At 46.6% G+C, this 57,671-nt stretch carries 52 protein-coding genes (1 of these 52 running past the window's edge); 40 read left to right on the top strand and 12 right to left on the bottom strand.

Features of this window, described 5'->3' with window-relative positions; translation table 11 throughout:
- From HYR79_10805 to HYR79_10680, 26 genes are all read left to right on the top strand, one after another.
- On the top strand, positions 1–693 hold the 3' portion of the coding sequence (locus HYR79_10805) for a porin (GenBank protein ID MBI1822186.1). Its footprint begins 453 nt before the window's first position; 693 of the gene's 1,146 nt are visible here — the last part of the coding sequence; its start codon lies beyond the left edge, outside the window; it ends in the stop codon at positions 691–693.
- Between the two features lie 28 nt (positions 694–721).
- The gene (locus tag HYR79_10800; GenBank protein MBI1822185.1) at positions 722–2,095 is read left to right on the top strand and encodes an ammonium transporter; all 1,374 of its coding nucleotides are present in this window, start codon (positions 722–724) and stop codon (positions 2,093–2,095) included.
- Positions 2,096–2,249: 154 nt separating this feature from the next.
- The gene (locus HYR79_10795; GenBank protein ID MBI1822184.1) at positions 2,250–2,588 is read left to right on the top strand and encodes a P-II family nitrogen regulator; all 339 of its coding nucleotides are present in this window, start codon (positions 2,250–2,252) and stop codon (positions 2,586–2,588) included.
- A 176-nt stretch (positions 2,589–2,764) separates the two neighbouring features.
- Entirely contained in the window at positions 2,765–5,446 is a 2,682-nt protein-coding gene (glnD, locus tag HYR79_10790; protein MBI1822183.1) for a [protein-PII] uridylyltransferase, read from the top strand.
- A 146-nt stretch (positions 5,447–5,592) separates the two neighbouring features.
- The gene (traF, locus tag HYR79_10785; GenBank protein MBI1822182.1) at positions 5,593–7,095 is read left to right on the top strand and encodes a conjugal transfer protein TraF; all 1,503 of its coding nucleotides are present in this window, start codon (positions 5,593–5,595) and stop codon (positions 7,093–7,095) included.
- Between the two features lie 96 nt (positions 7,096–7,191).
- Positions 7,192–7,425: an AtpZ/AtpI family protein gene (locus tag HYR79_10780; GenBank protein ID MBI1822181.1), complete on the top strand. Its 234-nt coding sequence runs from the start codon at positions 7,192–7,194 to the stop codon at positions 7,423–7,425.
- 9 nt (positions 7,426–7,434) lie between these two features.
- Positions 7,435–8,166, top strand: a complete 732-nt coding sequence (locus HYR79_10775; protein ID MBI1822180.1) for a F0F1 ATP synthase subunit A — start codon at positions 7,435–7,437, stop codon at positions 8,164–8,166.
- Between the two features lie 163 nt (positions 8,167–8,329).
- A complete protein-coding gene (gene atpE / locus HYR79_10770) occupies positions 8,330–8,560 on the top strand; it encodes an ATP synthase F0 subunit C (GenBank protein ID MBI1822179.1) in 231 nt (76 codons plus the stop codon).
- Between the two features lie 104 nt (positions 8,561–8,664).
- Positions 8,665–9,177 carry a F0F1 ATP synthase subunit B gene (gene atpF / locus HYR79_10765; GenBank protein MBI1822178.1) on the top strand — a complete coding sequence of 171 codons (513 nt, stop codon included), beginning with the start codon at positions 8,665–8,667 and terminating at the stop codon, positions 9,175–9,177.
- 263 nt (positions 9,178–9,440) lie between these two features.
- On the top strand, positions 9,441–10,478 hold the full coding sequence (locus HYR79_10760; protein ID MBI1822177.1) for a glycosyltransferase family 2 protein: 1,038 nt from the start codon (positions 9,441–9,443) through the stop codon (positions 10,476–10,478).
- Positions 10,479–10,576: 98 nt separating this feature from the next.
- Positions 10,577–11,734 (top strand): glycosyltransferase family 4 protein, encoded by a 1,158-nt coding sequence (locus HYR79_10755; GenBank protein ID MBI1822176.1) that lies wholly within the window; start codon positions 10,577–10,579, stop codon positions 11,732–11,734.
- An 80-nt stretch (positions 11,735–11,814) separates the two neighbouring features.
- Positions 11,815–12,777, top strand: coding sequence for a GDP-mannose 4,6-dehydratase (locus HYR79_10750; protein MBI1822175.1), 963 nt, complete (start codon positions 11,815–11,817; stop codon positions 12,775–12,777).
- A 187-nt stretch (positions 12,778–12,964) separates the two neighbouring features.
- Complete coding sequence (locus tag HYR79_10745; GenBank protein MBI1822174.1) at positions 12,965–13,312, top strand: P-II family nitrogen regulator; 348 nt, start codon at positions 12,965–12,967, stop codon at positions 13,310–13,312.
- The gene (locus HYR79_10740) at positions 13,309–13,626 is read left to right on the top strand and encodes a P-II family nitrogen regulator (protein MBI1822173.1); all 318 of its coding nucleotides are present in this window, start codon (positions 13,309–13,311) and stop codon (positions 13,624–13,626) included. Before HYR79_10745 ends, HYR79_10740 begins: the two co-directional genes overlap by 4 nt.
- Positions 13,623–14,879: a NarK/NasA family nitrate transporter gene (locus HYR79_10735; protein ID MBI1822172.1), complete on the top strand. Its 1,257-nt coding sequence runs from the start codon at positions 13,623–13,625 to the stop codon at positions 14,877–14,879. The genes HYR79_10740 and HYR79_10735 overlap by 4 nt, the downstream gene beginning before the upstream one ends.
- Before the next feature lie 162 nt (positions 14,880–15,041).
- Positions 15,042–17,438 (top strand): nitrate reductase, encoded by a 2,397-nt coding sequence (locus HYR79_10730; GenBank protein ID MBI1822171.1) that lies wholly within the window; start codon positions 15,042–15,044, stop codon positions 17,436–17,438.
- Positions 17,420–19,081 (top strand): dimethyl sulfoxide reductase anchor subunit, encoded by a 1,662-nt coding sequence (locus HYR79_10725; GenBank protein MBI1822170.1) that lies wholly within the window; start codon positions 17,420–17,422, stop codon positions 19,079–19,081. Before HYR79_10730 ends, HYR79_10725 begins: the two co-directional genes overlap by 19 nt.
- Before the next feature lie 145 nt (positions 19,082–19,226).
- Entirely contained in the window at positions 19,227–21,656 is a 2,430-nt protein-coding gene (locus tag HYR79_10720; GenBank protein ID MBI1822169.1) for an NAD(P)/FAD-dependent oxidoreductase, read from the top strand.
- Entirely contained in the window at positions 21,640–21,942 is a 303-nt protein-coding gene (locus HYR79_10715) for a nitrite reductase (NAD(P)H) small subunit (GenBank protein MBI1822168.1), read from the top strand. The genes HYR79_10720 and HYR79_10715 overlap by 17 nt, the downstream gene beginning before the upstream one ends.
- Positions 21,943–22,121: 179 nt before the next feature.
- Positions 22,122–22,715, top strand: coding sequence for a molybdenum cofactor guanylyltransferase (locus HYR79_10710; GenBank protein ID MBI1822167.1), 594 nt, complete (start codon positions 22,122–22,124; stop codon positions 22,713–22,715).
- Positions 22,702–23,907: a molybdopterin molybdotransferase MoeA gene (locus tag HYR79_10705; protein MBI1822166.1), complete on the top strand. Its 1,206-nt coding sequence runs from the start codon at positions 22,702–22,704 to the stop codon at positions 23,905–23,907. Before HYR79_10710 ends, HYR79_10705 begins: the two co-directional genes overlap by 14 nt.
- 379 nt (positions 23,908–24,286) lie before the next feature.
- Entirely contained in the window at positions 24,287–24,742 is a 456-nt protein-coding gene (locus HYR79_10700) for a CBS domain-containing protein (protein ID MBI1822165.1), read from the top strand.
- Positions 24,743–24,813: 71 nt separating this feature from the next.
- On the top strand, positions 24,814–26,031 hold the full coding sequence (locus HYR79_10695; GenBank protein MBI1822164.1) for an ABC transporter substrate-binding protein: 1,218 nt from the start codon (positions 24,814–24,816) through the stop codon (positions 26,029–26,031).
- A complete protein-coding gene (ntrB, locus tag HYR79_10690; GenBank protein ID MBI1822163.1) occupies positions 26,028–26,804 on the top strand; it encodes a nitrate ABC transporter permease in 777 nt (258 codons plus the stop codon). The genes HYR79_10695 and ntrB overlap by 4 nt, the downstream gene beginning before the upstream one ends.
- A 104-nt stretch (positions 26,805–26,908) precedes the next feature.
- Positions 26,909–27,223, top strand: coding sequence for an ATP-binding cassette domain-containing protein (locus tag HYR79_10685; GenBank protein ID MBI1822162.1), 315 nt, complete (start codon positions 26,909–26,911; stop codon positions 27,221–27,223).
- Between the two features lie 113 nt (positions 27,224–27,336).
- Positions 27,337–28,530 (top strand): hypothetical protein, encoded by a 1,194-nt coding sequence (locus HYR79_10680; protein ID MBI1822161.1) that lies wholly within the window; start codon positions 27,337–27,339, stop codon positions 28,528–28,530.
- A 79-nt stretch (positions 28,531–28,609) separates the two neighbouring features.
- On the opposite strand, the gene HYR79_10675 is transcribed toward HYR79_10680, so the two are convergent.
- The 4 genes from HYR79_10675 to acs all read right to left on the bottom strand — a co-directional run bounded on the left by HYR79_10675 (position 28,610) and on the right by acs (position 32,711).
- Complete coding sequence (locus HYR79_10675) at positions 28,610–29,638, bottom strand: zinc-binding dehydrogenase (protein ID MBI1822160.1); 1,029 nt, start codon at positions 29,636–29,638, stop codon at positions 28,610–28,612.
- 2 nt (positions 29,639–29,640) lie between these two features.
- Complete coding sequence (locus HYR79_10670; GenBank protein ID MBI1822159.1) at positions 29,641–30,369, bottom strand: SDR family oxidoreductase; 729 nt, start codon at positions 30,367–30,369, stop codon at positions 29,641–29,643.
- Between the two features lie 88 nt (positions 30,370–30,457).
- A complete protein-coding gene (locus tag HYR79_10665; protein MBI1822158.1) occupies positions 30,458–30,772 on the bottom strand; it encodes an acylphosphatase in 315 nt (104 codons plus the stop codon).
- The gene (gene acs / locus HYR79_10660) at positions 30,762–32,711 is read right to left on the bottom strand and encodes an acetate--CoA ligase (GenBank protein MBI1822157.1); all 1,950 of its coding nucleotides are present in this window, start codon (positions 32,709–32,711) and stop codon (positions 30,762–30,764) included. The genes HYR79_10665 and acs overlap by 11 nt, the downstream gene beginning before the upstream one ends.
- A gap of 356 nt (positions 32,712–33,067) precedes the next feature.
- Between acs and HYR79_10655 the strand changes: the two genes are divergently transcribed.
- Positions 33,068–34,141 carry a c-type cytochrome gene (locus tag HYR79_10655; GenBank protein MBI1822156.1) on the top strand — a complete coding sequence of 358 codons (1,074 nt, stop codon included), beginning with the start codon at positions 33,068–33,070 and terminating at the stop codon, positions 34,139–34,141.
- An 82-nt stretch (positions 34,142–34,223) separates the two neighbouring features.
- Here the strand turns inward: HYR79_10655 and HYR79_10650 are convergent, their stop codons facing one another.
- Together HYR79_10650 and HYR79_10645 are read right to left on the bottom strand one after the other, a co-directional pair.
- On the bottom strand, positions 34,224–34,658 hold the full coding sequence (locus HYR79_10650; protein MBI1822155.1) for a hypothetical protein: 435 nt from the start codon (positions 34,656–34,658) through the stop codon (positions 34,224–34,226).
- Between the two features lie 136 nt (positions 34,659–34,794).
- The gene (locus tag HYR79_10645) at positions 34,795–36,600 is read right to left on the bottom strand and encodes a HAMP domain-containing protein (protein MBI1822154.1); all 1,806 of its coding nucleotides are present in this window, start codon (positions 36,598–36,600) and stop codon (positions 34,795–34,797) included.
- A gap of 227 nt (positions 36,601–36,827) precedes the next feature.
- On the opposite strand from HYR79_10645, the gene HYR79_10640 reads away from it, so the two are divergent.
- Genes HYR79_10640 through HYR79_10620 form a run of 5 tightly spaced genes read left to right on the top strand, consistent with a single transcriptional unit; the run spans position 36,828 to position 40,013 of the window.
- Positions 36,828–37,157, top strand: a complete 330-nt coding sequence (locus tag HYR79_10640) for a (2Fe-2S) ferredoxin domain-containing protein (protein MBI1822153.1) — start codon at positions 36,828–36,830, stop codon at positions 37,155–37,157.
- A 3-nt stretch (positions 37,158–37,160) separates the two neighbouring features.
- Positions 37,161–37,553: a dihydroneopterin aldolase gene (gene folB / locus HYR79_10635; protein MBI1822152.1), complete on the top strand. Its 393-nt coding sequence runs from the start codon at positions 37,161–37,163 to the stop codon at positions 37,551–37,553.
- Between the two features lie 4 nt (positions 37,554–37,557).
- Entirely contained in the window at positions 37,558–38,169 is a 612-nt protein-coding gene (locus HYR79_10630) for a YkgJ family cysteine cluster protein (GenBank protein ID MBI1822151.1), read from the top strand.
- Complete coding sequence (locus HYR79_10625) at positions 38,170–39,114, top strand: DUF2156 domain-containing protein (GenBank protein MBI1822150.1); 945 nt, start codon at positions 38,170–38,172, stop codon at positions 39,112–39,114. It begins immediately after the preceding gene.
- Between the two features lie 20 nt (positions 39,115–39,134).
- A complete protein-coding gene (locus HYR79_10620; GenBank protein MBI1822149.1) occupies positions 39,135–40,013 on the top strand; it encodes an NAD(P)-dependent oxidoreductase in 879 nt (292 codons plus the stop codon).
- 62 nt (positions 40,014–40,075) lie between these two features.
- Here the strand turns inward: HYR79_10620 and HYR79_10615 are convergent, their stop codons facing one another.
- The 3 genes from HYR79_10615 to bamD are packed head-to-tail and all read right to left on the bottom strand — an operon-like array spanning position 40,076 to position 41,637.
- Entirely contained in the window at positions 40,076–40,237 is a 162-nt protein-coding gene (locus HYR79_10615; protein ID MBI1822148.1) for a hypothetical protein, read from the bottom strand.
- A 4-nt stretch (positions 40,238–40,241) separates the two neighbouring features.
- Positions 40,242–40,886 carry a bifunctional precorrin-2 dehydrogenase/sirohydrochlorin ferrochelatase gene (locus HYR79_10610; protein ID MBI1822147.1) on the bottom strand — a complete coding sequence of 215 codons (645 nt, stop codon included), beginning with the start codon at positions 40,884–40,886 and terminating at the stop codon, positions 40,242–40,244.
- 10 nt (positions 40,887–40,896) lie between these two features.
- The gene (bamD, locus tag HYR79_10605; protein ID MBI1822146.1) at positions 40,897–41,637 is read right to left on the bottom strand and encodes an outer membrane protein assembly factor BamD; all 741 of its coding nucleotides are present in this window, start codon (positions 41,635–41,637) and stop codon (positions 40,897–40,899) included.
- A 253-nt stretch (positions 41,638–41,890) separates the two neighbouring features.
- On the opposite strand from bamD, the gene HYR79_10600 reads away from it, so the two are divergent.
- The 5 genes from HYR79_10600 (at position 41,891) to HYR79_10580 (ending at position 50,734) form a co-directional block, all read left to right on the top strand.
- Positions 41,891–43,243, top strand: a complete 1,353-nt coding sequence (locus tag HYR79_10600; GenBank protein ID MBI1822145.1) for a DEAD/DEAH box helicase — start codon at positions 41,891–41,893, stop codon at positions 43,241–43,243.
- Between the two features lie 78 nt (positions 43,244–43,321).
- Positions 43,322–44,305, top strand: a complete 984-nt coding sequence (locus HYR79_10595; protein ID MBI1822144.1) for a ketoacyl-ACP synthase III — start codon at positions 43,322–43,324, stop codon at positions 44,303–44,305.
- A 1-nt stretch (position 44,306) separates the two neighbouring features.
- Positions 44,307–46,475 carry a ribonuclease R gene (gene rnr / locus HYR79_10590; protein ID MBI1822143.1) on the top strand — a complete coding sequence of 723 codons (2,169 nt, stop codon included), beginning with the start codon at positions 44,307–44,309 and terminating at the stop codon, positions 46,473–46,475.
- Between the two features lie 102 nt (positions 46,476–46,577).
- A complete protein-coding gene (smc, locus tag HYR79_10585) occupies positions 46,578–50,174 on the top strand; it encodes a chromosome segregation protein SMC (protein MBI1822142.1) in 3,597 nt (1,198 codons plus the stop codon).
- Positions 50,175–50,557: 383 nt separating this feature from the next.
- A complete protein-coding gene (locus tag HYR79_10580; GenBank protein ID MBI1822141.1) occupies positions 50,558–50,734 on the top strand; it encodes a hypothetical protein in 177 nt (58 codons plus the stop codon).
- A 7-nt stretch (positions 50,735–50,741) separates the two neighbouring features.
- Here HYR79_10580 and HYR79_10575 read toward each other — a convergent pair whose 3' ends face one another.
- The 3 genes from HYR79_10575 to HYR79_10565 are packed head-to-tail and all read right to left on the bottom strand — an operon-like array spanning position 50,742 to position 52,558.
- A complete protein-coding gene (locus HYR79_10575; protein MBI1822140.1) occupies positions 50,742–51,011 on the bottom strand; it encodes a hypothetical protein in 270 nt (89 codons plus the stop codon).
- A gap of 54 nt (positions 51,012–51,065) precedes the next feature.
- Positions 51,066–51,722 (bottom strand): endonuclease III, encoded by a 657-nt coding sequence (locus HYR79_10570; GenBank protein ID MBI1822139.1) that lies wholly within the window; start codon positions 51,720–51,722, stop codon positions 51,066–51,068.
- Positions 51,723–51,745: 23 nt separating this feature from the next.
- Positions 51,746–52,558 (bottom strand): acyltransferase, encoded by an 813-nt coding sequence (locus HYR79_10565; GenBank protein MBI1822138.1) that lies wholly within the window; start codon positions 52,556–52,558, stop codon positions 51,746–51,748.
- A gap of 122 nt (positions 52,559–52,680) precedes the next feature.
- Between HYR79_10565 and ligA the strand changes: the two genes are divergently transcribed.
- The 3 genes from ligA (at position 52,681) to glpK (ending at position 57,355) form a co-directional block, all read left to right on the top strand.
- Positions 52,681–54,705, top strand: coding sequence for an NAD-dependent DNA ligase LigA (ligA, locus tag HYR79_10560; GenBank protein MBI1822137.1), 2,025 nt, complete (start codon positions 52,681–52,683; stop codon positions 54,703–54,705).
- A 220-nt stretch (positions 54,706–54,925) separates the two neighbouring features.
- A complete protein-coding gene (locus HYR79_10555; protein MBI1822136.1) occupies positions 54,926–55,852 on the top strand; it encodes a DnaJ domain-containing protein in 927 nt (308 codons plus the stop codon).
- Between the two features lie 24 nt (positions 55,853–55,876).
- Positions 55,877–57,355: a glycerol kinase GlpK gene (glpK, locus tag HYR79_10550; protein MBI1822135.1), complete on the top strand. Its 1,479-nt coding sequence runs from the start codon at positions 55,877–55,879 to the stop codon at positions 57,353–57,355.
- Positions 57,356–57,671: the final 316 nt, after the last annotated feature.

Here is a 57,671-nt window from a genome sequence, read left to right as displayed (position 1 = left end):
GGGTCCGAAGTGATTGAAAGCAAAGATAACTGGAACTATACCCGTTCCATTCTCTTTGCCTGGGCTATTCCTTATTATCATACCGGAGCAAGGCTGACTTATACCCTCAATGATCAATTGACCCTCATGGGCGATGTCGTCAATGGCTGGAACAGTACGGTTGAAACCAATAACGGCAAAACCTACGGTATTCAGGCGATGGTCACGCCGGTCAAGTCGCTTCCGATTATCATAAATTATATGACCGGCCCTGAGATTATCGCTGGAACCGTAAGCGATACAAAATCTCTTTTGGACGTGGTTGTGACCTACAATGTGACCGATTCCATCTCGTTGATGGCCAATTATGATGATGGCATCCAAAAACAGGGACTTGGGGTTGGTGCGGGAGATGCTAAATGGTCAGGATATGCTCTTTATGGTAAATACGCCATCACCCCTTCTATGGCAATCGTGGCTCGAGTTGAGCAATTAGACGATAAAGATGGTTTTGCGACAGCCACCAATCTCGGTACCGGTGGTCAAAAATTAAAAGAAGGGACCCTGACCCTTGAGCATTCCGCTCCGGGTGGATGTTTGGTTCGTTTAGATTTACGTCAAGATAAGTCAGATCAAGATGTCTTTACGAAGGAAGATGGTACACCAACAAGCACTCAAAACACGGTGACTTTAGGCGTGGTTCACACCTTCTAAATGATTGAAAAAATAAGGAGATTATCGAATGAAACTTAAATATACCATGATCATGTTGATGCTGTTGCTAGGAATGGTCAGCATCGCTTTTGCCCAGGTCGAAACGCCTCCGACTACGGCTCCGGCAGCAGCGGCTCCCGCGGTACCACCAGCAGCGGCTCCTGCCCCGCCGGCTAAAATCGATTCCGGAGATACGGCGTGGGTACTGACCTCTTCTGCGCTGGTTTTATTGATGACGGCCCCGGGTTTAGCATTATTTTACGGGGGCATGGTACGAAAAAAGAACGTTTTGGCGACCATCATGCAGAGCTTTATTATTCTTTGCATCATCAGTATTCAATGGGTTCTCTGGGGATATAGCCTCGCCTTTGGACCCGACAAAGGAGGTTTGATCGGAAGTCTTGCCTGGTTTGGTTTAAGCGGAGTTGGCTATGATCCCAATCCCGATTATGCGGCGACGATTCCGCATCAGGCCTTTATGATCTTCCAGGCGATGTTTGCCGTGATCACCCCGGCGTTGATTACGGGGGCTTTTGCGGAAAGAATGAAATTTAGCGCTTTTATTCTGTTTACGCTATTATGGGCAACCTTTATTTATGATCCGATTGCCCATTGGGTTTGGGGAGTCGGAGGGTGGCTCCATAATTTAGGCGCGCTTGATTTCGCCGGCGGTACTGTCGTTCATATCAGTTCCGGAGTTGCCGGTTTAGCGTGTGCGCTCTATCTTGGAAAGCGAAAAGGATATGGAACTGAAGCAATGGCGCCTCATAACCTTCCATTAACCGTTTTGGGCGCGGCGCTCCTCTGGTTTGGCTGGTTTGGTTTTAATGCCGGAAGCGCCCTTTCTGCTGGAACGTTGGCCACCGTCGCTTTTGTGGTGACCAATACCGCGACTGCGGCCGCCGCACTTGCATGGATGGTAACAGAATGGCTCCATCGCGGGAAACCGACTGTCTTAGGCGCCGCTTCCGGTGCGGTGGCGGGACTTGTTGCCATTACCCCTGCATCAGGATTTGTCACCGTTTTATCTTCGATTCTCGTGGGAGTCGGAGCCGGGGTGTTCTGTTACCTCGCATCGGTTGTCATTAAAAATAAGTTTGGGTATGATGACTCACTGGATGCTTTTGGTGTCCATGGAATTGGTGGAACCTGGGGCGCTCTGGCAACGGGTCTTTTCGCCACGAAGTTAGTCAATTCGGCTGGTGGAGATGGACTTTTCTATGGAAATTCTCATCAGGTCGTGGTCCAACTGACTGCGATCGTTGCAAGCTGGGTGTTTTCATTTGTTGGAACTTTAATTATACTTAAAGTGGTTGATTCCATCATCGGTTTGAGGGTAACTTCTGAAGATGAGCAGAACGGGTTGGATCTAAGTCAGCACAATGAACGCGGCTATAATTAAAGGTTTCTGAAAAAGTTCACTTGCTGTGTTCTCGCCCTTCGGGCTCCTCAACGTACCTGTTTCGTACGCCTCGGTCGCCCTCAGGGCTGCGGCCTTGCACCTGAATCTTTTTGAGAAGCCTCAAAAAGTGTAATACATACGGAGGATATTTATCATGAAAAAAATTGAAGCCATTATTAAGCCTTTTAAACTGGACGAGGTGAAAGATTCTCTTAACGACATCGGGGTCAAGGGGATGACCGTTACCGAGGTCAAAGGGTTTGGCCGGCAGAAGGGCCACACGGAGACCTATCGGGGGGCGGAATACACGGTTGATTTTGTCCCAAAAGTCAAGATCGAAATCGTGGTCAATGATGATTTAGCCCAGCGGGCCATCGAGGCAATTACCAACGCCGCAAAAACCGGAACCATCGGCGACGGGAAAATCTTCGTCACATCATTAAGCGAAGCGATTCGGATTCGTACAGGCGAAAAAGGAGAAAACGCTTTATAAAGAATAGAGCGGGATGAATCCCTCTCTGCTCGCGCTCCGAAGTTTACCACCTGTTTTTACATGCTTGTGGAAGGGTAAACGAACTTCGAAGAGGTCGCTGTTCGGGACACACCCCGCTCTATTTTTGGGTCTATTTTTATATTCTTACCGATTCTTTTTTATGTTAGATTATCTGTATGAGTTCCTCCTTATCTCTTAAAGAAATTCTCGACCGCTCTTCTGACCGGCAGACGCGGATTCAAATCCTTAAAAACTATCTCCAGCGCCGAAGGCGTGACCTCTATGATCTCCATAAAAAGGGAGCCTCCGGCCGTCATATTGTCCGTGAATTGACGACCCTGACCGACGAAATTCTGACAGGACTTTATCGTAAAGCCGTTATTCAGTATGAGATATCGTCTCCCGGCTACATTCAAGAAGGAATCTGTCTGGTTGCCGTGGGAGGTTACGGGAGGAGAGAACTCAATCCGTTTTCTGATATGGATATTATGTTCCTTTATCAGCCTGAATGTAAAGAAGCGGTCGAAGAGATTTCGAAAGAGATGCTTTATCTTCTTTGGGACCTGGAGTTTACCATCGGCCATAGCGTCAGGACGATCGAAGATTCGATTCATATCGGTTTCCATGATTTAACAGCCAGAACCGCTCTTATGGAATCAAGGCTCCTGGCAGGAAGTGAAACCTTATTTCAGGAGTTTCAACGTCTTTATTATCAAAAAGTGGTAGAACGGGATAAAAAAAGATATGTCAACGAACTCCTTCAGCAGATCAAAAAAGAACGCCAGAAATTCGGCTCGACCGTTTATATCCTGGAACCGAATATCAAAAGAAGCGAAGGCGGGTTAAGGGATATCCATTATTTGCAATGGGCTGCATTTACCTGTTACGGGACCTATTCTCTGGTTGAACTCCATAAACAGGGACTCCTGACCGCCTACGAATATAATGCTTTAACCGAGGCGCAAAATTTCCTCTGGATTGTCCGGAATGAAATGCATTTTAATGCCGGTAAAAGCTCCGATATCCTGACCTTCCGGGAGCAAAAAAGACTTTCGGAGTTTTTTAAATTTCAGGATCAGCCCCATTTATTAGGGGTCGAACAGTTTATGCAGCAATATTATAAACATTCGACGGCCATTCACCAGATTTTTTCCCAATTTATCCGGAGGGCTATCCCTCGTTCGTTCGTTAGAAAAATATGGGATAAACTCCTGGCCAGAAAAATTTCTCCCTGTTTTATAGCGACTCCCCGCGAAGTATCGGTCGACGAAAAAAAGAGAAAGTTGTTTTTAAGTTCAGGAGAATATGTTTTAAAACTCTTTCTGATTTCCCAGGCCCGCGGGCTCCCAATTTCAGAAGGGGCGCTCGACCTTTTGAGACGGAGTGTGGAATTTCGTGACGCCGCGTTTTTCGCCTCTCCTGAAAGCAAAAAGATATTTATGGAATTTTTGAGCCGGCCGGGGTGCATTGCGCCTCTTCTAAGGAAGATGCGCCAAACCCGCGTACTGGATACCTTTATTTCTGATTTTGGCCATGTGAACCGGCTAATGCAATATAACCAGTATCACAAATATACGGTGGATGAGCACTTGATCAAGTGTATCGAGGAAGCAGAAGCGTTAAGCGAAGAGACAGGGGTGCTGGCGCAGATTTATCGCGAAATCAAACGGAAGGATTTACTCCATCTTGCGCTTCTGATGCATGACATTGGTAAAGGTAGAGGAGGGGACCATACCCAATGGGGGATTGAAATTTCAAAAAGGGTTAACCAGTCTCTTGGCCTTCCCAGGGAAGAAGGGGATGTAATTATTTTCCTTGTTCAAAATCATCTCTTAATGTCTCATCTGGCCTTCCGCCGCGATTTAGGCGATGAAAAGGTGCTTCTTCAGTTCGCCCGTTTGGTCGGACAACCTGAAATGTTGAAAATGCTCTGCCTTTTAACCTACGCCGATATCAAGGGTGTGGGGCCTGATGCCTGGACGGATTGGAAACGAAGTTTATTGATCGAACTTTATCAAAAAACCATCGAAGCGCTCACGGGAGCAAAAACCGAAGCTTCGGAAAAGGCCAGAGAAGAAAACATCTTTAAATTTCTTGAAAAAGAACTGCAAAAAAATTATTCCCCGGAAGAAATACGAGAGATTTTTAATTCTCTTCCGCGGCGGATCTTGTTTGCCATGGAGCCTTCTAAACTTTTGACCTATCTTTTGCGTGCTAGCGCGCTCAAATCTGACCCTGTTTTGGCCGATGTCTGCCGAAATAAAGAAAAAGGGTTGGCGGAATTGACGGTCTATACCCTGGATGCCATTACACCGGGCATTTTTTCAAAAATTTCAGGCTGTCTTGCGGCCAACGGACTGGAAATTGCCGGCGCTCAGGTTCATACGACCCTGAAAGGGATTGTGGTGGATTCCTTTCAGGTTTACGACGTGGATTCCGAAGATATTCACTTTGAAGAACGGTGGGCAAAAGTCAAGAAAAATATCCAGGAGGTGTTGAAGGGCGAACAAACCGTGGAAGCTTTGTTTCAAAACCAGATGCGGTCCGGCCGGGGCGTTAAAGAGCATTTACAGACGATCCCCCCTCTTGTGGAGATCGATAACGATACATCAGATGAATGTACGATTATTGATATTTTCGCCTCGGACAGGCAGGGACTCCTTTATGTGATGACGAAAGCCATTTTTGATCTGGGATTATCCGTCTATTCCGCTAAAATCGCGACACGCCTCGACCAGATCGTCGACGTTTTTTACGTAAAGGATCAAAATGAGGGAAAGGTTACTCAGCCAGAGCGTCTTCGCGAAATTAAAGAGAAGCTTCTCGATGTCATTGATGCCTATTGTCCGCCTTCCTGATTAAATCATCAAAAATCAGTTCAAAAATCAGTTCTTGATCGGGAAAAGTTTTTCTAATATGATCACGAGGTTTAGAGGTGCTGGCGGTCCTTTTAAAAGAGATGCCCGCTAAAACAATAACCGTTTGAATTCAGGAGGCCCAGGGTATGCGAATCCGAGCGAACTTATTCATGATCTTTTACATCCTGTTATTTTGCGGACAAGGAGCGGAGGTGGAGGCCCGGGAATGGGAAATTTTAGGTCCCCGGGCATTGGGAATGGGGGGAGCCAGTGTGGCGGTAGCCGATGATGCCACAGCCAACTATTGGAACCCGGCGGCGTATGGTTTTTTTAAAAACGCTTCAGGGGGGGATTATGGAAAACGGAAATGGAGTCTTTTAATTCCCGACGCAGGTGTGGGAACAGAAGTTCATGAAGGATTGGGAGAAGAGATTAATAAGATATCAAAGTATGATTTCAAGGTCCTTTCCTCGCCGCCGTTAACTCCTGCCCAGGTGAAGGACTTTATCGGATTAATCAATGAACTAAAAGTATTTAATGACAACCCAAACCGTTCAGCCGAAGTATTGGCCCATGCAGGTATTGGGGGCGAGGTCGGGCATTTTGGGATCGGCCTGAATGTTTTTAGCGATCTATCGGCAGTCCCCCAAATTGACTTAATCAACATATCTCCTTCTTCAACAGGATCAACGTTTACGATTGATGATTTTACTAATCCAACGAATTATGGATGTCCGGCTCCTTGCAACACTCCGTCGGGGACTTTGTCGGGCGCGCAGAGAACCGAACTCAACGCATCCTTAACCAGTTTAGGATGGAACGCGACTCAGACGAATAACTTTATCTACGCGATGGATTACGGGTTAACCCAGGCGGGTGTCACGGCAACGTCTGAGACTATCACCCAAATCGAAACGACTGCCTCTGTAGCGACTGCCACGGCCAATAGCGGCGGCACTTTTTCAAATAACACCTCGAGGCTCCTTATCAAAGGCCTGGCAGTGGCGGAAGTTCCTTTTACCTACGGTCGTGCCATTACCGAGGATTTTGCCGTCGGGGGGAATTTAAAATATATGAGAGGGAGAGCCTACCATGCGGCTCCCCGGGTGTTTAACAACAAATTAGGAGATGCCCTAAACGGTAACGATTATGTTGAAAGCAGTACAGTCGGTATTGATTTAGGCCTGCTTTATCGTTTTGGAGATAAGCTGAGAGCGGGACTTACGGCGAGAAATATTAACTCCCCTTCCTTTGCCTTAAAACCGCTTCCCGAGGATGGGACAGATTCCATTGCCGAACAGATGCAGGTCAGAGCCGGGCTTCTTTACAAGCCCTTAAGTTTCTTAAGGCTTGCCGCGGATATCGACCTGACACGAAACAATACCAATATCACTGGAAATTACAAATCCCAGAATGTTGGCGGGGGTTTGGAGCTCAGCCTGTTTAAATTCTTGCTTCTTCGGGGAGGGGCCTATACCAATCTGGCGCAAAGTGATATCGGGCTGGTTTATACGGCAGGGTTAGGGATCAACCTCTGGCTGTTACAACTGGATATTGGAGCGGCTATGGCCAAAAATACCACCCAAATTGATACTCAGAGTGTTCCTGTCGAAAGTAAAGTCGATTTCTCTCTCTCCATGCTCTTCTAATCAGATTTTCACATACACTTTTTCTTGACTTCGACCCGCTTTTTTGGTTAACTTACCTGATTTTCATTTGCCAAAAAAAACGTATAGGTTTCAACGATGGGGAAAGAAGACAAAGAAGACGATGACGCCTTCTATCAAGGTCTTTCCTATGCAACCCGTATCGGTGTCGACCTGGTGGTGGCGACTTTAATCGGAACGGGAATCGGATATTTTGCGGACCAGTATTTTAATTCCTCTCCCTGGTTATTGATTTTAGGGGTTTTGGTCGGATCGGCCGCCGGTTTTTTGAATATTTTTCGGTTTGTTCAGTCCCAGAACGATAAAAAATAGGAAATTACTTTGGAGCACAACCCGTTAGAACATTTTCAACTCTACAATCTTCTCAATCTCCATCTGTTTGGAATAGACGTCTCGATTAACAAAGCGGTCATCATGATGTGGATGGTTTGCGCGGCGGTTATTCTGTTTTTTCTCGTGGCAGGGAGAAAGGTGCGTTTAGTGCCTTCCAGGATGCAAAGCCTCGCTGAAATGGCAATGGATTTTCTTAAAAATATGGTCCTGGAAAATATGGGTGAAAAAGGTCTAATCTTTATTCCTTTTATAGCGACCCTTTTCTTTTTTATTCTGTTTTCAAATTTACTCGGTTTAATCCCGGGTCTTTATACGGTTACCAGTCAATTGATCGTGACGGCCGCCTTTGCCGTGACGGTTTACTTGCTCAGCCTGATGACGGGTTTTATTTATCACGGGCTGGGTTTTTTAAAGATTTTAGTGCCGCCCGGGACACCTGGATGGTTGTTGCCTCTGATGATTCCGATTGAAATTGTCAGCCAGCTGGCCCGTCCCATTTCACTTGCTGTTCGTTTATTTGCCAATATGACTGCCGGGCATACCGTTTTGGGTGTTTTACTGGGCATGGCGATTTCTTTAGGTTTTCTAATTGGATGGCTTCCGTTTGCTTTTTCCATCGGAATTAACCTGCTGGAAGTGGGTATCGCCTTTATTCAGGCCTATATCTTTGTGATTTTGACAACGGTTTATCTAGGTGACGCCATTAAGATGCACCATTAAAATCCCTGAAAAAGGTCATTTGCGGCGTTCTCGTCCCTGCGGTTTTCGACCCACTTCAAAAGATTTAATGTGGGAAGTCCCCGGAGGGGGCAACTGAGCCTTTTTGAGCAGTTTTGTCTATGAAATGTATTTTAACGTTTAATTTTAAGAAGGAGAGAAAAGTATGGATTCATCGTCAGCCGCTTTAATTGGTATGGGTATTGCCGCAGCAGGGTTTGCAGGTTCCGGTATTGGAATTGGCTATATTTTCGGAAAAATGATTGAATCGGTGGCAAGACAACCCCAGGCCGAAGCCAAAATCGGAAAATATATGTGGATTGGTTTTGCCCTCGTTGAAGCAATCGCACTTTATGGCCTGGTCATCGCGTTTATCATCATGGGCTTAAGAAAGTAGGAATTAAAAAAGCGGAGCAACCGGCTTTGCCGGTGCGTAGCGCGGGGTTCGGGGGCATTGAGCGTATTTTGCGAAGGTCCCTGAATATAAATGGAAGGAAATGTATGCCTCAGTTTGACACCCAATTTTTAACACCGCTTCTTTTCTGGTCGATTGTCTCATTTGGCCTATTGCTCTTTATTCTCTATAAGTACGCTTTTCCGCCTCTTTTAGAAGTTCTCGATGCCAGGGAGAAAAAGATTAAAGAAAGCCTTGAGCATGCGGAGCGTCTACAACAAGAAGCCAGGGCTCTAATGAGCGAATATGAAACCAGGATAAAAAACGCCAGGCAGGAAACGGAAGCGATTCTCGAAAAAGCCAAGGCCCGGAGCCAGCAGATCCTGGAAGAAAGTGAAAAAAAAACCCGCCAGGAATCGGAGAGAATGATTGCTTCTACGCGCCAGGAAATTGAGCGTGAGAAAATAAAACTGATGAAAGAAGTTCGCCAATTTACGGGCGATTTGGTTGTTTCCGCTACCGAAAAATTGCTCCAGAGGACCTTAAATAAAACCGACCATCAGCGGTTAATTGAGGAATCGATCGAATTAGCCGCTCAAAGCTATAAAAGCCCTGATTGATAAAGACGCTTTTCAATTTAAAAACTATTTTATTTTAAGTGCCATGGGAGTGATTTCATGGCATTTTTTTATACTCTTCACCCAGGAACAGAAATAGGATTGGCAATTCCTTGTTTTGCCTGTCATCGCGAGCACCCGTAGGGTGCGTGGCGATCTTTGTTCAAGATGGCAAGATTGCTTCGCTTCGCTCGCAATGACAACTTTCTATCTCTGTTTTACACTCTTCAATTGCAAGGAGCGCTCGATTTTCATATAGTGATACCATGGGCCAATTTCCTTTAGTCTCAATCATCGTCGTGAATTGGAATGGATTAGACACGATTGAAAAATGCATTGAATCCCTTTTAGCCCAATCCTATCCAAAATGTGAAATTGTCGTGGTTGATAATCATTCCGAAGACGGCTCACGAGAAAAAATTAATGCGCTTTATGGAAAGAAGGCTGTAATTATTTTAAATGAGCAGAATGAAGGATTTGCCGGAGGGAATAATCAGGGAATTAAAGCTTCAAAGGGAGCGTATATTGCCTTGCTTAACAATGACGCCTGGGCCGATCAGGATTGGATATTTTCACTCGTCAAAACGGCATTGAAAGATTCCAGGATTGGAATGTGCGCCTCCAAAATCTATTTGGCCGGAGGAAATAATTTGATCGACAATACCGGCCACTTGATTTACCCCGATGGCTTAAGCTGGGGCCGTGGACGACTTGAGAAAGATGACGGTCAATTCAACAAAGAAGAAGAGGTCATTTTCCCAAGCGGTTGCGCGGCTCTTTATAAAAAAGAGATGCTCGACGAAATCGGGCTTTTTGATCAACGTTTTTTTGCTTATTGTGAAGATACCGATTTGGGGCTTCGCGGACGGCTTTTTGGCTGGAGAGCCGTGTATTCCCCCCGGGCGGTTGTCTATCATCATTTTTCGGGTTCAACCTCTCGCGCCTCGAAAATGAAGGCTTTCCTGGTCGAACGGAACAGGGGCTGGGTTGTGGTCAAGAATTTTCCGTTTATTGACCTGATGAAGAGCCCCTGGTTTACGTTAAAACGTTTATCATGCCAAACCTGCGGGGCCGTAACCGGGCAGGGCCTCGCCGGAGAATATCTCCGGCAAAACTCATTTTTTTCGGGCCTCGTTATTCTTTTAAAGGCCTGGTTTTATATGGTTCTGGGTGTTCCCGGGATGTTAAAGGATAGAAAAGACCTTTTCAAAAAGAAGAAAGTCTCATCAAAAGAAATCGGTGTTTTATTGGAAAAATATCGCGTGTCAGCCAGAGTCATCGCCTTTGGAAAAACACGTGATTAATAAGCGAAGCAACTGGCTTAGCCAGTGCGGAGCGCGGGGTTCGGGGGCATCGGAGGTTTTCACGAAGTGAAACCGCACGGGCCCCTGAATATATATCGATGAAAATTGCACATCTGGTTTCGACCTTTCCTCCGTACCACGGGGGAATTGGAAACATCGCGTACCATTATGCCAGAGAACTGGCTCTTCTGGGCCATGAGATTGAGGTGTTTACACCTAATTATGATGAGGGAGCCAGGGCGCTGGATCGGGAAAACAGGTTTAAGGTCCATCGGCTGGGACCCTGGCTAAAATATGGGAATGCCGCGCTGGTACCCCAACTTCTCTGGAAACTTTCCTCTTTTGACATTGTTCATCTTCATTATCCATTTTTCGGAGGAGCTGAATGGACTCTTTTTCTTCCGTGGATTTTCGTCAAACCTCCCAGAATCATTTTAAGTTATCACATGGATGTTATCGGAGACGGGGTCATTAAGTTATTTTTTAAAGGGTACGCAAAGACAGTTTTACCTGTATTAATTAACCAATCTTCCGCTATTTTGTCCGCCACCCAGGATTATTCGGACAGCAGTGCGATCTCCCGTTACATGACTCGAAAACCTGTAAAGGTTATTCCCTACGGCGTTTCTAATTTATTCCAGCCTAAAGAGAGAAATGAAAAGTTAGCAGGCCGTTTAAACCTTTCCTCCAGCGATTCGGTGATTTTATTCGTGGGAGGATTGGACCGGGCTCATTATTTTAAAGGGGTGAACCTCCTCATCGAAGCCGTTGCGAAATTAAAACGCCCGGGGATTAAGCTTCTGATCGTCGGAAATGGCGACCTGATCCCCGTTTATCGGGATCAGGTTAGAAAAAGGGAGATGCAGAATCAGGTCGCATTTATTACAGGGGTGACCGATCAGGAATTGCCCGATTACTATAACCTGGCTGATATGACCATTCTCCCCTCCATCAATCGTTCTGAAGCTTTTGGCCTTGTGCTGTTGGAAGCGATGGCCTGTGGAAAACCGGTTATTGGTTCTTCCCTCCCGGGTGTTAGAGCCGTGATTGAAGATCGTAAGAATGGTCTTCTCTTTCAGCCTGGTGATTCTGAAGACCTGAAGGAAAAAATCCAATTTATTTTGGATCATCGGGAAACGGGTGAGCGGTACGGTCTTTCTGGTTTTAAAAAGGTTGAAGAACATTTTCGATGGACCCCGATTGTGGGTCAGGTGGAAAAAGCTTATCAGGAGGTTATTGCGAAGCAGCCGGCTTAGCCGGTGCGTAGCACGGGGTTCGGGGGCATTGAGCTCAGTTTGCGAAGGCCCCTGAATAGAACGACGGGGAGCGTTGGTCAATGAAAAAAGCCTTGATTACAGGAATGAGCGGATTCGTCGGGAGCCACCTTGCTGAATACCTCCTTTCAACCGGGCGAGAGGTATCAGGAACCTATATTGAGGCGGATCATCTAAATCATCTTTCGGCAATCCGCGAAAGGGTCAATCTATTCCCTTGCATGATTCAAAACGAAAAAGAAGTTTTTCAAATTATCCAAACCGTTTTGCCGGATGAAATTTATCATCTGGCGGGAATGGCTTTTGTGGTGGATGCCTGGCAAGACCCCAGAATGGCGTTTGAAATAAATGCCATCGGGACGATGAATCTTTTCGAAGCGGTGATTAAAAACCGCCTGAATCCCTGGATTCTTTCGGTGCTTTCTGCGGATGTTTATGGAATCGTCAATGAAGAGGAGATGCCGTTGAAAGAAGAACAGGCGCTTCGTCCGATTCATCCCTATGGGTTAAGTAAAGCGGCCGCGGACTTAATCGGCTACCATTATTTTTATGCCTACAACCTTCCCATCATCCGGGTGCGTCCATTTAATCATATTGGGCCGCGTCAGAGTCCGAAGTTTGTCTGTTCTGATTTTGCCTGGCAAATCGCAAGAATTGAACATGGGCTTCATGAACCTTTTATTGAAATAGGAAATTTAGAAGCCGAAAGGGATTTTACCGACGTTCGGGATATGGTACGGGCCTACGGGATGCTCATCGAAAAGGGAAAAGCCGGAGAGGTATACCATGTCGCGTCAGAAAAGGCCGTTTCCGTTGGTTTTATTTTAGAGACCCTCTTGGGGATGTCTCAGGTTCCGATCGAGATTCGGATCAACCCGACCAAATTAAGAAGGTCCGATACGCCGATTCAAATAGGGGATTGTTCCAGGTTAAAGGGAGCCACAGGATGGACTCCATCGATCCCTCTCAAACAGACCCTGGAAGATATTTTAAATTACTGGAGAAAAGAGTTCTCCCTCGATTAAAAAACCACTTTCTAATAAAACAAAAATGTCATGTTCTCCACGCATTCCAACATTTTTGAATGTCATAATGTCTCTCGTTTAAACCAATTTATAAAAAATATCTTTTAAATCAATAGGTTAAACTGATTTAATTTTATGGCATAGCGTTTGCATTATTCTTTCAACGTATATGAAAGAAATCATTGCATTGATCAGACCGTCCAAAGCTTTTGCAACCAAGCAAAATCTTCAATCCGAAGGGTTTCCTGCTTATACCGTTTTTCGCGTGTTGGGGAGGAGCCGGCAGAGAGGTCTTCGATATGCGCCGAGGGCGTTCTTTTTTTGGAGAGGAAAGAAAGACAAAATCGAAATCCAGTTTGTTCCTAAAATATACCTTTCTTTAATTGTTGCCGACCGGGATGTCCCTTTGGTCATTCAAAGTTTGATCCGATCAAATCAGAGTGGAAAACCGGGGGACGGCAAAATATTTGTCCTTCCTGTCGAAGAGGCAATTCAAATTAGAAATGGATTAGAAGGAGAAGTATGCCTCCAATGAAAATGATTAAAGCCATTATTCGCCCGGAAAAAGAAGCGGAAGTTTTGCGGCAATTGGAATCTGAAGGAATTTATGGAATGACGAAAGTGGATGTCTTAGGGCGTGGGAAACAACGGGGGGTTCAGGTGGGGGACACCATCTATGAAGAGTTATCCAAACTCATGCTCATGATTGTTGTGGAAGATCAAGAATGCGAAAAAGCAATCAATGCTATTTCCAAAGCCGCATTTACAGGGAATTACGGCGATGGGAAAATTTTCGTATCATCGATAGAGGAAGTCTTTACCATCCGGACGGGAGAGATCCAAAAATGACACTCATTAAAGCGATCAAACAGGGACATCCCGGCTCTTTATTTTCTGCCTTTCTTTATTTTGATATCAGTTTTATGGTCTGGGTGTTATTAGGCCCGCTTGCTTTGTATGTGACTCAGGATCTTGCCTTAACGTCGACACAAAAAGGACTCATGGTGGCTTTCCCGCTTCTTGGCGGGGCAATGCTCAGGCTTCCGGCGGGATTTTTAACCGATTACCTGGGTCCAAAAAGAACGGGAGTCATAGGGTTGCTTCTCACCACGATTCCTCTCTTATGGGGGTGGTTGTTTGCAGGCTCTTTTTCACAAGTTCTGGCGATGGGTCTTTTATTAGGAGTGGCAGGGGCAAGTTTTGCCGTTGCCCTTCCTCTGGCCAGCCGCTGGTATCCTCCTGAATCTCAAGGGATGGCCCTGGGAATTGCAGGCGCAGGGAACAGCGGAACAGTGTTTACCGCATTGGCGGCTCCGCGGTTAGCCGGTCTCTGGGGATGGCATGCCGTTTTTGGTCTGGCTTTAGTCCCTGTCTTGATGACTTTGGCGGCTTTTTTATTTTTTGCTAAAGACAGTCCTCATCAACCTGAACCGAAACAGTTCCGGTCGTATTTGCAGATTCTCAAAACTTCGGATTGCTGGTGGTTTAATTTCTTCTATGCCGTGACTTTTGGAGGGTTCGTCGGGCTGGCGAGTTATTTGCCGATTTTTTTTCATGACCAGTATCAATTAAGCAAAATCATGGCGGGAAATCTCATGGCGCTTTGTGTGTTTGCCGGCTCGTTTTGCCGTCCTATCGGAGGATATATTTCTGATCGGTTTGGAGGGGTGAAAGTTCTTTCGGTATTGTTTATGACCGTGACGGTTTTAATGGCAGGCATTGGAATGCTCCCTTCCTTGAAATGGGCAATTTTCTTTCTATTTTTTACGTTACTTTGTTTGGGAATGGGAAATGGATCGGTTTTCCAAATTATTCCTCAACGGTTTAAAGCAGAAATAGGAATGATTACCGGAATTGTCGGAGCGGCAGGAGGGATGGGAGGATTTTTCCTTCCCACCCTTTTTGGTTTTCTAAAAGATATGACCGGCTCTTTTGGAAACGGCTTTTTTGTTTTCGGCGCGGTGCTTTTTTCGGGTTTTCTGAGTCTGGTCTTGATTTATCAAAGATCCTGGAAAAGAAGAAAATGGCTGATCGGGGCCAGTCGTTCACAGGGACTGACTGCATCAGGACGGGTATCCATGGACGTGGTCTGGGGCGGATAACTGATCCGTCGATAAGGGGCTATTTGCTGCGTTGTCACTTCACCCTCGCATCCTCACGTACTAACTCTGTACGCTCCGGTGCGAGGTCTCGTTCCGCCTTGCAACTAACCCCTTCTCAACGGCTAGGTTGCTGATACGTATTGTTTGAATAGGTGATAATAGATGAATTTATGGTTTACCAATAAACAGCGGCAAACCCGGGTTCCGAAGATTCACCAGAAACCGGTTGATAAATGGGTCTACACGACCTGCGGCTACTGTTCAACCGGATGCGGTATCGAACTGGGGGTTAAAGACGGAAAAGCCGTAACCGTTCGCGGGAAAGCAGATCATCCCGTTAATCAAGGAAAGCTTTGCCTGAAGGGGATCTGGGAATTTGAGGTGATGACAACCCGCGAGAGAGGGGAATACCCGCTACACCGAAAGAACCGGAATCTACCGATGGAACGACTCTCCTGGGATCAGGTTTTGGACCACACGGCCTTTGAATTCAGCCGGATCATGAAAACCTATGGGAAAGACGCGCTGGCGGTTGTAAGCACCGGACAGATTTATACGGAAGAATTTTACACCCTTGGAAAGTTGGTCCGGGGAGGACTGGGGACCAACAATTATGATGGAAACACCACTTTATGCATGGCGAGCGCGGTTTCGGGATATAAAAAATCATTTGGAAGCGACGGCCCGCCGGGCTGTTATGACGATTTTGAGCATACGGAATGTCTCCTGGCTTTTGGATCAAATCTGGTCGAGTGCCATCCTATTATTTATTACCGGCTTAAGACAGAATTAGAGAAACGGCATTTTCCGGTCATTGTGATTGATCCGCGGGTAACGACCTTCGCCCAGATGGCAGACATTCATCTCCCTATTTTACCTGGAACTGACGTTGTTTTATTAAACGCTCTGGCCCATGTCATTTTGGAAGAGCGGCTTCATAAGGAGGATTATATTGCCTCTCATACTAAAGGATTTTCTGAATTTAGATCAATGGTTTTGAAATTTTCCCCGGCTTACGCGGAGAAAATAACCGGTATCCCCAGAGACACAATCATCCGGGTCGCCAGGATTTACGGAAAAGCTAAATCTGCCATGTCGATTTGGACCATGGGCATTAATCAGTCAACACACGGAACAGATGGCGTTGTAGCGATCAATAACCTGGCGCTGATTACCGGAAATATCGGAAAACCCGGAGGAACGTCACTTTCCATTACCGGACAATGCAATGCGATGGGAACCCGGGAGTTTTCATCCTGCTCCGGCCTTCCAGCGTATCGTCAATTGGAAAACCCTGAGCATCGCGAAGAAATCGCCCGATTGTGGGGGCTGGATGAATCGATTTTTCCCGCAAAACGGGGTCTCCAGATGACCGATATTTTTCCGGAAATCGAGAAGGGGATTATTAAAGGGCTCTGGTTGATTGCCACCAATCCGATGACGTCGATGGCGGATACGGGGCGGATTGAAAAGATCTTAAATCAATTGGAATTTTTAGTTGTACAGGACGTTTACTATTCGGTTGAGTCGGCAAAATACGCGGATGTTTACCTTCCGGCGGCGATGTGGTCGGAGAAAACCGGAACATTTACCAACACCGAACGGAGAGTCAACCTGGTCGAAAAAGCGGTCGATCCGCCTGGTGAAGCAAAACCTGACCTCGATATTTTTATCGGGCTTGCTGAAAAGATGGGGCTGGGCCCGTTGATGAAAAGTAAAACACCGGAGGCAGTTTTTGCCGAGATGGGGGAGGTCAGCAAAGGAAGGTTATGCGACTATTCCGGGATGACTTACGATCTGCTGAAGAAGCATGGCGGCATTCAGTGGCCCGCTCGATCAGATTTGGGGGTCTTCGAGCAAAGCTCTCAATACCCCCAAGCCCCGCTTTCGCACAGGCAAAGCCTGATGCGCAAGCCCGGGTTCACCAGCGAAGCTAACTCTTCAGAAGGACCGGGAACCCCCCGGTTATATTCGGACGGAAAATTTGCTTCGGAATCAGGAAAAGCCAATCTTATCCCGCTCGATTTTATCGATAATAACGAACGTCCTGATCTTGAATATCCTTTCTGGCTTAATACCGGCCGGGTCATTGAACATTGGCACACGCGGACTAAAACGGGAAAAATTGGAAATTTAAACAAATTTTCACCTGTTCCGTACGTGGAAATGCATCCGGGAGACGCTCGGAGGTTAGATTTATCCCACATGGACCATGCTCAAATGGAATCACGGAGGGGAAAGTTGCAGGTTATGGTGCAATTGACGGAGCGGGTTGCTCCCGGCATGGTTTTTATCCCGTTTCATTTTGCAAAGGGGGCGAATTTGCTTACGCTGGGGTTATTGGATCCTTACTCCCGTCAACCAGCCTACAAGCAGTGTGCCGTTAAGATCGCTCCTGTCAATGAATCAGGGTCTTTGAATTTGAACCATACGACTCATCGGAAAGGGAATGAGCATCAGGCTGTGCCTGTGCGAATGACGGGGATTGGGGGCATCGGAGGATTTCACGAAGGGCCCCCAAATAAGATAGGTGGGGAACTATGTCTAAAGCCGAAGTGATGTTCCCGGTTCAAACCCAGATGGGCTTCCATTTTACGGCAGATAACTGTATCGGATGTCATTCCTGCGAGGCGGCCTGCAGTGAAAAAAACAATCTCCCGTCTCATATCGCGTGGAGAAAGGTCGGTTATGTCGAAGGGGGCTCTTATCCCCAATTTACACGGGTCAACACGTCGATGGCCTGCAATCATTGTACAGACCCGGTCTGCTTGAAAGGGTGCCCGACGGGCGCTTACGTTAAATATGAAAAATATGGCGCGGTGATTCAGGACTCGGATATCTGTTTCGGCTGTCAATATTGCACGTGGGTTTGCCCTTATAACGCGCCTGCCTATAACCCTGAAACGGGGTCGGTCAGCAAATGTAATATGTGTGTCGATCGGCTTGACGTGGGACTGAAACCGGCGTGCGTTTCTGCCTGTCTTGGCCATGCGCTTGAATTCGGCGAGGTTGCAAAGATGGAGAATGAAAGGGGTCAGGCCCTCCTTCAGATTTCAGGTTTTCCCGACCCTTCCCTTTCCCAACCGAATATCCGGTTTAAGCAGATAAAAGAAACCCCGGATATCCAATATCGTACCGATGTGGAACCGGTCAACTACTCCAACAAACATTCCCAAGGGGGAGGGATAAAGCCGTTGGCGCTCAAACCCCTGACCTGGAATTCCCTCGCTTCAAACGAAACGCCCCTGGTCTTTTTTACGCTGTTGTCTCAAATGGTCGTCGGAGGGTTTTTAGCCTTCATCGGTTACTCTTTTTTTGGCAGTCCGCTCTCCCCTCTCGCTCCGGAGAGGGCGATGTTGTTGACGTTGGCGGGCTGTTTATTTACCGCCCTGGCGCTTTCGACCGGACACCTGGGAAAACCTCAATATTGCTACCGGGCGCTGAATAATCTCCGTTATTCCTGGGTCAGCCGGGAGATTTTGACCGTCGGGAGTTTTTTCGGCGGGTTGGCCGCTTATATCTTTTTTCAGACCTTTCACCTGCTTCCTTCCGGGCTGTTGACCCTGTTGGGAGGAGGAACGGCGATAATGGGAATTTTGAGTCTCGTCGCCATGTCCAACTGTTATTTGATTCCGGCCCGACCCTATTGGAATCACCCCCATACGGTTGTCTCGTTTTTCGGAACCATGACGATTTTAGGTTTGTTAATGACGAGCCTCTTTTTAGCCTATCCGCTCATCGGTGGCGTCTTTAGCGGTCGGCAGATCTCCTTTTATACCGGGTTAAAACAAGGCCTCCTGGGATTGGTTTCACTTTATCTTCTCATTCGTTACTTTTCCCGAATTTTGTTTTTCCGGTATCTAAAAGGTCACAGCGGAGAGTCTCAGGCGTCGTTTCAGCACCTTCAGGAGGCTTACCCGGGGTTCCTCAAACTCGACTGGGTTTTACAGGGTTTTCTTTTTCTCAACCTGGTCGTCATGCTGTTTCTACCGGTTTCGGGAGCTCTTTTCGGATCGATCCTAATTTCGTTTTTGACCGCGGCGGCTTGGCAAATCGTTGATCGGGCTATTTTTTACAACGTGGTCATTCCCACCACGATGCCGGGAGCTTTTTTTCTGAAAAATAAAGGGTTTGAAAATTTTGCCAGGGAAACAGGACTGGCAAAGGATCGGGTTGTCGGGGTATTAGATCAATGTCATTGATTAACACGGGCATGCCAGGATGAATTCCGATCTGCTCGCGCTCCGAAGTTTACCAGCTATCTTTTATACATTAATAAAAGGTAACCAAACTTCGAAGAGGTCGCTGTTCGGAACACACCCCGGCATACCCTGACCGGAGTCATTTATGCAAATTGGAAGTAAGCCAAAATTAGTAGTCATCGGGAACGGGATGGCCGGGATCGCGGTGGTTGAAAACGTTCTTGCGCTCAAGGGAGATTTTGATATTACCGTTTTTGGCGCGGAACCGTATGTCAACTATAACCGGATTCTTTTGTCCGATATCCTCTCCGGTAAAATAAAGCCCGAAGAGACCTATTTAAATAGCATGGAGTGGTACTTCAAAAACCATATTCATCTCCATCTGAACAAAAAAGTGACCGCCATTGATCCCACGGCCAAAACCCTCCAGGACGATGAAGGTAGAGTTACCCCTTATGACAAACTTCTCATCGCCACGGGGAGTCATCCCTTTATTCCACCCGTCAAAGGGGTCGAAAAAAGGGGCGTCTTTGCCTACCGGAATATGGAGGACACGGAGGGAATGATTGAATTTTCGAAACAGTCCAGAAGAGTCGCCGTAATCGGGGGAGGGTTGCTGGGGCTCGAAGCGGGGAGAGCGCTGGTTCAACGGGGACTGAACGTCACCATTTTTCACCTGGTTGACCGGTTAATGGAACTGCAACTGGATGATGAAGCCGGATTAATCCTAAAGAAGGAGATTGAACATTTAGGGATGACGGTTCATTTAAATCATTCAGCAACGGAAATTATCGGCAACGGTACCGTCGAAGGGGTCGAATTTTCAAACGGAAAAGCGTACGAAGCAGACATGGTGGTCATTTCGACCGGCATTCGGCCGAATATCGAATTGGCAAAAATGGCGGGGATTAAAACGAACCGGGGGATCATCGTTAATGACGCGATGGAAACCAGCCATCCCGGAGTCTACGCGGTGGGAGAATGTGTTGAACATCGGGGAAAAACCTATGGAATCGTTGCCCCTTTATATGAACAGGCGCGAGTGGCGGCCAATACCCTGATTGGAAAACCGGCTCAGAATTATGAAGGATCGGTGGTGGCCACCACCTTAAAGGTGGCTGGAATTGACCTGGTTTCCATGGGTAATTTTATGGGGACGGGCCCGGGATGTGAGTCACTGACCTATTCAGACAGGGGGATTTCTTTATATAAAAAAATTGTATTGCAGGGGAATCGGATCGTTGGGGCAATTTTGCTGGGAGATATCAACGATGGAGGCCGTCTGCTTCAACTGGTTAAAAATCAGACCGATGTCACGCTCTTCCGGAGGACCCTTTTATTAGGTGAAACTACACCCGGTAGTCAGGCGCAGATGGTTTTGGGAGATAACGACACCATTTGCGGATGCATGGGGGTAACCAAAAAGACGATTGTCTGTGCCGTTAAAGAGTATGAATTAACGACCCGGGAGGGGGTTGGCGAAAAAACGAAAGCCTGTACCTCCTGCAAAAGCTGTGGACCGCTGGTTGACCAAATTCTTCAAGAGGTCTTGGGAGGGGAATATGTGGCGGTAGGCAAAAAACAGGATTTCTTTTGTCCCTGTTTTATCCTGTCAAGAAAGGAACTCGTGAGTCAGATCCGCGAAATGGAGTTAAGGGCCCCTTCAGAGGTTTTAACCCGGTTGGGAAACGGCGTGGGGTGCGCCTATTGCAAGCCCGGATTGAGTTATCTTTTGTCTGAAATCTGGCTGGAGCGTCACAAAGAGGAGCGAAACGCCAGATATATTAACGATCGGGTTCATGCCAATATCCAGAAGGACGGTACCTTTTCGGTGGTTCCGAGGATTTACGGCGGGGTAACGTCTTCCTCTGAGTTGCGCCGAATTGCTGACGTGGCTGACAAATACGAAGTCCCTATGGTGAAATTAACCGGCGGACAGAGGATCGATCTCCTCGGCGTTAAGAAAGACCAGCTCCCGCTCATTTGGGCCGATCTTGGAATGCCGTCGGGACATGCTTATGCCAAAGCAATCAGGACGGTAAAAACCTGTGTCGGGACCGAGTTTTGCCGTTTTGGGGTCCAGGATTCGACTTCTCTCGGGATTGAAATGGAAAAGCTGTTTGAAGGGCTTTACACCCCCCATAAGGTTAAAATGGCGGTATCCGGGTGTCCCCGGAATTGCGCGGAATCCTATGTGAAAGACATTGGCATCGTGGCAATCCAGACCGGTTGGGAAATTTACGTCGGCGGCGCGGCGGGGATGACGGTTCGAAAAGGGGATTTGCTGATCGCCGTTAAAACGGGTGAAGAAGCGATCAGAGCCGCAACTCTTTTTTTACAATATTACCGGGAGGAGGGGAACTATCTTGAGAGGACCTACGATTTTGCCATTCGCGTCGGGATAGAAAAAATAAGACAGGAGCTTTTTGATTCGGAGTCTCCACGGCCCTCCGAGCTTTTAGAACATTTCAGGCTTTCAAAAGAAGCGGTCGTCGATCCCTGGAAAACGGAGAGTCAGAGGCCGGTACACCCCTATCAATTTAAAGAATTGGTGTCAGGTGGAAAGACTGATTAAGGTTGGCAACTGCCAGGATATTCCTCAAGGGGAAGGGCGAAGATACTTTCTTAATGGAGAAGCGGTTGGGGTATTTAATCTCGGAAATAAAATTTTCGCAATTTCAAATTTGTGTCCGCATCTTGGAGGGCCTCTCTCTGACGGGTTAATCCTTGGAGAAGAAGTGGTCTGCCCCTTGCATTACCGCAAGGTTAATTTAAAGACGGGTTGCGTAAAGAACGAATATGAAAAAGTGAGGACCTATGAAGTTGTCCTTAAAAATGGAGAAATTTATTTAAAGAGTTAGACCCCCTCCTTTCTTCTTTCCCATCGCCATTTTTTAAGTTATGATTAAAAAAATAATTAAGCGAGGAACAGGCTTTGCTTGGCCGAGCCTCCGAGCTTGCTTTGGGAGCGGTTTCACAGCAGACATAGGGTTTCAGTATTTATCTACACGGGCCCCAAAATTTTTAGCGAAGAAATAAAATGGTTAACACCGCAATTGTGCTGGCTGGAGGTGAAAGCCTCCGGATGGGAAGGGATAAGGCTTTTATTGAATTTAAAGGAAAAAGTCTTATTCAACGGACTCTTGATACCTTAAAACCCCTTTTTAAAGAAAGGTTTATCATTGCTAAAACGAGAGAGCCTTATCTTTCTTTTGAAATCCCGGTTTTTACCGATCGATATCCGAACGGGGGCCCTTTAGGGGGTATTTATACGGGACTTTTTTATTCAAAAGGCCCCGTCTTTGCGGCGGCATGCGATATGCCGTTCTTAAATCCAAAGGTTATTCAGTTTTTAACCGAAAAACTTAAGGGTTTTGACGCGGTGGTCCTGAAAACCCCGGACGGTTTACATCCCCTTCACGGTGTTTATTCTAAAGGAGTTCTTTCCCGGATGGAAACACGCCTCCAAACAGGGGAGGTTAAAATGATGGATTTTCTTGGACGGATCAGGACCCTTGAAATAGGGGCGGACGAAATCAAGCCTTTAGATCCAAACCTCTTAAGTCTCGTCAATGTGAATACGCCAGAAGAGTTAAATCGATTCCTGGAGATGGGCCAGCATGATATCGGTTGACGAAGCTTTAGCCCGGATTCTTCAAAATAATCTGAGAACTGCTCCGGAGGAATGTTTGCTCCAGTCCGCTCTCGGGCGAATTCTGGCAAACGATATCCTGGCTTTGCATGATCAACCTCCCTGGGACAATTCGGCCATGGATGGATATGCCCTCCAGTGGGAAGACATTCGGTCTGTCCTAACGGGAAATCCGGCGTCGTTAAAAATCGTTGAAGTCATCCCCGCGGGGCATACGCCTCGATTTCCGCTTTCAAAAGGGGAGTGCGCAAAAATTATGACCGGCGCACAGGTGCCGTTTGGGGCCGATACTGTGGTTCCCGTGGAGGTGACCGACAAAACAGGAGAGAAGGTTCTGATTCAAAAGATCGGCGGAAAAGGGGATCATATTCGTCGTAAAGGGGAGGATTTTCGCAAAGGGGAAGTCATTTTAAATCAAGGAAAGAAAATCCGTCCCGCGGAAATCGCCATGCTGGCCTCTTTAGGGAAAGGGTCCGTCTCTGTTTTTAAAAAGCCGAAAGTCGCGGTTCTCTCTACCGGCGATGAATTGGCCGAATTAAACGAACCCAGAGCTGAAAATAAAATCTACAATTCAAACGGCCATGCCCTTTGCGCTCAGGTTTTAGAAGCCGGCGGCGAGCCCCTTTTTCTGGGGGTTTCTCCGGATTCCAAAGACGCGCTGTTGCGAAAGATTCAGGAGGGAAGTTCAGCGGATATTCTTGTAATCTCCGGGGGCGTTTCAATGGGGGATTTTGATTATGTCAAAGAGGTGCTGACAACCCATGGAAAGATGAACTTTTGGCGGGTAGCCATGAGACCCGGGGCTCCATTTGCTTTTGGGGAATTCAATGGGAAACCTTTTTTTGGACTTCCGGGGAATCCGGTTTCCTGCATGGTGACCTTCAAGCTTCTCGTGGAGCCGTTTTTGAAAAAAATGGGAGGCGCGGCTAAATATTTTCCGGCGCCCTTTAATGCCAGACTCACTCATGAAATCAGAAAAAAGAAAGGGTTGCGGACCTTTTTAAGAGGGCTTGTTTTCTCTGAGGGCCATGAATGGAGGGTTAAAACAACCGGAGAACAGGGATCTCACCTGATTCATTCCATGGTCGAAGCGAATTGTTTAATGGACCTCCCTGAACACCTTGAAAAATTAGAGGACGGGGCTAAAGTTTCCTTGATTCCTTTCGATTTTTAGCCTGGTATTTTTAATTTTGATATCAGCATTCCGACGATCATATGGATGATTCCCTTTTTCTATATTTAAAAGCAAAATTTATTCCAGGTTATATCACACCATAAATTCAAACGCATTAGCTTACGGTTAAAAGTAAGAATAGCCGCGGCAGATCGCGTTTTTATTTGCCAAATCATTTCAATCTGTTTAGTGATGTGTTTCCCTGCGCAACGTTTTTCATACAATTCCGAATTAAAGACAAGACAATTTTGTTAGTGTGGGTGCTTTCGTTACTAAAGAAACCTGTTTTTAACGGTTTTTCCGGTTTTTTTTAGTTGGCATATAAGTTGCAACTCATCATAAATGAAATCTTAAGAAACTTAAATAGGGAGGAAAAATCATGGAAACTGTTTTTAAAACTGTGGGGGAGGTTAGGATCACGAATACCCTATCGGTATCGGAGGGAACAATCGCTTACGAGGCGGCCGTTAAACTCCTTCAAACAGGTTTTCAAGGGCTATCTGTACTCGACTCCGAAATGAGGGTCATTGGAAAAATTACTGAAATCGATTTATTAAAGGCCCTTAAGGCCGGTCAAGACCTTAAGCAAATTCTGGCAGAGGAAATGATGTCACCTCCACCGCCCATTATTACCAGTGAAACCTCCCTAACGGAGGCCGTTGAAATCATGGAATCCCAGCACCTCCTCCGTCTTCCGGTTTTAAAAGAAGGTTGTTTCGTTGGAAATATTACCCGTCATGATCTGCTTCGGGCATGGTTAGAAATCTGGAATCCATGGAATATTAAAGAAGGGGAATGGGTGTCTCCAAGAGCCGCTAAAAACCTTAAATCTTGAGATGAGGAGATGGTTATGCCTGAGAAAAAAAATCCGGCATAAGCCGGCGTGATTTTATCAAAACCACCGGAATGAGCGCCCTGGGAATATTGCTTTCAGGCCTCCCCTCATTATCAAGAGGTGTTTTTGCGGGCACGGGAGATACGCCGGAAATCACCAAATTAAAAATCGGTTTCATTCCTTTGACCGATTGCGCTTCGGTGGTGATGGCCGGTGAACTGGGCCTCTATAAAAAATATGGTTTGGAGGTGGAGATATCCAAAGAAGCTTCCTGGGCGGCCGTGAGAGATAAACTCACCGTTGGGGATCTATCCGCGTCCCATATTCTTTATGGAATGCCTTACGCGTCTACTCTCGGAATCACCGGGGCGGAAGGCAAGATAAAACCGATGGCAATTCTCATGGGGTTAAATCAAAATGGCCAGGCGATTACTTTGAGCAACGAACTTAAAAAAAGAGGAGTAAAAACAGCAAAGGATTTAAAGAAAGTGATCGACGAGGATAAAGGGAAAAAAACTTATACGTTTGCCAATACCTTTCCGTCTGGGACACATGCGATGTGGATTCGTTACTGGCTGGCCTCCGGCGGAATCGATCCCGATCAGGATGTTAAAATGATTACCATCCCGCCTCCGCAGATGGTAGCCAACATGAAAATAGGAAACATGGATGGATATTGCGTGGGAGAGCCCTGGAACGCAAGAGCGGTTGCGGATGATATTGGTTTTACCGTGATCACTACCCAGCAGATATGGAAAAATCACCCGGAAAAAGTTCTTGGCATGACTCGGGAATTCGCGGAAAAAAATTCAAAAACCGTTAAAGCACTCATCATGGCTGTTCTTGAAGCTTCACGATACTGTGACAAAATGGAGAACCGTCCTCATATCGCCGAAGTGATTTCCCGGAAGGAGTATGTCAATGCGCCGTTAGAAGTCGTTCTCGGCCGGTTGCAGGGCCAATACGATTATGGAGACGGCAGGAAAGAGGTTGATCCTGACTACATGAAATTTTATATAAACGGTGAAGTCAACTTTCCCTGGAAGTCCCATGCTATCTGGTTTCTGACTCAGGACCGGCGGTGGGGATTTATTGATAAGCCGATTGATTATAAAAAAGTCGTTGATTCAGTCAACCGGACCGATCTCTATCGAGAGGCCGCAAAAACTCTGGGAATTCCTGTTCCAAAAGAAGAGGGTCGGAAAGAGATTCTTTTTGACGGCATTGAGTTTGATCCCGCCCGTCCCGAGGATTATTTGAAAAAATTTCCGATCAGGAGAACGTCATGAAACCGATTTCGTTATCAGATAAAGTCATTCTTCCCGCCGTCACTTTTATTGTGGTGGCTGGAATTTGGGCAGGTATCAGTCATCTCGGAGGTTCCTTTCTTCCCGATCCCATTAAAACATTTACCAGGAGCTGGACATTAATGATTCATCCTTTTCTTGATTCGGGTCCCAACAACAAAGGGATAGGATGGCATCTCCTGGCGAGTCTGACGCGGGTGTTAACCGGATTTGGATTGGCCGCCCTGGTCGGTGTTCCGCTTGGTTTTTTGATTGGGTCATCTCCTAAATTTCTCGCGGCGTTAAATCCTTTAATTCAGATTCTTCGGCCCGTTTCTCCCCTTGCGTGGCTGCCGATCGGCCTTGCAACCTTTAAAGGGGCCAGTCTGGCGGCTATTTTCGTTATTTTTATCACAGCGATATGGCCTGTTACGATTAATACGGCTTTTGGCGTTTCGCAAATTAATCGGGACCATTTGGCTGTGGCCCGAATTCTCAGACTTTCAAAATGGCAAACGCTTTGGAAAATCTTATTTCCGGCAACGCTGCCTCATATTTTTACCGGTTTAAAAGTGGGTCTTGGCGTCGCGTGGCTGGTGATTGTCGCAGCCGAAATGCTGACCGGAGGAACCGGGATCGGATTTTTTATCTGGGATGAGTGGAACAACCTGAGTCTTGAACACATTATTCTGGCCATTCTGATTATCGGAGGAACCGGACTGATCCTGGACTTCTTGATTTCAACCCTTGCCAAAAGATATGAATATATCACTTAGGAGGTCGTGTGCACGCTTTATTCGAATCTTTTCCTGCGACAGAAAGTAGGTTGACCCAACCGGCCAATCAACCTTCTTTACTTCATCCTCTGCTGGAAATCAGCATGGTGTCTAAAACTTTTCGAACAAAAGGGGGGGAGTATCAAGCATTAAAAAATGTTAATCTCAAGATCGATTCAGGAGAGTTTGTCACCCTGATCGGTCATTCCGGGTGCGGTAAAAGCACGCTTCTTTCCATTGCCGCCGGGCTGATCTCTCCGACTTCTGGCGGGGTTATTTTGGAGGGAAAAGAAATAAGAGAACCGGGTCCGGACAGGGGGGTAGTTTTTCAAAGCCATGCGCTCCTTCCATGGCTTACGGTGTATGAGAATGTCGCGCTCGCTTGGCCGTTATGGAATTATCTTCCTATCAATCTTTGAAAAAACCTATTCTGAAATTTTTGTATGAACGTCACTAAGACTCAAACAATCCTTTGCCAAATTGATTTCAACCCGGCCCCTTTATTCATTCTAACGTTTAAGGAGATTATCCGATGAAAATGAACGTCCGTTTGCTGTTTCTTTATTTTACCCTGTTTTTTGCGTATTTTACTGTTTCAGTTCTTTTGGCACAAGCGGAGGAAAGCGCAATTAATCTGGGAGGTTTTATTTTAAGCAATACCTATGATAATGATTCCGGGGTTAATAATACGGATATTCCCAACTTTGCCACGTCCGACAGCAAACCGGCGGCCTCGACGGGAACATTCGGAGGAACGGTCCGTCAATCAAGGCTTACTCTTAAAGCAACGGGACCAAACCTCGATGAGGTTTTAGGGAACGCAAAGACCAGCGCCGTTCTTGAAATCGATTTTCTTGGAAATTTCCCTAATTCCACCTTCGCGGGGGCTCAACCTCAGCCTCGGTTGCGCCTGGCCTATGCTAAAATGGACTGGTCCGGTGCCAGTGTGACCGTCGGACAGGATTGGATCATTCTCGCCCCGTTAAACCCGACGTCTCTGGCCCACGTCGCGATCGCGCCGCTTTCTTCTTCCGGTAATCTATGGAACCGGATGCCGCAGATTCGAGTGGACCAAAAAATAACCTTCAACGATTTCGGAAAAATATTGGTGACCGCAGGAATTCTGAGACCGATGGCCGGTGATAACTGGACGAACAATGGATCACAACAATTGGATATTTCCGGATATGGGGAACAGACCACCCATCCCTTTTATCAGGGAAGGATAGCGCTTTCCGTGAATGCCATGAATCAACCTGCGACGTTAGGCGTTTCAGGCCACTGCGGAAATGAAAATACCGGTAGTGGAACAACTCTGGAGACCAGCGCCGCAGTTCTTGATTTAACCCTTCCTTTGGGACCGGTTACCCTGACAGGTGAGGCGTTTACCGGAAAAAATTTAGATCAGTTTTTAGGAGGAGTTCTGCAAGGGGTCAACCCGACGACTTTTAGTGAGATCTCTTCGAATGGCGGCTGGAGTCAGCTCTCATTTACACCCTTTCCGTCGATCAATTTAAATCTGGCGTACGGAATAGATCGACCTGAAAGCGCTCAATTGAACAACGGTGACCGTTCGAAAAATCAAACGCTGACGGCTAACCTGATCTGGAAGTTAGGACCCAAGCTTTCATCGGGGATAGAGTATAATAATATCAAAACAGATTATAAGAATCTATCAAGCGGCGATGATAACCACTATAATCTAGCAGTGGCTTACACCTTTTAAACCGGCATGAGTTATAAAGAAACCCAATTTGGCCGCCTCGGAGGCCTGATCGGGTAGAGTTTTTCTCAGGGAGGATTTTTTAAGGTATAAGGACGATTTTTCCGAAAAAATGCCGCGATTCGATTCGTTCATGGGCTTTAGAGGCTTCGTTTAAAGGGTAGGTCCGGTCAATGACGGGATGCAGTTTCTTTTGCTCCATCAGTTTAACAATTGTCATAAGTTCCGCTCGCGTTCCAAGGGATGATCCCAGGATGGATAAATGGCGGGAGAAAATAAACCGGAGATCCAATTCGGTGGCAGGACCGGTAGTCGAACCGCAGGTGACGAGCCGTCCCCCTTTTTTCAGGGAGGCAATGCTCTGTTTCCAGGTTTTAGGTCCGACATGTTCAAAAACTAAATCGACGCCTTCGCTACGCGTTATCTGCCTGACCCTTTCGAGAATATTTTCTGTTTCATGATTGATGACCCAATTTGCGCCTAATTCCTTTGCTTTTTCAAGTTTTTCGGGCGATCCCGCCGTAGCGACAATATTTGCGCCCAGCAATTTTGAAATTTGAATTGCCGCGGACCCGATGCCGCTTCCTCCTCCTAAAATTAGAATCGTTTGACCGGCCTGTAAATTCCCTTTTGTAACGACCATATGCCATGCGGTTAAAAAGGTTAAAGGGAAGGCCGCGGATTCTTCAAAAGAAAGATTCTCGGGAGCTCTCAGGAGATGTTGAACGGGGACTTTAATAAATTCCGCATAACCGCCCGGAAGGCTGGCTCCCACAATCTTAAAATCATTGCATTGGTTATCTTTTCCGGATAAACAATAGGGACATTTAAAGCATCCGAAGTTTGGAGAAACGATTACGGGTGTTCCCCGGGAGAATTCTTTAACGTCTGATCCCGCCGTGTCGACGACGCCGGAAATATCTGATCCGAGGATATGCGGAAAAACGGTTTTGTAAGCGGAGAGACCGTTTCGTATCCAAAGATCAAGATGGTTAATTGAGCAGGCCTTGACTTTTATGAGGATTTCGCCGGATGAGACGGAAGGGGTGGGATAATCCGTATACGTTAATTTTTCAGGACCGCCAGGCTGGTAAAGAACGACGGCTTTCATCTTTAGCGGGAGATCTTATCGAAAAGTTCCCGTGAATCAAATGATTTCCCGGAGTCAGAAATATCTGTGGAGGTCGCCAGGTATAAACAGGTTTCTGCGATCTTTTCCGGAGGAGGAACTGTTTGCGGGTCCTCATCCGGGCAGGCTGCAGCTCTCATTTGAGTGCGGGTAGGACCGGGATTCAACGACATGACCCGGATATGATATTGAGACACTTCGGGCGCCAGCACCTGGGTCAAACCCTCCACTCCGAATTTGGAAACGGCGTAAGCTCCCCAGTGTGGTTTTCCCTGTCTGCCGACTCCAGAGGAGATGTTAATGATGCAGCCGCCATTTTTTAACACCATCTGTTTTAAGGCCGATTGGGTGACATTAAACATCCCATTTAGATTGACGTCAATGACTTTAAGCCACTCTTGATAAGGATAAGAAATGATTTCAGTTTTCGGACCGAGAATTGAAGCATTGTTGATTAAGATATCGACATAGCCATAATAGGATTTTATGGTCTTAAAAAGCCGCTGAACCTCCCGAATCGAAGTAATGTCGGCTACATGAATCAGGACGTCATGTCCCTCATTTTTAATTTCCTTTTCGGTTTCCTTTAATTCCATCCCGGATCTCGAACAAATGACGACTTTGGCGCCCTCTCTTGCAAAACACCTGGCTGTTGCTTTCCCGATTCCTCTTCCCCCGCCGGTTACGAGGACGATCTTTCCCTGTAATTTCATTCAGATTTTCCTTTTGGAGCCGGTAAGATGTCGATACGAATTGAATTATAGTATTTAATGGGACAGTTCGCAATCAAAATGCATACCCCTAATAGGCGATGGTAAAATCAGCGTTGTGTTTCAGGGTAAGGGCAGATGAGACAATGACCTTTTCGACCTCCCCTCCGGGAGGGCCCTGATGCAGATGTCTGACAAGTTCTTGAATCTTTTCAGAAGGGCCTTCAGCTTCAACCTCGACTTCTCCCGAAGGGAGGTTTTTGCAAAAACCTGTGAGGCTTAATTTCACCGCATGGCCAACAACAAACTTTCGGTACCCCACGCCCTGGACCTTTCCGGAGACGAGGATGTTTCTTCGTTCGATAGGAGCCAAATCAAGATTTAATGTTTTATCTTTATTCTTCATCGTCTCTCAGTTTTGCCAACACCGAAATATCTTCTAAAGTTGAAGTATCTCCAATCGTCTGGTTATGGGCGGCAATGTCCCTGAGGAGCCTCCGCATGATTTTTCCACTGCGGGTTTTAGGAAGGTTTTCTGTAAAGCGTATCTCATCGGGTCTGGCAATCGCTCCGATTTCTTTAACGACGTGTCGGCGGAGGTCGTCCCTCAATTCGTCCGAGCCGTCCAATTTCCCTTTTAAGGTTACAAAGGCCACAATGGCAGTACCTTTGATTTCGTCCGGCCGGCCTACGACAGAAGCCTCCGCGACACTCTGATGACTGACCAGAGCGCTCTCGATTTCCATGGTGCCGAGCCGGTGTCCGGCCACATTGATCACGTCGTCCACCCGGCCCATGACCCAAAAATAACCATCTTTGTCTTTTCTTGCGCCATCCCCTGTGAAATACATTCCTTTAAACTGCGTCCAGTATTGTTTTTTAAATCTTTCCGGATCTTTATAAATCGTTCTCATCATGCTGGGCCAGGGTTTTTTAATGACCAGATACCCTCCCTGATTCGGACCGACCGGTTTCCCTTCTTTATTGACCACATCTGCCATAATTCCGGGTAATGGAAGCGTTGCAGATCCTGGTTTGGTGGGGATTGCCCCTGGAAGAGGCGTGATCAAAATAGATCCTGTTTCTGTTTGCCACCAGGTATCAACGATCGGGCATTTCTTTTTACCGATGATGGTGTGGTACCATATCCAGGCCTCCGGATTGATCGGCTCCCCAACGGTTCCAAGGAGTCGGAGACTTCCTAAATCATGTTTTAGGGGCCATTCGTCTCCGTTTTTAATCAAAGCGCGGATCGCCGTGGGCGCCGTATAAAAGATGTTGATTTTGTATTTGTCAATGATTTCCCATAAACGGTCGGGTTGGGGATAGGTTGGAGCCCCTTCGTACATGACGCTGGTCGCTCCGTTGGACAAAGGGCCGTACACGATATAGCTATGGCCGGTAACCCAGCCAATATCCGCTGTGCACCAATAGGTGTCTTCATCCTTTAAATCAAACACCCATTTGCTGGTGATATGGGCGCCGAGGAGGTATCCTCCCGTAGAATGAACAACGCCCTTCGGCTTTCCCGTTGTCCCGCTGGTATAAAGGATAAAAAGGGGATGCTCCGAGTCGAGTTTTTCAGGAGGACAGACATCCGAAACGCCGGCCATGAGGTCATTCCAGTCATGGTCTCTGCCTTCCGCCATTTGAATCGGGTTTTTCGTTCTTTTAAAGACAATGATATGCTGTACGGAAGGCGTTGCTTTCACGGCCTGATCCACATTTTCTTTCAGGGGGACCACAGTTCCTTTACGGAATCCTCCATCCGCCGTTACGACGAGCTTTGCCTCGGCATCGAGGATCCGGTCTTTTAGAGCCTCGGCAGAAAACCCGCCGAAGATAATTGAATGGGTTGCCCCGATTCTGGCGCATGCCAGCATGGCGATGGCGAGTTCCGGGACCATCGGCATATAGATGGCCACTCGATCGCCTTTTTGGATTCCGAGGTTTTTCAAAACATTTGAGAATTTGCAAACTTCACGGAAAAGGTCCTGGTAAGTCAGGGTTCTTGAATCGCCGGGTTCTCCTTCCCAGATCAAGGCGGCTTTATTTTTTCGCCAGGTTTTAATATGCCGGTCCAGGCAGTTATAGGAGACATTAATTTTTCCACCGACAAACCATTTTGCAAAAGGCTCTTTCCACTGTAAGACCTTTTTCCAGGGAGCAAACCAATCCAGTTCTTTAGCCAGGGTTCCCCAGAACTTTTCAGGGTTTTTAGCTCCCTGTTGATAGAGCGCCTGGTACGCTTTCATGCTCTTAATATGGGCAGTTTTAGAAAATTGGCGGACGGGTTTGAAGACCCTTTTTTCCTTTAAGACGGACTCGATATCGACGGATGCCATTGGTTTTCTCCCTTGATAATGTCTAAATCAAAATGTTTAAATGGATGACGTGGAATTGAATGAAAAAGTTTAGGGCCTGTTTAAGTCAGGCTCAGAACAGAGTTAGAAAGCTGTCATTGCGAACAAAGTGAAGCAATCTCAAGACTTTACGATAAGATTGCCACGCACCCTTCGGTGCTCGCAATGACATGATTAATAAGTGGGTGCGAAGTCTATCGCTGGTCTTGGGCAACATCGGGACTAAAACCGATGAAAAAATGTTTTTGGGAAGTTTTCGCTTGACAAAAAGTATTTAATATTATTTAATAATTATTATTAAATAATATTAAATACTAATTATGGCGGAGGTTATCTCTATGGATTTGCTGAATTTCTCAAGCGTTCAACGGAAGACAACGACTCGATTCATCATCTCTCTTTTAGTGATGCTTTTTTTGCCCCATGATGGGTTTGGCGCGGAAGGTCAGGGCGATTCAATTCAGCCGCCGATTCCTTTAGGGCTGGAGGAGAGCGCTTTTTACGTTCCCAAAGACAATCCGATGACAAGGGAGAGGGTGGAATTGGGGAGGTTTCTTTTCTTCGATAGACGCCTTTCAAAAGACAATTCTATTGCGTGCGCAAGCTGTCATATCCCGGCTCTGGCTTTTACCGATGGGCAGGCTGTGTCATCCGGTATTAAACATTTACAGGGGGGGCGAAGCGCTCCGACGGTGATTAACCGGGGTTTTAGCAAGATCCAGTTCTGGGACGGACGGGCCGCCACGATGGAAGAACAGGCTGTGGGTCCATTAATTAATCCTGTGGAACATGGTTTTGGCGATCATGGGGAGGTGGTTGCGAAACTCCGCGGCATCGAAGGATACGGAAAGGAGTTTAAAAAGGCTTTTGGTACAGATGTTATCACAATCGGCGCGGTTGGAAAAGCGATCGCTTCCTTTGAAAGAACCGTCCTGTCAGGGAACAGTCCGGCGGATCAATATGATTCGGAAGGAAAAGAAGATGCGATCTCTGATTCCGCGAAACGGGGACTGCAATTGTTTCGGGGAAAGGCCCGCTGCACCAAATGTCATTCCGGTTTTAATTTTACAGATGAAAAATTTCATAACCTGGGGATTGGTTGGGACACGGCGACCCCCGATTTAGGACGTTATTTGGTCACCAAAAAGAGTCCGGAAATTAGCGCGTTTAAAACTCCGACACTCCGGGAAATCGCGAATACAGCGCCCTATATGCATGACGGGCGGTTTGGCACTCTCGAAGAAGTGGTCTCGTTTTATAACAAGGGGGGGATTAAAAATCCGTTTCAGGATGAACTTATCATTCCCCTCGATCTGACAGAGCAGGAAAAGACAGACGTAGTGGACTTTTTAAGGACTCTAAGCGGAGAGGGCTGGCAGCGGATCAAGGCCCCCGCGGAGTTTCCTCAATAAGAAAAAGGGCTGAGAGATATCTGATTTGGATTGGGGATTCGGAAAAGCGGCCTCTTCCAAATCCCCAATCCGGATTCCGATTTTAAACCGGAAGTCTTCCGCTGGCGAGCAGTTTTTCTCCTTCTTTAAAAACCACTAGAAATTTTTCCTTGGAGAGAATCTCTTTGACTATTCCGATTCCAAAAACAGGATGGTCAATGAGGTCATTTCCTCTGTATCGTCCTGAAAGGGTATAAGGGATTTTTGTTTTTGAGGATACAGGTTTAATCAATTGCTCCCAAACTTGTTCTTTTTTAACTCTGGGGCGTCGAACCGTTACTTTAGCGTCCGGAGAGACAAAGCGATGTTGACCGCCGCAAATTTTACATTGGACTTTCAACACTTTTCCATCTGCCGCGGCGATGATGGTATGCTCAAGCGGCAGTTTGCATTTTGTGCACATGGAGACGATCTCTTTTCCAGCGGTGGTGGGTAGAGTTTCTTTTCCCGCGGTACCGGGTATGGTTTTGTTGCCCATTGTTATTCCTGTCTTCCTATTGAAATCAGTCGCTATCCTGTCCCGGCGATTTTGATTCCAAAGAATCTCTATAAGGTTAAAAAAGCATTATAACAAGATTAAGAAGGGAATACAATCAAAAGGGCGTTTGAGGTTTTCAGGCAATCGTGGGAAACCGTAAGATAAAAGTGGTCCCTTTACCGGGCTCAGAAGCAACGGTGATGTCTCCGTCGTTTGCTTTTACAATCCCATAAGTCACTGACAACCCGAGGCCTGATCCTTTTCCGACCTCCTTAGTTGTGTAAAAGGGTTCGAAGATGTGAGAAAGGACTTCCGGTTCCATTCCGGTTCCATTGTCCTGGATGTGAATATAAACATACTCCCTGGCGCCAGGTGCGGTAAGCTCTGTTCTTAACCGGATATATCCGGTGTGGCCCGGCAAGGTCTCGATGGCATCCCGGGCGTTAATGCAAAGATTCAGAAGCGCCTGGTGAATCTGGTCTTCATCCGCAAAAATATAGATAGAGTGGTGGTTTGGTTCATAATGAAGCGTAATATCAGCTTCAAGGTTTTTCTGGACGGATGAGACGGTTTCTGAAATAAGTGAGACGACATCTACCCGGGACTTGGCTAAAGGATGCCAACGGGCAAACCCGATCATTTGCTGGATTAAATCTCTCGCTCGCAACGACGATTTTTCAATAACCTTTAAGGCTTTCTGGATAAATTCATCATGGGGTCGCTGTTCCAACAAGAGCTGGGTATAGCCGAGAATGGCCGTCAAAATATTATTAAAATCATGGGCGATCCCACCCGTTAAAATCTCCAGACTTTCCATTTTTTGGGATTGAATGAGTTGAGACTCCAGGTTTTGCTGTAGCGTAATATCTTCAATCGCCAGCACAGCTCCTGAAATGTTTCCCGGATTTTCAAAAAGCGGTATCCCGCTGATATTGAAAATAGAAGGAGGCCGTTTTTCGGAAAGGGTAATCGGGACTTTCCATAATTTAAAGGGTTTCCCTTCCTCCAGTAAATGATGGATGTCAGTCTTAAAATCTCCTTTTTGCACAAAGGGGATATCCCAGACGAATTTGCCCTCCCATTCTTTCAGATAGATCCGGGATTTTGACTGTGAGAGGTAAACGGAATTTACGTTGATTATCCGCGCTGCCGGGTCGATTAAAATCAAAGGAGCCGGAAAAAAATGGAAAATGTGGAGGTATTTTCCCTCGGAGGTTTTGATGGCTTTTTGCTGGGCCTCAAGAGAAATCGACATTTGATTGAAAGTTTCGGTAAGTGTTTTTATTTCATATGAAGAGGTGATGGGGACCTGAAACCCCAAATCGCCTTGACCGAGCCGCCTGGAGGCAGAGATCAGTTGACGAAGAGGGAAAGTGACGATCCGGTGTAAAAGAAAATAAAGGATGATCATGGCAACTGACGTCAACGCCAGTGTCAGTTTCAAATAAGACCAAAACAAATTTTTTGATTCCGCGGAGATATACCGGCTGCGGAAAGAAATGATCATGGCATAACCCGGTGGAGGCTGTGATGACGTTTCAATCGGAACGATGATATCGATCAGATCGTTATTGAGATGGCGGAGGGTTTTTTCTTTTTTATTTTTGAACATCTCCGTTAATATTTCCGAGAGACCGGGATTTTCGGTGTCGGCGGATACTAGAGATGTGTTAAGGTGTTTTTGACTGGAAGCAACAATTTTAAATTGATCATTAATGAGGGCCATGTAGGCAATTCCAGGATCAGAAGCGGTTTTTTCAACTATTTTTTGAGCTGAAACGAAATCTTGCTTTTCGAGAATCAATCCGAAAACCAGGCTTAGTCTATCGGTCAATCGATGAGCTCGCTTTTCTAAATCTTCAGTCTCATGCTGATGTTCAAGTTGGTAGGCGGTGCCGGCGATGATGAAGGCAAAAACGGTTCCAACAAGGAATGTCATCATCGCGATGCCAGTCGAAATGGAACGGCGTTGAAACGCTGTTTTCTTCAGGAAGTTTAAGAAGTTCAAGTAGAGCCCTATCCCGGTGGTCCGGGGAATATAAAATATAAAATAAGATTGTATTTAAAAACGGGTTAATAAACAAGGTCTTTTGGGAAAACATTGAAAGGGCTTGCGAAGTCATGTATAATCATCCGCAAAACCTTTTTTTATCAAGATGGAAAAACCTCATGAATGCCTATTCAAAACATATTTTTATTTGCCAGGGAAACGATTGTCTGCAAAAGGGATCTGAAGAAATCAGGGACGAGTTTAGGCGTCAGTTGATGGAAAAAGAAATCTTTAACACCGAGGTGAAGGTTAACAAATCTGGATGTTTCGATCAATGTCGATATGGGATTAATATTGTGATTTATCCGGAAGGCATCTGGTATTGCAACGTGGATAAACCCGCTGTGAAAAGAATCATTGAAAAACATATTGTGGGCGGCGAGATTGTTCAAAACCTTCTTCATTTTCAAATGGAGCCCTCTGAAAAACTCACCAGAGGGAAATCCTGAACGGTGACTTCTGTTTCCCATTCTTTTGATAAGATTTTAGTCGAAGGCGTTGATTTTTTAGGGCACTGCGGGGTCTCTGAAACAGAACGAAACGCGCTTCAGCGCTTCTCCGCCTCTATAGAATTAACGCTTGACTTGAAACAGGCCGGAAGATCAGGAAACCTGCGGGACACAGTCGATTATGAAGCGGTGTGCAACGTGGTTTTGGAAGCCGGTCGTCAACCCTTTATCCTGCTTGAGTCTATGGCCGGGGAAATGGCGGAGCGAATCTTAAATCGGTTTGCCATTCATGGGGTGCGAATTTTTTTAAAGAAATGCGTCCCGCCGGTGCCTGACATTCGCGGGTTTTTCGCCGTGGAAATTAATAGAACGCAATCCTCCCACCCCAAGAAATAGAACCATGCTGTCCCAAATCGTGCCATCCGACCTTTGTTTGAAATGCGATATCTGCTGCCGTTTTCCTGATGCGAATAGCTTTTTGGCTCCTTTTTTTACGGAGGAAGAAGTTCAGAAGGCTTCTCGGTATGGCCTTTCCCTCGATTTTTTTAATGGAAAAAAATCGGGCAGGATCGGCTTAATCCCTTTTCCAGATGAAATCGAGAGCCCGGGTCATAACGGAGGATGTCAATGCCCATGTTTTGATCCGGCTTCACATCGCTGTTCGATTTATGAAGTGAGACCATTTGACTGCGAAATTTACCCTTTTGTTTTGATGAGGCTCGACCGGCAGGCTTTGCCTGCGGGAGAGCCGGGATTCGGGGGCATTGAGAGCGAAGCGAACAGGCCCCTGAATGTCAATCAGCCAAATGGGGTGGTTTTGGGTATGGATACGAAATGTCCGTTTATCAGGGATCGGTTAAACGGGCCGGAGATCCAGGCCTTTAGTTCCGAATTGGCTCAACGGCTTGAGGCGCAGTCCTATCAGACCCTGTTATTAAAAAACCCGGATCTCATCGGGCCGTTTCAGGAAGACGTTGTCGTCCTCTTCCTCTTAAGAGGTTTGTCTGTATAGATGATTTTTAAAAAAAAATCCATTCTTCATCATTTGATCCCGCTTTCTCTTGGCGACAGGCTTTTTTTTAATAATTTTAAAAAAAAAGCCGTTTTTCTTTCGGGGATTGCTTTTCCGGTCATCTGGATATGGAAAGATTTCTTTAATTACTTTGTCCTTAAAGAAAACGAGACGGTTTTTCTGTTGGCCTCGTATGACGGAATTTGGTATATGCCTATTCCTCCCCAGGGAGAAAGCCCCTTAAGTGAGACGATTCCCCGTGCCTTTGAAATGATGGACCGGTTAAATCCACACCCGTCCTTCAGCCGTATCGAAAATTTAGGCATGAAGGAAGTTTCGGAGACTCACGGACAACCGTTTAAATGTTATTTGAAATCCTGGGATTATCTTTATGAAAGAACGAAGATCACGGAGTTAAAGGGAGCCGGTTTCAAAGAAAAAAGATGGGGTTTTAACACGTTTATCAAACACCAGGCCTATGAATATCGTCCTTTTATTCGGGAGGATATCCCCGGTTGCACGGCGTTGTTCGGTGAATGGGGAGCAAAAAAGAAAAACGCCTCGATTCACCAGGAAAAGTCGTACGCCCTCCAGTTAATTGAAGACAGCGCTGTCGCCCATCGGAGGATGATGGAAGAAGCCGGGCCTCTGGGCATTATTGGGAGAGTGGTCACCATGGGTTCAATGGTTAAAGGTTATATCTTCGGCGTGGAACTTGATGAAAACACGTTGATTGTTCTGGCCGAAATCACGGATATTTCTATTAAAGGGCTGGCGCAATTTATCTTCAGGCGTTTTTGTGAAGAATTAAATACCTATCAGTGGGTGAATACAATGGATGATTCCGGCCTTTTACCTTTAAGAAAGGTTAAGAACTCTTATCACCCCTTTCTGCTGGTTCCTTCGTATACGCTTGAACATCGGAAGGTCCCGGCGCTTTTTTAAATGAATGAAGGAGTGGATAAATGAAAAAGATTGGTTTCTTAGGCCTTGGAATCATGGGGGCCGGAATGTGCAAAAGACTTTTAGGGGCCGGGTTCGAACTAACCGTTTATAATCGGACGCCAGGAAAAGCAAAAGAACTCCTTCTTCTCGGCGCTCTGGAAGCCGCGACCCCCGCCGAGGCGGTTTCGGGCTCCGACGTGAGCATTACGATGCTTGGAGACCCTGCTTCTGTCAAAGAAGTGGTTTTAGGGAAAGGGGGTGTTCTTGAAGGGATTAAAAAAGGGGCAACCCATATCGATATGACGACGGTCGATCCGAATACGGCCAGAAGGCTCGGGAACGCCTTTTACCAAAAAGGGTCTTATTTTATCGAAGCCCCGGTAACCGGAAGCAAAATAGCCGCAGCCTCTGGCGAGCTGGTCTTAATGGTGGGAGGAGAGGAAAAAGACCTTGAACGGGTTCGTCCGGTCTTAACACCGCTGTCGAAAAAAATTGTCCATATGGGAAGTATTGGAACAGGGGCCATGATGAAGCTGGTCAATAACCTTTCAATGGCCGGCGCGATGGAGGCCTTTTTTGAAGGGTTTACCCTCGGGAGAAAGTCTGGTCTTGTCCCGGAAAAAATCCTCGAGGTCTTAAATGACAGCGCCCTTGCTTCTCCTTTGCTGAAAATGAAGGGAATGGCGGCATTAACGAAAAATTTTGAAACTCATTTTTCCCTTAAAAATATGGCCAAGGATATTCGATTAGCGGTAACGGAGGGAAAGCGTTTGGAGGTCCCTTTGCCGGTAACGTCCGTCGTTAACGGGCTTTTTGATATTGCGAAGTCACATGGGCTTGATGAACAGGATTTTGCGGCGCTGGTCGTCGTTGTCGAAAAAATGGCGCAGTTAAGTTAAACGATTTCGAAGTCCCACCCCTCAAAAAGAACCTTTAAAAAGGAATTTTGCGAGGAAGCCATTTAACGCTGGAGGAGCCACCCTGCATAAAAGGTGACCACCCCGGTTATGGTCCCGATCAGCAGGAAACCCATTTGATAACTCGAATCGAAGAATAAAATGACGATGGTGAAGGTAATAATGAGACCGATCAATTGGAGTGCGCGTGCCAGGCTATAAAGCATATTCTTATATTATTATTTGGGTTAGTTGCGAGATTTCCTTAGCCTTCTCTAAAGCTTTTTCTTTTTGATTTTTTTTTAATAAATCCAATATATCAGATTCCACCAATTTATTCAAAATACCAGCCCTCCGCTCTTCAGGAACGGACTGTTTATGGAGCTGTCTGCGAACCTGACTGAGCAGATCAATAAAAAGATCGTATTCCCCGCCGAATTCTTTTTCCAATTTTTCACGAATATGCCTGGTCAGCGCGGGGCTTTGTCCACTCGTTGAAATGGCAATCTGCAAATCTTTTTTCGCGATAACTGACGGGACAATAAAAGTCGAATGATCGGGCGAGGTGACATTATTGGCAAAAAGGGAGAGCGACTCAGCGTCCCGGACAATCTGTATATTCGCTTCAACGGAATCCGTGGCGGCAATGACCAGCGCGGCGCCTTTTAAATCCCCCGGCTGGTAAAAGCGGCAAAGGTGGTGGATTTGACGGGCATGGACAAGTTCTTTAAGTTTTACGGTTAAATCGGGGCTTATTAAGACCACATTGGCGCCAGTTTCGATCAGAGAAAGCGTTTTCCGCTCCGCAACCGGTCCTCCACCGACGACGATGACGACACGGTTTTCCAGATTGACGAAAATAGGGTAATAACGCATGGGAGCGGTTTTACAGCGAAGGGAACAATTGGTCGATCTGTTCCCGGTAACGGGTTTGAGGGTCTTTTTTTAACAATTGGGAAAAAATCTCTTTAGCTTTTTCCAATTCACCTGTTTTTTGGTAAGATGACCCAAGGTAAAAGAGGGCATCGTTGGTTTTATTTGATTCCGGATATTCTTTAAGAATCTGATTCATCCGCGCTAAAGCGGCGGGGTAAGCGCCTTTCTTATAATAAAAATAACCGATATAAAATTCACGATTTGCGAGTTTAATTTTTAATTCATTAATATACGGTTCCGCTTTTTGGGCATAGAGACTTTGGGGAGCTTCGGCCACCAGATTTTGAAAAACGGCCAACGCCTTTTGAATCGGTTCGAGGTCCCGGTCAATCGTTTTAATCTGATGGTAATAACAGAGGCCGATCCGGAATTTTGCCAAATGGGCAAGGCGGTCGATGGGATGAAGATCCAGGAAGCGCTGATATTCCACAAGGGCAGATTCATACTCCTCCTTGGCATAGTAGGTTTCCGCGCGCTTGATTAACGTATTGGCGTCAAACGTTTTTTCCAGGTCTTCCTGAGGGGTTTCAGAAAGTTTTTCATCGATTCCTAACAGCGAGCGGAGTTCAGGCCCGATTTCATCTTTCTGCGGGCTTGCGCACCCATTGAAAAGGAAAAGGGCAAAAATCAAGACAAAGAAAAAGGAACCGTTACAGAAGGCAGAGTACAAGACAGCGCTTGAATTTTTCATAAGGTTTAAAACTTAACAAATCCATCAGGAAACTTCAATCCATTTTTTCTTCCCGTCGATGAATATTTGACTTTACTCTTTGGTCGGCTTACTATGCCGGAGTATTCCTGCTTTTTTAATTCCAATTAGGTTACACTTAAATAAAGTGAAGCAACCGGCTAAGCCGGTGCGTAACACGGGGTTCGGGGGCATCGGAGGATTTCACGGAGTGAAACCGGACGGGCCCCTGAATATAATAAGATAAGGATTTGATATGCCTTTTAGCGCTCTCAAGCTTCACCCAAACCTTCTCAAAGGCTTAAAGGACCTGGGTTTTGTCCGCCCGACCCCTATCCAGGCCGACGCCATTCCACCCGCGCTCGCAGGTCAGGATGTCCTGGCCTGCGCTTCGACCGGGAGCGGCAAGACTGCCGCTTTTCTTTTGCCGATCCTCCACCGGCTGATTGACAAGCCTCGCGGGGCCACTCGGGCCCTTGTTCTCACCCCCACCCGCGAACTTGCGGCGCAAATCCTCGAAGATTTAAATGACCTTGCGGTACACACTCCGATCACCGGTGCGGCAGTTTTCGGCGGTGTAGGAATGGGGCCTCAGGAGCACGCTTTCAGGAGCGGGGTTGACGTCCTCATTGCAACGCCGGGTCGTCTGCTCGATCATTTCAGGTCCCCTTATGCGAAACTCAATGGGCTTGAATTTTTGGTCCTTGATGAGGCGGATCGGATGCTCGATATGGGCTTTCTCCCGGATATCCGCCGTATCCTGCGCCATATTCCTTTACATAGGCAAACGTTTTTCTTTAGTGCCACGATGCCCGGGTCGATCATGGCCCTTACACGGGAACTGCTCCGCACCCCGGCAATGATAAACCTCGAACGTCAGGCTGCCCCGGCGGTTGGAATTACCCAGGCCGTTTACCCGGTTCCTCAGGAGCTCAAATCGGCGTTATTCCTCGCTCTCCTCCAGCGCGGAGAGATGAAGGAGGCGCTTGTTTTCACGCGCACGAAGCACCGCGCCAACCGGCTCGCGGATTACCTGGTTCGGCAGGGCATCATGGCCGAGCGGATCCACGGGAACCGTTCGCAGGCCCAGCGGACCGCGGCGCTTGCCGGATTCAAGAGTGGAAAGTACCGGGTTCTGGTGGCAACGGATATCGCCGCCCGCGGCATCGACATTAATGCGCTCGGCCATGTGGTGAACTTCGATGTACCGAAAGCGCCCGAGGATTATATTCATCGCGTTGGCCGGACCGGCCGCGCAGAGGAGACCGGCGACGCGTTTACCTTTGTGTCGCCGGAGGAGGAGAGTGAACTCCGAAGCATCGAAAAAGCCGTTGGTAAAAGGCTGCCCCGGGTGACCGTGCCCGATTTTGACTATGCCGCCCGCCCTGCGGGACGACTTGAAGTTCCGCTGAATGAACGCATTGCCGCTATCCGCGCCAGAAAGGCGGAGGATCGCACCCGGGCAAAGGCCAAGGCCGGCCGCCGGACCACCCATCCGTCGCCGGGGCAGCCGAGGCCCAACGGGCCGCGGCCGGGCGGCGCCAGGCCCGGAGCATCCGAAGCCGGGCGCCGTAGCTCCGGTCCGGGGAGAAGCGGAAGACCGAGATAATGACCGGGTTCAAAGGGGACCTTCTTTATTGAAATTTAAAAAAGAGTTTTTGAGCCGCTCTATGCTATAATGCCCGGCATGAATCCTCACACCGTGATCCGGGGAACAGGCTCCTATCTGCCCGAGCAGGTGATTTCAAATCAATTCCTTGCCAAAAAGTTAAACATTTCGGAAAGTCAGATCATTAAAAAAACAGGCGTTCATGAACGAAGATGGGCGTCAGAAAAAGAGGCTTCGTCCGATCTGGCCACGATTGCTTCTTTAAAAGCGCTTAAGGTCGCCGGAATTCAAGGAAAAGAACTTGATATCATTGTCTTTTCTTCGACCTCGCCGGATATGACCTTTCCCTCTTCCGCCGTTCTTCTTCAAAAAAATGTAGGGGCGGGAAAGATTCCGGCCTTTGATATTCAGGCATCGTGTTCCGGGTTTGTCTACGCGCTTACCATCGCGGACAATCATTTAAAGCAAACCGGGGCAAGGTTTGCTTTAGTGGCTTCAGGTGAGGTAAAATCGAAGACGCTGAATCTTGGGGATCCGGGAACCGCTATTTTATTTGGTGACGGGGGAGGAGCTGTTGTCCTTGCAAAAACCCGGAAAAAAGAAGGGTTTTTGTCGTTTCATCTTCATTCCGATGGGAGAAAACACGATTTTATCCAGCTTCCCGCAGGAGGGTCGAGGCTTCCTTCCAGCCCAGAAACCCTTAAAAAAAGTCTTCATTCAATCCAAATGAAAGGGCTTTCGGTATACCGGAGCGCTGTCCTTTATTTCGAGCAGGTCATTCAAGAAGTTTTGGACGAGCAGGGTATTAAATTAAGCGAGATTGATCTGTTTGTCTTTCACCAGGCCAATTTCAGGCTTCTGGAGAAGGTTATGAAAAATCTGAAGATTCCCAAAGAAAAGGTGGAGCTGACCATCCAACAGTATGGAAATACGTCGTCAGCTTCCATTCCTATTACGCTGGACCAGGCGGTTTCAAAAAAAAAGATAAAAAAGGGTGACCTGCTGTTACTGGCCTCTTTTGGAGGCGGGGTCACGTGGGCATCGACCCTGTACAGGTGGTGAAATGAGAAAAATCAGAAGACGGATTAAAGAAGCCAGGCGAGACATGACAGGAAAGCTCCAGGTGCATCCTGAGGGCTACGGGTTTGTCCTTTCCGGGGTTTCCGGGGAACCGGATGTTTATATTTCCCGAAACCGGATGCTCGATGCCATGAACGGGGACAGGGTTCAAATTCGGATCGAAGGAAAGAATAGAAAAGGAAAACCCGAAGGGAAAATTGTCCGGGTCGTTGAAAGAGGCCATACTCAGGTTGTTGGAAAATATATCCAAACCGAAACAGGGGGATGGGTCACTCCCAACGACAGAAAAATGGTTCACGATCTTTATATCCCGGCGCTTTATGAACTTCGTCCGGAAGTGGGTGAGATGGTGGTGGCTGAAATTACGGCCTATCCTTCTTTTGGGAAGGGCCCGGAAGGGAAGATTATTAAAATCCTTGGTGAGGCATATGCTCCATTTCTCGATACCTCGATGATTATGGAGGAATTTAATCTACCCAGGGAATTTTTGTCTGCCACGCTTGAGGAAGCAGGGTTCCTGCCGTCTGAAGTGAATGAAAAAATGGCGGCCGGGAGGAAGGACATGCGTAAAGTTGTCACCCTGACGATTGATGGAGAGCATGCCAAAGATTTTGATGACGCGGTTTCCGCGGAACACCTCCCCAACAATCAGATTCGCCTCGGCGTTCACATCGCGGATGTCAGCGCTTATGTCCCCTGGGGGAGTCCCATGGATAAGGAGGCCTATCAGAGAGGGACCTCGGTTTATTTTCCCGATAAAGTGGTTCCGATGTTCCCTGAAGCGCTTTCAAATGGAATTTGCAGTCTGAATCCGCAGGTGGATCGGTTAACCTATTCCGTGGAAATGGTTTTTGATGAACATGGGGAGCGGGTCGATTATGAAATCTACGAAAGCGTGATCCACAGCCATGCGAGAATGACTTATACGGAGGTGTGGGAGATTCTAAACGGCCCCGGAAGGTCTTCTCTCAGGAAGAAAGAACTTCTCGATACCATTTTCATTTTAAAGGATCTGGCTCTAAAGCTTAAAAACAAACGGTTTAAGAGAGGGAGCATCGATTTTGATCTTCCCGAGCCGCAAATCTTAATCGATATTAACGGGGAGATCACGTCGATTTTAAAAGAAGAACGGAACCTGGCGCACCGTATTATCGAGGAGTGCATGCTCGCGGCCAATGAAACGGTGGCAGAACATATGGCAAAACTGGAACTCCCCTTTATCTACAGGATTCATGAGAACCCCTCTCCTGAAAAAATTGAGGATTTTAGATTTTTTATTTCAAGCCTTGGTTTTTCTCTCAAAGGTTCCCCCAAAAAAGTCACCCCAAAATCGTTTCAGGAGGTTTTGGATCAGGTCAAAGGAAAGGCTGAAGAGAGGGTCGTCAACCACCTGATGCTCCGATCCATGAAGCAGGCCATTTATTCGACGGAAAATCCCGGACATTTTGGTCTGGCGGCGGAATACTATGCGCATTTCACCTCTCCTATTCGAAGATACCCCGATCTGATGGTCCATCGACTCCTGAAAATGGCTCAAAAAAAAGAGTATTCCCCTAAAAAAGCGGGGATCTATAAAAAGGAGTTGCCTGAAATCGCAAGCCATTGTTCCGCCCAGGAAAGAATATCGGTCGACGCCGAGCGGCAGGTGGTTGCTTTGAAAAAAGTCCGGTTTATGGATAACAAGCTCGGGGAGGAGTTTGAAGGACATATTACCGGAGTGACCTCCTTCGGGCTTTTTATTGAATTGAACGATATTTTTGTCGAAGGGTTGGTTCATATCTCGTCGCTGGAAGATCATTACCTCTATGAGGCAAAAAAGCACTCCCTGGTTGGGGCAAGGTTCCGGAATGTGTTTCGACTCGGTGATCCGATAAAGGTCAGGGTGGAAAAAGTAAGCCTTGAAAAGACCAGCGATAGACTTCGCACCCACTTATTAATCATGTCATTGCGAGCACCGAAGGGTGCGTGGCAATCTTATCGTAAAGTCTTGAGATTGCTTCACTTTGTTCGCAATGACAGCTTTCTAACTCTGTTCTTGGGTATAGTAATCGTTCAGTCAACGGTTCTCAAGCGCCTGGAACGCCATGGCATACCAGGCACTTTCGTCAATGCCTACCCTTCACTGAAGGGTTACGTTCTATATATAGATTAATTTTAAGGTTTACCCCTTCCTGTTGTGTTTTTTCTTGTTTTTTTAACTTATTCATGATAAATAATAAACGTTTTTTGTGTATCAACTTCGGAGATTAACGGTATGCGCTTAAAAAAAATCGAGATCCTGGGATTTAAGTCTTTTTGCGACAAGACGACGATTAACTTCCAATCGGGTGTGACCGCCGTTGTGGGGCCTAACGGATGCGGAAAGAGCAACATTGCCGATGCCATACTATGGGTTCTGGGGGAGCAGAGCGCTAAAACCCTCCGTGGTGAAAAGATGGAAGATGTTATTTTTAACGGGACGGAAAGCCGGAAAAGTCTTGGATTGTCGGAAGTCAATCTGACGCTGGGCGACATTGCCACCGGTCAGTTATCAGGGGATTTTAGCGAATATCAGGAATTAACAATCACCCGGCGGCTTTACCGATCCGGGGAAAGTGATTATTTAATCAACAAAATTCAGTGTCGGCTGAAGGATATTCGGGATCTTTTAATTGATACCGGTGCGGGGGCAAAAGGACATACGATTATCGAGCAGGGGAAGGTCGATGAGATTTTAAATTCTTCTCCGGCCAGACGAAGGGAAATCATTGAAGAGACGGCGGGGATCTCAAAGTACAAAATCCGTCGGAATGAGGCTTTACGGAAGCTTGACGCTACCCAGCAGAACCTTCTTCGGGTTCGGGACATTATGGGCGAGGTTAAAAAGCAGATGAATTCCCTGGACCGGCAGGCACGAAAGGCCGAACGGTATCAGGCAGTCAATCAGGAGATGAAAAAGCTTGAAGCGGCTTTGTCGGTTTACGAAGGAAAGGCGCTCGAGGCGGCGGCTCAGGAATTAAAAAAAGAACTCGATGAATATGAAATCAAAACAATAGGATTGGATACCAAACTGACTCAAATGGATTTCGAGATTGAACAGGCCCGTTTACAGATCGTTGAAAAAGAAAACGAACTCAATCGTTTCATCCAGAATATCAGTGAAAAAGAGGGGCAAATTCAAAAGCAAGAGAGTCGAATTTTGCTCCTCGAGTCGCAGCTGACCGAATGGAAAGAACAGGCCAGACAGGCTCTTGAAGAACGCGCGCGGTATCAAGCTTCTTTCGCGGAGATGGAAAATAAAAAGAACGACTTAAAAAAAGCACATGAAGCCGTTAATATTTTACTGGTCGAAAAAGAAAAACTTCTCCGCGAAAAAGAGAGAGAAGACCATGACCTGTTTGAAAAAGTGAACCGGCACCGGATTGAATTTGACGCCGAAAATTCCAATTTCACCCGAATCATTACAGAAACTGGAAATCTGGCCGCCCGCATGGCGACCCATTCTTCACGCCGTGAAGAAATCCAGAAAAGGCTGGAAAAAGAGTCTGGCGAATGCGAGGAGGTGCGCCGCCACCTCTTAAACTCGAAGTCGCTTGAGTCAGAGGAGCTTAATAAGCAGACCCGTCTTGCGGAAGCGTTTGAGCAAATGGTGACGGAGCGCTTGAGGCTGGAAGAAGAGTTGAAGTCTCTACAGGCTGAATCTCACGGTGTAGGAGAAGCTCTGTCTCAAAAGAAGGAAAAGCTTCATTCCAGCCGCGCGCGGTTAGAATCATTAAATGATCTTCAAAAAAACCGGGTTGGATATTGGCAGGGAATAAAATCACTTTTAAAGGGAAAAGAAACCGGGGAAATTACAGTTGATTTGAAGGGGTGTGTGGCCGATTTCATTGAAGTTCAGCCCCAGTTTGAAAAAGCCATTGAATCGGTATTAAATGAAAAACTTCAAGGGATTTTGGTCAATTCAGTGGTCGAAAGTCATGATTTGATTCAATACCTGAAATCTAAAAATTTTGGAAAAGGATTATTCATATTAAGGGAGCCTCGCCTGTTAAGAGGGGAACCCTGGATTGAAAAAAATGAAGCTGTTTTTGGTCCCGCCCTCGAAAAGGTGATATGTAAACCTGGCTATGAAAAAGTCGTCGAATCGCTGCTGGGTCATGTTGTCATTGTAAAAGATTTAATGACGGCCTATGCCCTCTGGGAACAAAACGGAGGACCGTTTACCTTTGTGACCCTGGAAGGAGAGGTCATTGAAGGTTCCGGTATGATTTGGGGCGGATCTAAAGAAAACGGCGGCGGAGGTCTTCTTCAAAGGCAGAGAGAAATTAAAGAATTACAAAATGACGTCAACCAGTTTTCGCTTGAGCTTAAGCAGATGGATGAAGAGCAGGCACAACTCCAATCACGGGTGCAAACGCTGATTCAACAGAAGAAAAACCAGGAAGAGGCCCTCCATCAGTTAGAAATTGAAAAGACGATGCAGGCAAACCTGCTTGAAAAGCTCAGACATGATTGTGAGCGATTTGAAGCCCGGGAAGCTCAACTGAAAAAAGAGATGGAAAAGGGATTCGAATCGATTTCTTTGATTGACAGGGACGCTCAATTGTTGCAGGTAGAAAGTCTTACGATCCAGGAATCCAAAATTCAACTGGAAGAACGGCTTGCCGGCTTGAAACGTTCCCTTCAGGAAAAAATGACCGAGAAAGACCAGCTTGCCGTTCAACTCACGGAAATAAAAATCGAGGCAACGTCCCTCAAGAGCAAGGTGAATCACACCCTCCTTAATTTAAACGAATTGGAGAATTCACAAAAAGACGCCGCCGCAAAAATCGCTTTTAAAGAAGAAACCGCTTTGAACCTGGAGATCAAGCAAAACGGGGCCCTTTTGGAAAAAAAGACGGTTCTTCAAACCATTTCTGAGCTTAACCAGGATTTGGGCCTGATTAAAAGCCAAAAGACAGTCCTTGTTGAAGATCATGAAGTCTTGATTAACAATTTAAGGACCAAAGAAGACGCCTATCGCCTCAATCGAAAAGAAATTGACGAGGCGGTCAAAAAGAAAAATGATTTAGAGGTCAAGTGGACCGAGGTTCGGATAAAACTGGAACATATCGATCAATTTTTGCAGACCCACTATCAAACAACGCTCCAAAACGCTATGCAGGAAGAATATCCGGAGCTCGAGTATGAATTGGCCAAAACCACCCTTTCAGAGTTAAAGGCGAAAATTGACCAGATCGGGCCCGTGAATGTGACGGCCATTGATGAATTTAAAGAATTAGAGGAAAGATTTAATTTTCTTACGGCACAGGAAGGCGATTTAACGCAATCGATTCAGTCCCTTCAGGAGGCCATTCAAAAAATCAATAAAACGACCCGGATTCTTTTCAATGAAACCTTCGTCGCGCTCAATCAAAAATTTATGGAAGTATTTGTGTCGTTTTTTGAAGGCGGGAAGGCCGAACTCATTTTATTGGATGACAGCAATCCTTTTGAGTCGGGGGTGGATATTATTGTTCAGCCGCCCGGTAAAAAGGTGAGAAATGTATCGATGCTTTCAGGGGGAGAAAAGGCGCTTACGGCGATTGCCCTTTTGTTTGCCAGTTTCTTGATTCATCCGAGCCCTTTTTGTATTCTCGACGAAATCGATGCCCCGCTTGATGAAGAAAATATCAGGCGTTTTACGACGGTGCTTAAAAAAATGACCGATCATTCCCAGTTTATTGTCATTACCCACAATAAACGAACCATGGAGATTGCGGATATTCTCTACGGGGTGACCCAGGAAGAACCGGGGATTTCCAGGCTGATTTCCGTCCGAATGAATCATGCGGGGGCGCCTCAAGAGTTACAGCCGGTTGTAGCATCATAAACTTATCTCATCGTCTTGCCCGCCTTCCGGTTTTTAGAAATATCCGTTCATCCCCTCCCCTGATCCTGGCCACAGTTCTAAAGCTACGGATAAAACTGGGGGTGGACAAGATATCCCCAGGAGATAGGATTTGTAACTCCTTGTTTTGCCTGTCATCGCGAGCGCCCGCAGGGTGCGTGGCGATCTCGGCTCAAGATGGCGAGATTGCTTCGCTTCGCTCGCAATGACAACTTTCTATCGCTGTTCTAGGGATATCACAGTAGCTTGACAGACGAAAATTCTTTTTGGTACCATTTGACTTAGGGATAGAGATAACCCATTATTAATTAAGCATAGCTTCGCTGCGGGGTCGCTTGCGAGCAAGCTTTGTGGGAGGGGTGTAGATGAAAGTCTCGATAGGACGTATTGGGGACAAAGGTTTGGACGCGATTCTGGATAAAGAGGAATTGCTTGAAAAGATGAGTGATGAGCGGGCCAGAAAAGAATATATTAAAGATCACTTTTATCATGGGACCAAACGTCTGAAGGGGGTTATCCTAACATCTTCTAAAAAGAAATAAATTCAGTTCACCTGGTCAGATAAAATTCACCTGGCATATCGACGACGCAAAGACCTTCGGTCGCCGTGGTCTGGCAGGCTCTTTCTGTGATCACGACAGGAGAATCGGAAGTTTCACGAAACGAAATTGCGCAATTTTTACATTCTCCGTTCCAGCAGAACTTGTTCCGGGTTCGAAGCATTTCTAAGTCCTGAAATACATAAAGGAGCTTGTCTTTTGGGACAAGATAAGGCTTCCCCATGATGGTAATGGTGACGTTTTCCGTCGATATTCCCATAACTTTGCTCATATGTATTAAGCTTAACAAATAGATGGAGTTTGGCAACTCAGTTTATCTGGAGGATTTTACTCCGGCCCTTTTACACAGTGAAAGGAGCTTACAGTGACTGCAATGAGGGGATACAGGTTTGCAAAGATTCTGGCCAAAGGCTACGAGCAGGTCATTGTAAATCTTCCAATGACGTTTGGGAAGTTTTTGCCGGAGGACTATTTCGCTTTCATCGGGCGTCTTTGTTTTAATAAACCCAAACCGGTTGGAAATACGGTGCACATGGGTATCGACGCAAATGCCGTATTGATCATAACCAAGCGTTAAGACGAGATTCGCCGTTTTTCTTCCGACCCCTTTCAACGTCAGGAGGTCTTCCAGATTGCCGGGAACTTTGGAATGGAACCGATTGATTAGATCGTTACACGTGTGAAGAATTGATTTGGCTTTGGTTTTATAAAAACCGACCGGATAGATGGCTTTTTCAATCTGAGCCGGAGAAAGCTTTATCATTTCTTCGGGGGTGGAGGCAAGGGTGAAAAGCCTGTTGGACGCCTCAAACGTTGTTTTGTCTTTCGTTCTCAAACTAAGGATGGTCGAAATAAGAACCAGAAAGGGATCTCTGGACTCATTGGCGATGACGCCGACAACAGGGATTTTCCACTGTTTGATTTCTTTTTTTAGAATTGAAACCGCTTTATTAATTCCGGCAAGATCCATTTTTAACGACGGGAGTTTTTGGATTATTCCTCGGGAGGAGAGAGCAAAGCCTCGTAAAACTCAGACCTTCTGTCTTCAAAAAGATGATTGTACCTGTTGATCGATTTTTTCTTTGCTTCCGCGGGATTGATTTCCATAATTTGCATCTCACTCTTTTCGCTTGAAGCCCGGTAGAGAACCTCTCCTTTAGGGCTGACGATTTGACTCATGCCGATGTAGGTGAGGCGTTCTTTCCCTTCCCGTTCCTCGAAACCCACCCGATTGGCGGTGATGGCAAAAACCCTGTTTTCAAGACAACGGGTAATCATGGCCTGGGGACAGTGCGGAAGGACAAGATTGGAGGGGTGGCAGATAATGTCTGCGCCAGCCAGGGCTAGAACGCGGAATACCTCCGGGAAAAACCAATCAAAACAGATCATCATGCCAATCTGGGCTTTGCCGATGTCGTGGACCTTCAGGTGTTTGTTACCCGGGGAAAACCAAAGTTTCTCTTCATAAAAAAGGTGGATTTTACGATAGACATCGATAAAACCTGAAGGGCCGACGAGAATAGACGAATTAAAAAATAATTTACCCTTTTTCTCAGGCAATCCGGCGACGATATACATTTTTTTCTGTTTGGCAATTCTGATTAATCTTTTGGTCGTATAGCCGTCCGGGATTTCTTCTGAAAGGGAAGAAACTTCTGATTTGGAGGTAAACTGGTACCCGGAGTTAAAAAACTCAGGAAGGACGATCAGGTCGGCATTTGCGGAAGAGAGCATTTCGATCACTTCATCAACGTTTGCCTTTTTCTCGCCAAAACCCGGCCGGGTTTGAATAAACCCGATTTTAATCCAATTTTTCATGCCATTTGTCCTCAAAAAAGGGTAGCATACCTATTACAAATAAAACAATAGATTTGGATTTTTAATTATGATGAAATAAGGGGTAAAGGAGACCCCATGAGAAGAATAAAATGACGATGGACCCCATTCTGAAAGAAATCAAAGCGCTTCGGGAGCAAATCAATCATCATAATTATCTTTATTATATCTTAAATCAGCCTTCCATTTCCGATGCCGAGTATGATCGGTTTTTCAAACAGCTCGTTGAACTTGAAAAAAAATATCCGGAATTTCTTGCCCCCGATTCTCCGACCCAACGGGTGGGCGCCCCTTTAGAAAGCCTGGGCAAGACGGTTCTTCATGATCTTCCGATGCTAAGCCTTGACAATGCGTTTTCTGAAGAGGAGGCGCTTGAGTTTGATAAACGAGTTCGAAAGGTGATCCAAAGGGAGGAAATTGAATACGTCGTCGAACCGAAATATGACGGCGTCTCCTCCTCTTTAGTTTATGAGAACGGTCTTTTTACCCGGGGATCGACCAGGGGAGATGGATTTAGGGGAGAAGATATCACCGGCAATTTGAGAACCATTCAGACGATCCCGCTGCGTCTCAGAAAAATGCCCGGGCTCGAAGGCTCCGACGCCCCATTTCCCCGGCACATTGAAATCCGCGGTGAAGTTCTAATCCCAAAAGAGGTTTTTAAGGAGATCAACCGAATTCAGGCCGAAAACGGCCTCCCGATATTTGCCAACCCCAGGAACTCGGCTTCCGGGTCATTAAGGCAGTTAGACCCCGCGATTACCGCCCGGAGGAACCTTCATTTCTATGCATGGGGAACAGGCAAAGTCGAGGGGGCCCGATTTCATTCCCAGATCGGACTTCTCAATCAGTTGAAAGAATGGGGATTTAGGGTGTCTCCTGAGATGACCCTCTGTCCGTCAATCGAAGCCGCCGTTCAGAAACATCATCAGATTGAAACCGGGAGAAAAGAAATGACCTTTGATATCGACGGCGTGGTCATCAAGGTCAATAAAATAGACGATCAGCAAAAACTCGGAGAAACTGCCCGTCATCCGAGGTGGGGGCTGGCCTATAAATTTAAACCGATGCAAATGACGACCCGAATTCTGAAGATCGAGGTTCAGGTCGGACGGACCGGTATTTTAACCCCTGTCGCTATTTTAGAGCCGGTGGAAATCGGCGGGGTTACCGTTTCGAGGGCGACCCTCCATACCGAGGGAGAGATGCTTGAAAAAAATGTCCTGGTCGGAGATACCGTATTCGTCGAACGGGCGGGGGACGTTATTCCGGAAGTGATTAAACCGGTTGTTGAAAAACGGACAGGACAGGAAACTCCTTTCCATATGCCTTTAGAATGTCCCGTCTGTCATGCCGCCGTAGAAAAGGAGGGGGCCTATCTTTTTTGTATTAATCTCTCCTGTCCGGCACAGATTCAGGGAAAAATTGTCCATCTCTGCTCCAGAAAAGGATTCGATATCGCGGGTTTAGGCAAGAAAAAGGTCGACCAGCTTTATGAAAACGGGTTATTAAAAAATCTCTCAGATATTTTTTATTTAAAATCAAAAAAAGACGAACTGGTAAGGCTTCCCGGATGGGAAGAAAAGTCAACCCAAAACCTGATCGAACAAATTGAGAAATCCAAAAGAATTTCTTTTTCCCGTTTTCTCTATTCTTTAAGTATACGAGGTATCGGTTCCTCGGTTGGTAAAATTTTAAGTCAGCATTTTGGATCGCTCGATCGTTTGGAGAACGGGGCCCAGGAAGAGTTGACCGGTATCTTTGGCATTGGGCCGGAGCTGGCAAATAATATCGTCCATTTTTTTTATGAAGAGAGGAACCGGGAGACCATCGCCCGTATTTTGAAAGCCGGGGTCCAAATTGAATATGAGGCTGTTCCCGTCAAAGGAATCTGGGCAGGGAAAAAGGTCGTAATTACAGGGACTTTTAAATCTCATTCTAGGGAGGAACTGACCGAAAAAATTGAAAAAGAAGGGGGGGAGGTCACTTCTTCGGTCAGTTCTAAAACCCATTTTATTTTGGCAGGTGAAAACCCGGGTTCGAAACTGGATAAAGCCAGGGCGTTGGAAGTCAGGGTCCTCTCCGAAGAGGAGTTCCTTGAAATGGTGAAAGAGTAGTCCTGCCCACGAATTGCGGCATGACCCAAGAACAGAGTTAGAAAGCTGTCATTGCGAACAAAGTGAAGCAATCTTAAGACTTTACGATAAGATTGCCACGCACCCTTCGGTGCTCGCAATGACATGATTAATAAGTGGGTGCGAAGTCTATCGCTGGTCTTGGGGCACGACAAGAAACGGGATTTTGTGTTTATAGTGAAATCATGTTAGAGTCTTCAGTATGAGTGTGAAATTTAAAGATTATTATGAAGTCCTGGGGGTCAAAAAGGATGCTTCCGCTCAGGAGATTAAGTCTGCTTTCCGAAAACTTGCCCGTAAACATCATCCTGATTTGGCCAGCCCTGCCCAAAAAAAATCGTCGGAAGAAAAGTTTAAAGAGATTAATGAAGCGAATGAAGTTTTGAGCGATCCGGAAAAGCGGAAAAAATACGATTTTTTAGGAGCCAACTACCGCGAGGGAATGGAGTTTACTCCTCCTGGTTTCGGAGCTGGCGGGGAAGGATTTCGCACATCTGATTTTGGCGCTGAATTTGGCGGAATGGGAGCTTTTAGCGACTTTTTTGAAGCTGTTTTTGGTTCGCAGAGGGGGCGCGAGGGCCATCGGCAAACGGCTGCCCACCAGAGAAGAACCGTTAGAGGAGAGGATGTTCAAGCCGAAATTGAACTGACCCTGGAAGAGGCCCACCGCGGCGGGATAAAAAAGATAACCATCGATTTGGGATATGGCCGAAAACATCTCGAAGTCAATATCCCGCCAGGCGTTCGGGAGGAGTCGAAAATCCGGCTTGCCGGCCAGGGACATCCCGATGGAGGAAATCCCGGCGATCTCTATTTAATCGTAAAACTAAAACCCCATCCTCTGTTTAAAATCGAGGGGGATGATATTATCCTGACCCAATTGATTTATCCGTGGGATGCTGTTTTTGGGACAGACCTTGAAATTGCAACGCTTGATGGGACCGTTAGGTTAAAAATTCCCGCCGGAAGCAAAAGTGGACAAAAATTACGGGTGAAAGAAAAGGGACTCCAAAAGAAAAAAGGAGAAAGAGGGGACTTCTACGTTGTCCTTCAAATCGTCCTTCCTGAAAAAATAACGGAAAAAGAAAAAGAACTCTACCATCAGCTTAAGACCCTTTCTTCAAAATAATTAAAAAGAAAAGAAAGTTTCGTCATGGGATATATTCTTGCTCTGGATCAAGGGACGACCAGTTCCCGCGCCATTCTTTTTAATCAAAAGGGAGAGATTGTTTCATCCGCATTCCGGGAGGTGGCCCAGATTTATCCCCAGGCCGGATGGGTTGAACATAATCCGGCGGAAATTTGGAACTCTCAAATCTCTTCCGCAAAAGAGGCTGTTATTAAAGGAGGAATTTCTCCCCGGGAAATTCTTACGATTGGGATCACGAACCAGAGAGAAACCACGATTCTCTGGGATAGATTAACCGGCGAACCTCTTTACAATGCGATTGTCTGGCAGTGCCGCCGGAGCAGCCCGCTTTGTCATCAACTCAAGGCGGAAGGTTTCGCCGGACCCATCCGGAAGAAAACCGGGCTTGTGGTTGACGCTTACTTTTCTGCCACTAAAATCAAGTGGCTGATCGAGAACATTCCTGAAATTCAAAAAAAAGCAAAGAAAGGAGAAGCGCTCTTTGGCACGGTGAATAGCTGGCTGCTATATCAGTTAACCGGGAAAAAAGTTCACGCGACAGATTACTCCAATGCCTCCCGTACCATGCTTTTTAATATCCACAAACTTTCATGGGATCAGGAGCTTCTTGAAAGGTTTGGCATCCCGGTTTCGATACTTCCGGAAGTAAAAAACTCCTCCGAAATTTATGGATACACCCATCCTGATTTATTCGAGGGAGTGTCTATTCCAATTTCGGGAATGGCCGGGGACCAGCACGCGGCGCTTTTTGGCCAGGGCGCTTTTCAAAAAGGTAGCGGGAAAAATACCTACGGGACAGGATGTTTTCTTCTGATGAATACGGGAGACCAGCCTGTCGTTTCAAAAACCGGGCTTCTCACAACGATTGCCTGGGGGCTTGAAAATAAAATCACCTATGCCCTGGAAGGGTCTGTTTTTATAGGCGGAGCGGTGATTCAGTGGTTAAGGGATGAGTTGAAAATTATTCAGAACGCGGCTGAAAGCGAGGATCTTGCCCTTTCCCTTAAAAATAACGGCGGCGTCTATCTCGTTCCAGCCTTTGTAGGCCTTGGGGCTCCTTACTGGGATATGGAGGCCAGGGGCATTATCGTCGGACTGACCCGGGGCGCCGGCCGGGCACATATCGCGAGGGCGGCCCTGGAATCGATTGCTTACCAGGTAAAAGATCTCATGACGGTTATGGAACAAGACTCTGGATTCTCTTTACAAGACCTCCGGGTAGACGGAGGAGCGGTAAAAAATAATTTTTTAATGCAGTTTCAATCAGACATGATAAACACACCGCTTATCAGACCCAAAGTCACTGAAACGACTGCAATGGGCGCCGCGTATTTGGCGGGCCTGGCTGTTGGATTTTGGAAAAATTTAGAAGAAATTCAAAAAAACTGGCAGGAGGAACGGCGGTTTCTTCCTTCTATGGGGGAAACCCAAAGAAATCAATATTACAATGAATGGAAAAGGGCAGTGGAAAAATCAAGATGAGGAGCTTTATTTGGGTGAGGCAAAACCCCACCAAACTGACATTGTCTAAGAACCTGTACGTTTTGAGGGTAGCACCTACAACTAAACACTTCCGCTCTAATAAAAAATTGACTATTACCGTTAGCTATCGACGGTGTTTTCAAAATTGTGCTGATACTTGAGTGCTGGAAGAACTTTGATGGTCTCGTAAAAAGTTTGTTCAATGTGATGGGATGAAAATATTCGATAAAATGTTCATTTTCCCCTTTATTTTCAATGAGTTTTGTGGTAAATAACTTCTTAATTTCATCCTCCTAAGGAGTCCTGATGATCCATA

It is taken from the genome of Nitrospirota bacterium, from assembly GCA_016178585.1.
In the GTDB taxonomy this organism is placed as follows: domain Bacteria; phylum Nitrospirota; class Nitrospiria; order JACQBW01; family JACQBW01; genus JACOTA01.
This window is presented reverse-complemented; position numbering and strand designations above follow the sequence as displayed.

Excerpts from the sequence above, each read along its gene's own strand:
- HYR79_10800 (MBI1822185.1), top strand. The coding sequence starts at position 722 with ATGAAACTTAAATATACCATGATCATGTTGATGCTGTTGCTAGGAATG.
- HYR79_10795 (MBI1822184.1), top strand. The coding sequence starts at position 2,250 with ATGAAAAAAATTGAAGCCATTATTAAGCCTTTTAAACTGGACGAGGTG.
- glnD (MBI1822183.1), top strand. The coding sequence starts at position 2,765 with ATGAGTTCCTCCTTATCTCTTAAAGAAATTCTCGACCGCTCTTCTGAC.
- traF (MBI1822182.1), top strand. The coding sequence starts at position 5,593 with ATGCGAATCCGAGCGAACTTATTCATGATCTTTTACATCCTGTTATTT.
- HYR79_10780 (MBI1822181.1), top strand. The coding sequence starts at position 7,192 with ATGGGGAAAGAAGACAAAGAAGACGATGACGCCTTCTATCAAGGTCTT.
- atpE (MBI1822179.1), top strand. The coding sequence starts at position 8,330 with ATGGATTCATCGTCAGCCGCTTTAATTGGTATGGGTATTGCCGCAGCA.
- atpF (MBI1822178.1), top strand. The coding sequence starts at position 8,665 with ATGCCTCAGTTTGACACCCAATTTTTAACACCGCTTCTTTTCTGGTCG.
- HYR79_10760 (MBI1822177.1), top strand. The coding sequence starts at position 9,441 with ATGGGCCAATTTCCTTTAGTCTCAATCATCGTCGTGAATTGGAATGGA.
- HYR79_10755 (MBI1822176.1), top strand. The coding sequence starts at position 10,577 with ATGAAAATTGCACATCTGGTTTCGACCTTTCCTCCGTACCACGGGGGA.
- HYR79_10750 (MBI1822175.1), top strand. The coding sequence starts at position 11,815 with ATGAAAAAAGCCTTGATTACAGGAATGAGCGGATTCGTCGGGAGCCAC.
- HYR79_10740 (MBI1822173.1), top strand. The coding sequence starts at position 13,309 with ATGAAAATGATTAAAGCCATTATTCGCCCGGAAAAAGAAGCGGAAGTT.
- HYR79_10735 (MBI1822172.1), top strand. The coding sequence starts at position 13,623 with ATGACACTCATTAAAGCGATCAAACAGGGACATCCCGGCTCTTTATTT.
- HYR79_10730 (MBI1822171.1), top strand. The coding sequence starts at position 15,042 with ATGAATTTATGGTTTACCAATAAACAGCGGCAAACCCGGGTTCCGAAG.
- HYR79_10725 (MBI1822170.1), top strand. The coding sequence starts at position 17,420 with ATGTCTAAAGCCGAAGTGATGTTCCCGGTTCAAACCCAGATGGGCTTC.
- HYR79_10720 (MBI1822169.1), top strand. The coding sequence starts at position 19,227 with ATGCAAATTGGAAGTAAGCCAAAATTAGTAGTCATCGGGAACGGGATG.
- HYR79_10710 (MBI1822167.1), top strand. The coding sequence starts at position 22,122 with ATGGTTAACACCGCAATTGTGCTGGCTGGAGGTGAAAGCCTCCGGATG.
- HYR79_10705 (MBI1822166.1), top strand. The coding sequence starts at position 22,702 with ATGATATCGGTTGACGAAGCTTTAGCCCGGATTCTTCAAAATAATCTG.
- HYR79_10700 (MBI1822165.1), top strand. The coding sequence starts at position 24,287 with ATGGAAACTGTTTTTAAAACTGTGGGGGAGGTTAGGATCACGAATACC.
- HYR79_10695 (MBI1822164.1), top strand. The coding sequence starts at position 24,814 with ATGAGCGCCCTGGGAATATTGCTTTCAGGCCTCCCCTCATTATCAAGA.
- ntrB (MBI1822163.1), top strand. The coding sequence starts at position 26,028 with ATGAAACCGATTTCGTTATCAGATAAAGTCATTCTTCCCGCCGTCACT.
- HYR79_10685 (MBI1822162.1), top strand. The coding sequence starts at position 26,909 with ATGGTGTCTAAAACTTTTCGAACAAAAGGGGGGGAGTATCAAGCATTA.
- HYR79_10680 (MBI1822161.1), top strand. The coding sequence starts at position 27,337 with ATGAAAATGAACGTCCGTTTGCTGTTTCTTTATTTTACCCTGTTTTTT.
- HYR79_10675 (MBI1822160.1), bottom strand. The coding sequence starts at position 29,638 with ATGAAAGCCGTCGTTCTTTACCAGCCTGGCGGTCCTGAAAAATTAACG.
- HYR79_10670 (MBI1822159.1), bottom strand. The coding sequence starts at position 30,369 with ATGAAATTACAGGGAAAGATCGTCCTCGTAACCGGCGGGGGAAGAGGA.
- HYR79_10665 (MBI1822158.1), bottom strand. The coding sequence starts at position 30,772 with ATGAAGAATAAAGATAAAACATTAAATCTTGATTTGGCTCCTATCGAA.
- acs (MBI1822157.1), bottom strand. The coding sequence starts at position 32,711 with ATGGCATCCGTCGATATCGAGTCCGTCTTAAAGGAAAAAAGGGTCTTC.
- HYR79_10655 (MBI1822156.1), top strand. The coding sequence starts at position 33,068 with ATGGATTTGCTGAATTTCTCAAGCGTTCAACGGAAGACAACGACTCGA.
- HYR79_10650 (MBI1822155.1), bottom strand. The coding sequence starts at position 34,658 with ATGGGCAACAAAACCATACCCGGTACCGCGGGAAAAGAAACTCTACCC.
- HYR79_10645 (MBI1822154.1), bottom strand. The coding sequence starts at position 36,600 with ATGATGACATTCCTTGTTGGAACCGTTTTTGCCTTCATCATCGCCGGC.
- HYR79_10640 (MBI1822153.1), top strand. The coding sequence starts at position 36,828 with ATGAATGCCTATTCAAAACATATTTTTATTTGCCAGGGAAACGATTGT.
- HYR79_10630 (MBI1822151.1), top strand. The coding sequence starts at position 37,558 with ATGCTGTCCCAAATCGTGCCATCCGACCTTTGTTTGAAATGCGATATC.
- HYR79_10625 (MBI1822150.1), top strand. The coding sequence starts at position 38,170 with ATGATTTTTAAAAAAAAATCCATTCTTCATCATTTGATCCCGCTTTCT.
- HYR79_10620 (MBI1822149.1), top strand. The coding sequence starts at position 39,135 with ATGAAAAAGATTGGTTTCTTAGGCCTTGGAATCATGGGGGCCGGAATG.
- HYR79_10615 (MBI1822148.1), bottom strand. The coding sequence starts at position 40,237 with ATGCTTTATAGCCTGGCACGCGCACTCCAATTGATCGGTCTCATTATT.
- HYR79_10610 (MBI1822147.1), bottom strand. The coding sequence starts at position 40,886 with ATGCGTTATTACCCTATTTTCGTCAATCTGGAAAACCGTGTCGTCATC.
- bamD (MBI1822146.1), bottom strand. The coding sequence starts at position 41,637 with ATGAAAAATTCAAGCGCTGTCTTGTACTCTGCCTTCTGTAACGGTTCC.
- HYR79_10600 (MBI1822145.1), top strand. The coding sequence starts at position 41,891 with ATGCCTTTTAGCGCTCTCAAGCTTCACCCAAACCTTCTCAAAGGCTTA.
- HYR79_10595 (MBI1822144.1), top strand. The coding sequence starts at position 43,322 with ATGAATCCTCACACCGTGATCCGGGGAACAGGCTCCTATCTGCCCGAG.
- rnr (MBI1822143.1), top strand. The coding sequence starts at position 44,307 with ATGAGAAAAATCAGAAGACGGATTAAAGAAGCCAGGCGAGACATGACA.
- smc (MBI1822142.1), top strand. The coding sequence starts at position 46,578 with ATGCGCTTAAAAAAAATCGAGATCCTGGGATTTAAGTCTTTTTGCGAC.
- HYR79_10580 (MBI1822141.1), top strand. The coding sequence starts at position 50,558 with ATGAAAGTCTCGATAGGACGTATTGGGGACAAAGGTTTGGACGCGATT.
- HYR79_10575 (MBI1822140.1), bottom strand. The coding sequence starts at position 51,011 with ATGGGAATATCGACGGAAAACGTCACCATTACCATCATGGGGAAGCCT.
- HYR79_10570 (MBI1822139.1), bottom strand. The coding sequence starts at position 51,722 with ATGGATCTTGCCGGAATTAATAAAGCGGTTTCAATTCTAAAAAAAGAA.
- ligA (MBI1822137.1), top strand. The coding sequence starts at position 52,681 with ATGACGATGGACCCCATTCTGAAAGAAATCAAAGCGCTTCGGGAGCAA.
- HYR79_10555 (MBI1822136.1), top strand. The coding sequence starts at position 54,926 with ATGAGTGTGAAATTTAAAGATTATTATGAAGTCCTGGGGGTCAAAAAG.
- glpK (MBI1822135.1), top strand. The coding sequence starts at position 55,877 with ATGGGATATATTCTTGCTCTGGATCAAGGGACGACCAGTTCCCGCGCC.